This is a genomic window from Streptococcus vulneris, assembly GCF_019218685.1.
GTDB lineage: Bacteria > Bacillota > Bacilli > Lactobacillales > Streptococcaceae > Streptococcus > Streptococcus vulneris.
Window position 1 is genome coordinate 115,343 of sequence record NZ_JAHUZC010000001.1, and the last position, 57,671, is coordinate 173,013.

Here is a 57,671-nt window from a genome sequence, read left to right on the forward strand (position 1 = left end):
ATCCTGCTATTCATCTGATTGGTTTCAAACTGCTGGTTGATGTTAACGAAGATCATCTGGTTGACATTGCTAGAAAAAGTCTTATCAAGAACCAAGCTGACTTGATTATCGCAAATGACCTGACTCAAATTTCAGCAAACCAGCATCGTGCAATCTTTGTTGAAAAAGATCAGCTTCAAACAGTCCAGACTAAAGAAGAAATTGCAGAACTCCTCCTTGAAAAAATTCAAGCCTATCATTCATAGAAAGGAAAGCTATGGCACATATTCTCTTGGCTGTAACGGGGTCTATCGCCTCTTACAAGTCGGCAGATTTAGTCAGTTCTCTAAAAAAACAAGGCCATCAAGTCACTGTCTTAATGACTCAAGCCGCTACAGAGTTTATCCAACCTTTAACTCTACAGGTCTTATCACAGAATCCTGTCCACTTGGATGTCATGAAGGAACCCTATCCTGATCAGGTCAATCATATCGAACTTGGAAAAAAAGCAGATTTATTTATCGTGGCCCCTGCAACTGCTAACACTATTGCAAAACTAGCCCACGGCTTTGCGGACAACATGGTAACCAGTACAGCTCTAGCCCTGCCAAGTCATATTCCCAAACTCATCGCACCAGCAATGAATACAAAAATGTATGACCATCTGGCAACTCAGGCTAATCTGAAAACATTAGAAACCTACGGCTATCAGCTGATTGCTCCTAAGGAATCCCTACTAGCTTGCGGAGACCACGGACGAGGAGCTTTAACTGACCTCACAATTATTTTAGAAAGAATAGAGGAAACTCTCGATGAAAAAACGCTCTAATATTGCACCTATTGCTATCTTTTTTGCAACCATGCTTGTGATTCATTTTCTGAGCTCACTTGTCTTTAACCTTTTTCCATTTCCAATCAAACCAACCATCGTTCATATTCCTGTCATTATTGCCAGCATTATCTACGGTCCACGAGTTGGGGTTACACTTGGATTTTTGATGGGGCTACTTAGTTTGACGGTTAATACAATTACGATTCTGCCGACAAGCTACCTCTTCTCACCTTTTGTACCAAACGGAAACATCTACTCAGCTATCATAGCTATCGTCCCACGTATTTTGATTGGTTTAACTCCGTATCTAGTCTATAAACTGATGAAAAATAAAACTGGTTTGATTCTAGCTGGTGCCCTTGGTTCACTTACCAACACAGTCTTTGTCCTTGGTGGAATCTTCTTCCTATTTGGAAATGTTTTTGATGGAAATATCAAACTACTTCTGGCAACTGTTATCTCAACAAATTCTATTGCCGAATTAGTCATTTCCGCAGTTCTAACCCTAGCCATTGTTCCAAGACTACAGACTTTGAAAAAATAAAAACATCTCCACTTTCAAGCTTGAAGGTGGAGATTTTGCTCTATACAGTTTCTTTTTAGTGAAATCTTTACTAACTTTTAACTAAAAAACGACCTATAAACTCAAGTAAATCCTTGCTTTATTGTCTTGTTTATTGTACTATACTAGTGTATATACAGAAAAAAGGAGATTCTTATGAACACACGGAAAAAGACACAATTTATGACAATGACTGCTCTTTTAACGGCTATTGCGATTTTGATTCCAATTGTTATGCCTTTTAAGATTGTCATTCCGCCTGCTTCTTACACTTTGGGAAGCCACATCGCTATTTTTATCGCTATGTTCTTGTCGCCCTTGATGGCTGTTTTTGTCATCCTAGCCTCTAGTTTTGGATTTTTGATGGCTGGCTATCCCATGGTTATCGTATTTCGAGCTTTTTCTCATATCTTTTTTGGGACTTTGGGGGCTCTTTACCTACAAAAATTCCCCGATACCCTAGATAAACCAAAATCTTCTTGGATTTTTAACTTTGTTTTAGCACTTATCCATGCCCTTGCTGAAGTATTGGCCTGTGTCCTTTTTTACGCAACTTCCGGTACCAATGTAGAAAATATGTTTTATGTTCTATTTGTGCTAGTTGGATTTGGCACAATTATCCATAGTATGGTAGACTATACATTAGCACTAGCTGTCTATAAAGTGCTTCGAAAACGCCGTTAAAAGGAAGAACTATGACAAAAGATCGCAAACAAGCCCTACTTCAACTCTTGAAAGAAGCCCCTAAAGCCCTCAATGGCCAAAGTTTGGCGGAACATTTTCATGTCACACGTCAGGTCATTGTGCAGGACATTGCAATTTTGAGAGCCGATGGCGCTCCTATCCTATCCACTAATCGTGGCTACGTCTATAAGCAAATTGAAACCAATCCTTATGTTCACAAACTTTTCAAAGTGAAACATGAAGTTGAAGAAATCGGTCAAGAACTCCTTGCTATCGTAGATAATGGTGGACGTGTTCAAAACACCTTGATTGACCATCCCGTTTATGGAGAAATTGAAACCTTGCTGAAACTGTCTTGCCGCAGAGATGTACAACATTTTCTAGAACAAGTCGAGCATTCTGATTTTAGACCTTTATCTGAATTGACAGATGGCATCCATTACCACCTAGTCGAGGCCGAAACACAACAAGACCTCCACTATATCGAGGAGGCCTTGGATCAGCTCGGTTATTTAGTAAAAGACTAGAAAATTTTCTTTTCCCAATCGTCTTCTGTACGGCGAGGGTAGAAAAATTCAGATTTGTCAGGAGCTTCCATCATCTCCATCAAGGGTAACATATCATAGGCCAGATCCAAGTTTGGAATCTGGTCTTTTTGCACCCAAGAAACTTCTCCTTCATCTGAAGAGCGAAGGGTACCAGAGAACTCAGTTGTCTTATAACAAACGACAATATAGCGCCCACCTGTATCCAGTGGCCAATTTTTAATGCCTACCAGTTGCGGATTTTGGATAGTCAACCCTGTTTCTTCATAGATTTCACGAATGACAGACTCTGTGAAAGACTCGCCATTTTCTACATGGCCTCCTGGAAAGGCATAACCAGACCAGCGATTGGTTTCAGGAGAGCGATACTGCATCACCACGCGCTGAGTTTCGAGGTCTTCAATCAGACAAATGTTTGTTAAAATCGTTAATTGGGAACGGGACATAAATTTACTCGCTTTCTAATTTATTAAATTTTAGACTTAGTACCAGTACCATTAGCTTCTACTTTTTAAAATTATTTAGAATAGAATACCATCCGTTTTTCCTTTATAGGCTTTCCAAGTTCAAGTATCTTTTCTTGTCCATCAAAAGTAAAGCCCATTTTTTGATAGAAAGCAATGGCGCGCTTATTATCTTTCAATACCCATAAGAATATTTCAGAAAAATGATCAAGATCAGTCAAAGCTGCTTTCATTAACTTTTGTGCGATACCTTTTCCGTAATAGTCTTTTAAAACATATAAAGCAATAATTTCACCAGCTTGAATAGTCTCATCACGAAAGTTGCCATAACTGATAAAACCAACTACCTTCATGCCATCTATCGCAATCAATGTATTTTCTGGATACTTTTGACTAAAGAATCGACACCTTTCCAATGTCATTGTCTCCTGAAATTCTGCAGGCAAAAGGTCGTCATAAGCCTCTCTCCACGCTTTCCAGTGAACGAGAGATTTACTTTCTATCTCTTCAGGAGTTTCCATTGATTTGATAACAACCGTCATTTATTTTCTTCTCCTTAATCCAACAGTCTGACTTCCTTTGCTACTTTTTGTAGAAATTTTTCTCTTGTTGAACTTGTATTCACTTCACGTCCTAACTCTCCTAAGATTGAAACCCTCTTTGTTTTGATACCGCAATGATTCAGGACAGCATTCTTTAATACTGATATTCCATAACTGTCTGGAATATTAATCGGACCAGAAAATACTTTGTACCACCAAGTTGGTGCCATAGAGGTTGCATAGATACTAGCTGTTTTTCCTTTTAGTAATTTTTTGAACTGTTTACCTCTCAAGTAATTCAAAATAAAGCTTCCTCGATTATTTGCAGAGTATGCAATGCCTGGCGTAAAAACACGATCAATCCACCCCTTCAATAGACTAGGCATACCACTCCACCAAATAGGATAAACAAAAATGAAATGATCTGCCCACTGGATTAATTCTTGAGAGCGTAGAATAAACGGATCGTCCTCCATCCTTTGTCGATAACCATAACGTAAAACAGGATCAAACTCTTCTGCATTAAGATTAATCATTTCAAGTTCATGTCTATTTGAGTCTATGTTTTCTACAATCGTTTGAAAAATTGCTTGGCAGTAACTTTCTTTATCAGGATGTCCATTGATAACTAAAATATTCATAAAATTCCCCTAATCTAACGCCTTGACTTCCAACATCATATCACGAATCTGAGCTGCTAGTTCAAAGTCAAGCACTTCGACGGCTTCTTGCATTTGTTTTTCTAGTTTCTTGACAAGTTCCTTACGTTCTTGTTTGTTGAGGCTATTGATATCGACTTCCTTGTCCTCTTCCTTAGCAACTGCCTTGGTCACAGCAATCAGATCACGGATTTCTTTCTTGATTGTCTGAGGCACAATACCGTGTTCTTCATTATAGGCCATCTGGATTTTACGACGACGAGCAGTTTCATCGATGGCACGTTGCATAGACTGAGTCACAGTGTCCGCATACATAATGACATGCCCTTCGCTATTACGGGCAGCACGTCCAATGGTCTGGATGAGTCCACGCTCGTTACGGAGGAAGCCTTCCTTGTCAGCATCGAGAATGGCAACCAAGCTTACCTCAGGAACGTCAATCCCTTCACGGAGGAGGTTGATTCCGACCAAGACGTCAAAGACGCCCAAGCGCAGGTCACGGATAATCTCTGTCCGTTCCAAGGTCTTGATATCCGAGTGCATGTACTTGACCTTGATGCCCATTTCCTTGAAGTAGTCGGTCAAGTCTTCTGCCATCTTCTTGGTCAAAGTTGTGATAAAGGTTCGTTCGTTCTTTTCTACACGGGCATTGATTTCACCTAAGAGGTCATCAATCTGTCCCATAGTCGGACGAACTTCCACCTCAGGGTCCAAAAGACCGGTCGGACGAATGATTTGCTCAATCACTGTCTCGGTCTGTTCATTTTCATAGTCACCAGGTGTCGCTGAAACGTAAACAATCTGATGCACATGGCTTTCAAACTCTTCACGACGGAGAGGTCGATTGTCCAAAGCTGATGGCAAACGGAAACCATAATTAACCAGCATCTCCTTACGCGAACGGTCCCCATTGTACATGCCCTTGATTTGCCCCATTGTCATGTGGCTCTCATCAATCATAATTAAGAAATCATCTGGGAAAAAGTCGAGAAGGGTATAAGGAGGCTCACCTTCGCTACGCCCATCCATGTGACGTGAATAGTTCTCAACCCCGTTGGTATAGCCCATCTCACGCAGCATCTCAATATCATACTCTGTTCGCTGTTTCAATCGCTGGGCTTCTAGCAATTTACCTTCCTTTTCAAAGATAGCTAGTTGCTCTTCTAATTCGGTCTGAATTTTAGCAATAGCAACTTCCATATGGTCGTCATTGGTCACAAAGTGAGTGGCTGGGAAAATAGCCAAATGATCCACTTCTCCCAACACCTGACCTGTCAGAGCCTCAACCTCACGAATACGGTCAATTTCGTCTCCAAAAAATTCTACTCGAAAAGCGTGTTCATCACGGGAAACTGGGAAAATCTCTACCACATCCCCACGCACACGAAATCTTCCCCGTTGGAAATCAATATCATTTCGCTCAAACTGAATATCGACCAAGTCATTTAAGAGTTTATCACGAGAAATTTCAAGACCTGGACGGAGACTAACGACACTATCAGCGTATTCCTTGGGCGAACCCAAACCATAGATACAAGAGACTGAGGCCACGACAATAACATCATTACGCTCCAAAAGGGCTGAAGTAGCAGAGTGGCGGAGTTTGTCAATCTCGTCATTGACAGAGCTATCCTTTTCAATATAGGTATCACTAGAAGGTACATAAGCCTCAGGCTGGTAATAGTCATAGTAAGATACAAAGTACTCAACAGCATTTTCAGGGAAAAATTCCTTAAACTCCCCATAGAGCTGGCCTGCTAGAGTTTTATTGTGGGCAATAACCAGAGTTGGTTTATTGACTTTGGAAATGACCTGACTCATGGTATAGGTCTTCCCTGTACCAGTCGCCCCCATCAGAATCTGAGCTTTTTCTCCACCCTCGATATTATCTACCAACTGCTCGATAGCTTGGGGTTGATCTCCTGATGGTTGATATTTTGATACTAGTTTAAATTGATTATCTGTAATGCGATTGATCATAAGAATCCTCTTTCCATGTGCTATTCCTATTTTAGCATACTTATAGCATTTTCACGAAGAAAAGGACGGACCGAAGTCACATCCTTTCATTTTCTTTCTTTAATTGATGAGCGAGATAGACAATCAAAAGTAACAAGACTAAACTTGTCATGATAGAACCTTCTATCCCAAAAGATCCTCCTGATAGCCAAGCTTGATTGCCTTGTGGTAAAAAGGTCATCAAAGACGTTCCTGATGGTTGACCACTAACTAAAATCCCAAAGAGATTTCCCTGAGCAAAATTCCAAGCACCATGAATACCTGCAACACCCCAAACTGTATCTGTTTTGAGGAGGTAAAGTGACATGGCAACTCCGAATAAGAAGAGATTCATTAGAGATAGAGGTGTTAGACCAGAATTCCCCATATGAAGCAGGGTAAAGAATAGGCTAGATATAAGAACAGCAAGTTTTAAATTAGTTCTTGATGCCAATTGAGGAAGGAGCCATGCACGGGAAACCACTTCTTCTGCTGTCCCCTGTAAAATCCAAAATGGGATAGTAAAGACAACAAAGACAAGCGAGTAAGGATTCAAGTGAATAGACTCAAAATGATACTGCCCCAAGGCCACTAAACCTAACAAAGTAAGAAGAAAAAGTGCCAGACCTAGCCCAAAACCTTTCAGAAGACTGCTGAGGAAATTTTCTCTATAAAATCCCAAGGTTCGAATAGGTCTTTTCTCAACTTTTCTAGTCCATCTGAACACAGTGTTGAGAACGAAACCAAAGGACAGCAATTCTAAAATTAAACGAAAGTCACTTGTTTTATCCGTCAAGCTCGCCAGCAAGTTTTGGAAGTAGCTTGCAAGATTTTGACCAGCCTCTCCAAAATTTCTAGCAAGTCCGATGAGAGCTAACAAGCTAATACCATACAAAGTAAAAGCCACAAACTCTCCTATGAAGACAAAAGCAAAGGCTAACAAGGGGCTTGTGTAGAGGTTTAACCGCATTTGAGAAGCTTGGAAGTCTTTAAAAATTCTTTTGTTCTTCACATCTCCGTCCTCTTTTCTTCCATTATATACTATTATTATAGCACTTTGTGGTAGCAGTTCAAGAAAGAAATAAAGAGCTTTTATGTTATATCTTCTAACATAAAAGTCCCTAGATTTGCTTTTTTTTAATTTTTCTGATATAATGGGAAAATATTCGGAAAAGGAGACTAAAAATGAAGAAAAAATTTCTAGCATTTTTGCTAATTTTATTCCCAATTTTCTCATTAGGTATTGCGAAAGCTGAAACGATTAAGATTGTTTCTGATACCGCCTATGCACCTTTTGAGTTTAAAGATTCAGATCAAACTTATAAAGGAATTGATGTTGACATTATCAACAAAGTCGCTGAGATTAAAGGATGGAACATTCAGATGTCTTATCCTGGATTTGACGCAGCGGTGAATGCGGTTCAAGCTGGTCAAGCTGACGCTATCATGGCTGGAATGACAAAAACTGCAGAACGTGAAAAAGTTTTCACCATGTCTGATACTTACTATGATACAAAAGTTGTCATTGCAACTACAAAGTCACACAAGATTAGTCAGTATGACCAATTAAAAGGTAAAACTGTTGGTGTTAAAAACGGAACAGCCGCTCAACGTTTCCTTGAAAGTATCAAGGATAAATACGGCTTTACTATTAAAACATTTGACACTAGTGATTTGATGAACAACAGCTTGAGTGCTGGTGCCATCGATGCCATGATGGATGACAAACCTGTTATCGAATATGCCATTAACCAAGGGCAAGACCTCCATATCGAAATGGATGGGGAAGCTGTAGGTAGTTTTGCTTTCGGTGTTAAAAAAGGAAGCAAATACGAGCACCTAGTCACTGAATTTAACCAAGCCTTGGCTGAAATGAAAAAGGATGGTAGTCTTGATAAAATCATCAAAAAATGGACTGCTTCATCATCTTCAGCAGTGCCAACCACAACTACTGCAGCTGGTCTAAAAGCAACTCCTGTTAAAGCTAAATACATCATTGCCAGCGATTCTTCTTTTGCACCTTTTGTGTTCCAAAACTCAAGCAACCAATTTACTGGTATTGATATGGATTTGATTAAGGCAATCGCTAAAGATCAAGGTTTTGAAATTGAAATCACCAACCCTGGTTTCGATGCCGCTATCAGTGCTGTTCAAGCTGGACAAGCTGATGGTATCATTGCTGGTATGTCTGTCACAGATGCTCGTAAGGCAACTTTTGACTTCTCAGAATCATACTACACTGCAAATACTATCCTTGGTGTCAAAGAATCAAGCACCATTGCTTCTTATGAAGATTTAAAAGGAAAGACAGTTGGTGTTAAAAACGGAACTGCCTCTCAAACCTTCCTAACAGAAAATCAAAGCAAATACGGTTACAAAATCAAAACTTTTGCTGATGGTTCTTCAATGTATGACAGTTTAAACACTGGTGCCATTGATGCCGTTATGGATGATGAACCTGTTCTCAAATATTCTATCAGCCAAGGACAAAAATTGAAAACACCAATCGCTGGAACTCCAATCGGTGAAACAGCCTTTGCCGTTAAAAAAGGAGCAAATCCAGAATTGATTCAAATGTTCAACAACGGACTTGCAAACCTTAAAGCAAACGGAGAATTCCAAAAGATTCTTGATAAATACCTAGCTAGTGAGTCTTCAACTGCTTCAACAAGCACTGTTGATGAGACAACTATCTGGGGCTTGCTTCAAAACAACTACAAACAACTCCTTAGCGGGCTTGGTATCACTCTTGCTCTAGCTCTTATCTCATTTGCTATTGCCATTGTTATCGGAATTATCTTTGGTATGTTTAGCGTTAGCCCATACAAATCTCTTCGCGTAATCTCTGAGATTTTCGTTGACGTTATCCGTGGTATTCCATTGATGATTCTTGCAGCCTTCATCTTCTGGGGAATTCCAAACTTCATCGAGTCTATCACAGGCCAACAAAGTCCAATTAACGATTTCGTAGCTGGTACTATTGCCCTCTCACTCAATGCGGCTGCTTATATCGCTGAAATCGTTCGTGGTGGTATTCAAGCCGTCCCAGTTGGCCAAATGGAAGCCAGCCGAAGCTTGGGTATCTCTTATGGAAAAACCATGCGTAAGATTATCTTGCCACAAGCCACTAAATTGATGTTGCCAAACTTTGTTAACCAATTCGTTATTGCTCTTAAAGATACAACTATCGTATCTGCTATCGGTTTGGTTGAACTCTTCCAAACTGGTAAGATTATCATTGCCCGTAACTACCAAAGTTTCAAGATGTATGCAATCCTTGCTATCTTCTATCTTGTAATTATCACACTTTTGACTAGACTAGCGAAACGCTTAGAAAAGAGGATTCGTTAATGGCAAAACTAAAAATTGATGTAAATGATTTACACAAGCACTATGGAAAAAATGAGGTTTTAAAAGGAATTACGACCAAGTTCTATGAAGGAGATGTTGTTTGTATCATCGGTCCTTCAGGTTCTGGTAAGTCAACTTTCCTCCGTAGCCTTAATCTTTTAGAAGAAGTTACGAGTGGTCACATCACTGTGAACGGTTATGACTTAACTGAAAAAACAACCAACGTTGACCACGTCCGTGAAAATATCGGAATGGTGTTCCAACACTTCAACCTCTTCCCTCATATGTCTGTATTGGACAACATCACCTTTGCTCCTATTGAGCACAAGTTGATGACTAAGGAAGAAGCTGAGAAATTGGGGATGGAGTTGCTTGAGAAGGTTGGGCTAGCAGATAAAGCTAATGCTAATCCAGATAGCCTATCAGGTGGTCAAAAACAACGTGTGGCTATCGCTCGTGGACTAGCAATGAATCCAGACATCATGCTCTTTGATGAACCAACTTCTGCCCTTGACCCTGAGATGGTCGGAGACGTACTGAACGTTATGAAGGAATTGGCTGAGCAAGGTATGACTATGATTATCGTAACCCATGAGATGGGATTTGCTCGTCAGGTTGCCAACCGCGTTATCTTTACTGCGGATGGTGAATTCCTTGAAGACGGAACACCTGATCAAATCTTTGATAACCCACAGCACCCACGTCTGAAAGAGTTCTTGGACAAGGTCTTAAACGTCTAAACGCAAACTGTAAGGATTTCCTTGCAGTTTTTTTCTATCTCGTATTGGATTTTTTGATTTTCCGGAAAATTATGTTAGAATTAAATTTATGAAATGAGATTTCCTCATACCTAGCATGACTAGGAATAAAAATAGAAATTAGGTAGCTAGATGTCATCTAAGGTTATTGTTACAATTTTCGGTGCGAGTGGAGACCTGGCTAAACGCAAGCTCTACCCTTCCCTTTTTAGACTATATAAATCCGGCAATCTTTCCGAGCACTTTGCAGTCATTGGAACTGCTCGTCGTCCTTGGAGCAAGGAATATTTTGAATCTGTTGTAGTCGAATCGATCCTTGATTTGGCAGATAGTACCGAACAGGCTCAAGAGTTCGCTAGCCACTTCTACTATCAAAGTCATGATGTCAATGATACGGAACACTACATTGCTTTACGTCAATTGCAGGCTGAACTAAATGACAAGTACCAAGCTGAACACAACAAGCTCTTCTTCTTGTCTATGGCACCTCAGTTCTTTGGAACTATCGCAAAACACCTCAAGTCTGAAAACATTGTGGATGGTAAAGGTTTTGAGCGCTTAATCGTTGAAAAACCATTTGGTACAGATTACGCAACTGCAAGCAAGTTGAATGACGAACTCCTAGCAACATTTGATGAAGAACAAATTTTCCGTATCGACCATTATCTTGGTAAGGAAATGATCCAAAGTATCTTTGCAGTTCGCTTTGCAAACCTGATTTTTGAAAATGTTTGGAACAAGGACTTTATCGATAATGTTCAAATTACTTTTGCAGAGCGCTTGGGTGTAGAAGAACGTGGTGGCTACTATGACCAATCTGGTGCCCTCCGTGACATGGTACAAAACCATACTTTGCAACTTCTTTCTCTGCTTGCCATGGATAAGCCAGCAAGCTTCACAAAAGACGAGATTCGTGCCGAAAAGATTAAGGTCTTTAAAAACCTCTATCATCCAACGGATGAAGAGCTTAAAGAACACTTTATCCGTGGTCAATACCGTTCAGGTAAGATTGATGGCATGAAATACATTTCTTATCGTAGCGAGCCAAATGTAAATCCAGAATCTACAACTGAAACCTTTGCATCTGGTGCCTTCTTTGTAAACAGCGATCGCTTCCGTGGTGTTCCTTTCTTCTTCCGTACTGGTAAACGTCTGACTGAAAAAGGAACTCATGTCAACATCGTCTTTAAACAAATGGATTCTATCTTTGGAGAACCACTTGCTCCAAACATTTTGACCATCTATATCCAACCAACAGAAGGCTTCTCTCTTAGCCTAAATGGGAAACAAGTAGGAGAAGAATTCAACTTGGCTCCTAACTCACTTGATTACCGCACAGATGCGACCGCAACTGGTGCTTCTCCAGAACCATACGAGAAATTGATTTATGATGTCCTAAATAACAACTCAACTAACTTTAGCCACTGGGATGAAGTTGGTGCGTCATGGAAATTGATTGACCGTATCGAAGAGCTCTGGGCTGAAAATGGTGCCCCACTTCATGACTATAAAGCTGGAAGCATGGGACCTCAAGCCAGCTTTGACTTACTTGAAAAATTCGATGCCAAATGGACTTGGCAACCAGATATCGCCTATCGTCAAGATGGTCGCTTAGAATAAAAAATTTCCTGCAAGTTTGTAGCTTGCAGGATTTTTGCTTCTGATTAGATTAAGCCTTCCAAGAGACTCTTCATAAAGTTTTCTGAGTTAAACTCTCCAATATCATCGATTTTTTCACCAAAACCAATCAATTTTACAGGAATATTGAGTTCTTCACGGATGGCTAAAACAACACCACCTCGAGCAGTTCCATCAATCTTAGTCAAGACAATTCCTGTTAAAGGGGTAATTTTTGAAAATTCTTTGGCCTGTACCAGGGCATTTTGACCCGTTGATGCATCAAGAGCCAAGAAGGTTTCATGTGGTGCTTCTGGTACAACACGTTTGATAATACGACCAATCTTCTCCAGCTCAGCCATGAGGTTGTCCTTGTTTTGCAGACGACCAGCGGTGTCAATCATAAGAATATCGATACCTTCAGCTACTGCTCGTTCCATCCCATCAAAGACAACGCTAGCTGGATCAGCTTTTTCAGGTCCAGTTACAACTGGAACGTCAACACGACGACCCCATTCAGCAAGCTGGGCTACTGCCCCCGCACGGAAGGTATCTGCTGCTACTAGCATGACTTTTTTGCCTGCTTGTTTGTAGCGGTGAGCTAGTTTCCCGATAGAAGTTGTTTTCCCAACACCATTCACACCAACAAAGAGCATGACTGTCAAGCCATCTTGAAAGTGGATGCTTTCATCGTAGTTGCCATCCTTTTCATAAAGCTCAACCAATTTCTCAATGATGACACGGCGTAGTGCGTCGGGTTTCTTGGCGTTTTCAAGCTTGGCTTCGTAACGTAACTCCTCTGTTAAGTTAGAAGCGACTTGGACACCAACGTCACTCATGATTAGCAGTTCTTCCAGTTCTTCGAAGAATTCTTCGTCAACAGAACGGAAGTTGGCAAAGAAGGCGTTCAAGCGAGCACCGAATCCTGTACGAGTTTTCTTAAGACTGCGGTCATATTTTTCCTGAACAGTTTCTTCTAACTGAGACCTTTCTGCTTCAAGAACCTCAGAACTATTTTCTTCTACAGGCTCTTGGAGCTCAGTATTCTCTTCCTCTGTGACTTCTTCTGAGTTTGGAAATTCTTCTATTTCTTCTTGAGAAACTTCTACAGTTGGCTCTGAATCCAGACTTTCTTCAACTGTGTCTTGATTTTCCTCTTCTTGGAGCACAGCTTCTTCAGAACTTTCAACTTCTGCTACTTCTTGAGAAACTTCCTCAGCTTCTATATCTTCAGACAAATCAAGATTTTCCAGAGCTTCTTTTACAACTTCTTCAATTTTAGGTTCTTCTTTTTTTCCGAATAGACGGTCAAATAATCCCATATCTTAGTTCTCCTTTAACACGTATTCTTCGATAGCCCAGGCGACAGCTTCTTCATCATTGGTCATTGGCGTCACTACATTTGCGACTGCCTTGACTTCAGGAACAGCGTTTTGCATGGCAACACCGAGCCCTGCCCATTCAATCATAGAGAGGTCATTGGCCTCGTCGCCACAAGCCATAACTTGGCTTTGGTCGATTCCTAGATGGCTGATTAGTTTTGCCAAACCTGTTGCTTTATGAACATTCTTTGGTGACCACTCTAGCAACATTTCACGTGATTTAAAGATTTCATATTGGTCAAACAATTCTGGAGAAATCTTCTGAATAGCTGCATCCAAGGGTTCTTGAGCAAAGGCGGTCACGCATTTATTATAAGTCATTTGACTAGATAAGTCTGCAAAGTCCACTGGAACAAAAGTCAAAGCTGGATTGAATTTGGCATAAAGACTTTCTTGGTCTGATTGAATTTGATAAACAGTTCCTTCTGAGATGGCATCAAGAGGCAGTGATAATTTCTCTGTTTCCTCATACAAGCGTGCCACATCATCATATGAAAAGACTGTTTTATCAAGGATTTCACCTGTATTTTTCTGAACCAAACCACCATTAAAAGTAATGGTATACTCATCTTCCCGACCATTAGTCCCTAGCTCATGGAGAAAGAAATCCATAGCTTTTAAGGGACGACCAGTTGTCAATACGACCTTGATACCACGATCACGCGCAACTTTCAAAGTTGCCTTGGTACGATCCGTCAACCTTTTATCAGTAGTCAGCAAGGTCCCGTCCAAGTCCAATGCAATCAATTTTATATCTGCCATTATAAGCCCTCCATATAAGCTATAACCGACTGGTCCTTATGGTGACCAATCACAGTCTCTGCTAATTCTAAAATTTCTGGTCGTGCATTTTCAGGAGCTACAGGATGTCCCACAACCTGCATCATATGCAAGTCATTTAGATTGTCTCCAAAAGCCATGACCTGATCCATTGTGATACCAAGTTTTTTAACTAATTCAACAATGGCCACACCCTTATCAACATAGTCCAGAACAATATCAATGGATTCAAAACCAGTTGTCATAGCCTTAACACCAGGGACATTTTCATTGACCCAAGCCTCCCCAGCTTCTAGCGTTTCTTCTGTGAAGTTGGTTGTAAATTTGAAAATGTCATCTGTAATATCTTCCAGACTCGCTACTTTTTGGATATTTTCATTATAGTGCTGGCTCACTTTTAAATAGGTCTCATCAACCGTATCTAGAACATAAGCTCCCTTTTTTCCCGTCAAGAGCAGTTTATTGATATCTACATAAGGTGAAGTTTTCAGCATTTCAAAAGTTGATAGATAAAACTCACGAGACATAGTCGCTTCATACAAGTCCTGACCTTGATATTCTACCAAACTGCCATTTTCCGCGATGAAAATAATGTCATCACGAACATCAGCAAATAATTTTTCTAGAGATAGAAATCCGCGCCCTGAAGCCACCGCAAAGTAAATCCCTTTTTCCTTGTAAGAAGCTAAAAGGGACTTGAGGCGGTCCATATCAAAACGTCCATTCTCATCTAGGAAGGTTCCGTCCATATCCGTTGCTACTAGTTTAATCATAAAATCTTTCTTACTCCGATTAGTAAATCTACCTCCTATTATACCATAGATAACTAGAAAAAGGACGAGTCTATCAGCTTTGCATCTCTTTTATCCTTCTCTACTAGCTAGTGGTGTTTCTAACTTTTAAAAAAGCTCGTAAAATTAAAATCGTGCAACTTTTTTCAGATACTTTTAAAAGATTGATTTCATTACCTCTTTCCTTTATACTGGATAAAAAGGAGAATAGTATGTCAGAAACAAATCACGAAATCGATTCAAATTTTGCAGGTCGTTTAAATATCCTGCGTGCGGGTGTTCTTGGTGCTAATGATGGGATTATTTCCATCGCTGGTGTGGTTATTGGGGTTGCCAGTGCTACGAGCAATATATGGATTATCTTTTTATCAGGATTTGCGGCTATTTTGGCCGGTGCCTTTTCGATGGCAGGTGGAGAATATGTGTCCGTTTCAACTCAAAAAGATACTGAGGAAGCAGCCGTTGCGCGTGAGCAACTCTTGCTAGACCAAGATATGGAACTAGCTAAAAAATCTCTCTATGCTGCCTATATCCAAAATGGCGAGTGTGAAACATCAGCCCAACTTCTCACCAACAAGGCCTTTCTTAAAAATCCGCTCAAGGCTTTGGTAGAGGAAAAATATGGGATTGAGTATGAAGAGTTTACCAATCCTTGGCATGCTGCTATCTCTAGCTTTATTTCTTTTTTCCTTGGTAGCTTACCACCAATGCTTTCAATTACCATTTTCCCAAGTGAATACCGCATCCCTGCTACCGTCCTTATCGTCGGTGTGGCCCTTCTTCTCACTGGTTACACTAGTGCCAAACTTGGAAAAGCACCTACCAAAACAGCTATGATTCGGAACCTTGCTATTGGTCTCTTAACTATGGGAGTTACCTTTCTGCTAGGACAACTTTTCAGCATTTAGTATATAAGAAATATCTAAATGAAATTGCACTACCTACAAAATAAAAGATTCACATCTACTTAGATATAATAAAAGAGAGAAACTTGATTCTCTCTTTTATTATATCTACAATCGTAGACAATGATTCTATAATGTGTGTTTTTCTAATAACGTTTTGATGTCTTCTAAGATTTTATAACGTTACCAGAAAAAATCATCCGCCTGAATAGTTGAAAGTTATTTACTTTATTTGCAATTATTTTAATCAATAACATCAATCATTAAAAGTGATAGTATTCTCAATAATGTCAAATCGACTCCTATTATAAGAGATAAACGCTTCAACGGAAGCTAATCTATTAATCGACCTTGCCCCTTTGAAAATTATTCTCATTTTCTAAGAGCCACTGACTATAAAGTTCTTGATATCGTTCCTCTTCGTTATCACTGTAACCTTTAAAAAGAACTTTATCAATATTTTCTTTATTAAAATATAAAATTTGTTCAGCATCAAGCCCTACTGGGTATATGCATCCTGAATAATCAAAAATTACTTTTTCTCCATCATTGTCAATGAAAGCTCCCCGATTAAGAATCATAATTTTACGGGTTCCATCTTTTAAATAAACAATACTTCCAATAGGTAACATAATCTTTTCTTCCTTTCGATATTTAAGTAATAATTTTATTTTTTTAAATAATAAATCTCAATAATATAAAAAATATAGCACTGAATTTAGGTAAAACAACATTTTATTTCAACTTTGATAAAACATCAACTATCTCATATTCCCGTTCTTCTCCAGGTGCAAAGGCAACATTTATGGTTGCTAGAGAAATGAACATTGTTAAAATCATTATCAAAAGCATGGCAACATTTTTTATATAAATAAAAGCTAAGGCAAATATAAGAGCTAAAGCAAAGAAACATACTCGTAAAAGAAGCATTTTTACGTAAAAACGCGATGAATTTACTGGTTTTATCTTAAAATAAATAGATTGTTCCAATGATCTATTAAGTAATTCCTCCAAACTTTTTTTCTTTTTAGAATATAAAAGCTGAAGCAAACTAAAAGACAATAATAAACCAATAACTACTAAAAGCAAACTAGTTACTATCGAAAAATTCACATAAAAGTTGGCAAATAAATCAATATGATTCATACGAGCCCAGGCATTCACAAAAACTGCCAATCCTGCAGCTAATGATGTTGGAAGGATAAATTTGCTCGCCTTAGAGTTTTTTTCTTCGATTTTAAAAAGTTCTTCATCTGAGATAGCATAAACTTTCTGATAAAAATACCAGTTTAAAGGCAAACAGAAATATCCGAGAAAATGTTTAGGAGATCTATCTAATAGATACTGTTTCCCCTGATAATGAAATAATAGGTATCGAAAATTCCCTTTATAATATAATTTTATTTTTTGCATTTTAATCCTTACTAATCTAAGAAAACATGAGTTTTCCCAAGCTATGAGGAGTATCTTGATATCGGCTACATCTTATTTTAGTTTTTTATCATTTATTTTATATAAGTGATGGCTTTCAGTTCCAAATGCAACATTAGAAGCCGACAAATATAGAAAGATGATTGCATTGGCCATTAAGCCAAAAAGTAAGTTACCTGAGTAGAAATAATACATTGGCATAAAAAATGCTAGCCCACCAATAACCACTATAAATCCTAGCAATTGTTTAAAGTCAATTTTTACTGGCGTAATTTTATAATATTGTAAATGCCTAAGTTCGTGCCCTATCAAGAAGGCCATCCTTCTTTTCCGAGAATAGTAAAATAATTCAACCAGAACATATGTTAAAAGAAAAGTCATTAAAAAGAGTGCCACTTTCGTAAAACTTGAAAGATTCGTTTCAAAATACTTAGTGATATCAATCTTGTTAACCCGTAACCAATTATATAAAAAGATACTCAGCCCAGCACCGAGAGAAGCTGAAACAGTGAGTTTTGTAGCACGTCCAGTTTTTTCTTTTATTTTACAGTACTCATCCGATGTAATGGGATACACATGTTGAAAGAAAAGCCAATTTATAGGTGGAAAAAGATATCCTCTCAAATGACATGGTCTTCTATCAAGTAAATAGTATTGATGATTGAATTCAAATACTAAATAACGAAAATTTCCATAAGTAAAACGAATTTTTTCCATCATTTCTCATTAGTCAAAGGGGTTAAGGGCACTTAGCCCACCTGAAATGGCATTTCCTACATCACTTACCATCTCACTGGCCCAATTTTTTGCACTTTCAACACTATTTGATATTGCCTGACCTACGTTTTTCCCTACATCATCCAAAAATGCCCCTGTAGTGTCTAAACCATCTTTAAGCCCTAAAAAGTTATTTTCATAGGCTTTATTAAACAACCAAGTAACTCCAACTCCAATAGCAAATGATGCAGTCGCTACACCAACAGCAGCCCAACCAACAGGATTACTTCCCAAAAATGCTCCTAAAGCTACTGTAGTTAGCTCCGCAGCTCCAAAACCAATCCCTGTTGACAAACCATTATGCACAACTGCCTGACCAATACTTTTATCTTTGTTAACAATATCATCATACATTCCAAGACCAAAGCCAATTCCCATTAAGGAACGGCCACCCCATTTGCCCCAGTTCGCTATATTTGTACCTTTTTGAACCAAAGCTTGACCTATACCAGTTTGTTTAACTAAAACAAATGAAGTTGAGGCTCCGTTTAAAGCAAATGTACTAGGGCCTTTAATTCCTTCTAAAATAGTAGCTAAACCACCAAAACGTTGAACCCCTATTCCAAGTTGCTCAATTATAGTTGCAAGTAAGTCAAACTGCGTGCTATTTTTATCATAATTCTCTCGAACTAACTCTAATGCACTTTTTAATTGCTGAATCAACTCAGGTGAAACTAACTCTTCTGGATGGGACCGAGCATAGGTAAGTAAAGCTTCAATGTCCTCTATTGTTAATCCCTCTCCTGATTTCAACTTTTCTTTGTCCAATCGTCTTCCCCAAGACTCGTGGACCTGTTTAACCCACATCAATTCCTCTTGAGGTGGAATTACAAATGTTTTTGTTTCTTCATTCCAAGAGCTTTTTGCTTGAGATAACCCTTGCCTTACTACTTGATAAAGACCATCTATATTTGAAAAAAGACCTGATGATGAATTATGAAATGTCAAAAGTTTTTGAAGCTTTTCCTCCAATTTTTGTTTGACTTTCTGTTGAATCTCAATATGTTCTGTTAAACTATTAATAAAAAAATAGTCTGGTTGTTCCACACGATATTCCATGTTTCGTAGTTTCTGATAGTAAACAATACTTTTATGTGCTTGCGCAATTTTTTGACGCAACTCATCTTCTCTTAAACTTACACTATCCACTTCACTAATGAATTTATCCGGAAGACTCAATGTTGCTTTTTCTATTTCCTCATTTAATAAAATGCAAGCTTTTGTTAATGGAATCAATATTTGACTACAATAAACTTTTGCAGAATCATAAGCTAAACCAGATAAATCTCCACTGTTTGATGAAAAATCATTAAGAGCCTTCTGTAAAGATTGATAGGCTTGATTTTGATTCTGTAGTGCTCTTGATGTACTACTTGCCTGATTCTTGGATTTCCATAAATACATATCAACCCCCATTTTTTTCTCTCACCTCTCTTTCTAATTGTTTCAATTGTTCTTTATCAACTTCTAATAGTTTTTGTGACTGTTTAAGTAACTCTTCCTGTTCTTGAAAATAGGTTTGAAGTTTTTGCGATGCCTGGAGATGTTGTGATTCTAAATCTTTAAAATAATAACTATCGTCAGATTTACTCATCAACTCTGCAACTTCACTAAAAAAGAATTTACTTTTTTTAGTAAGTTGATCATATTCATCTCGTACAATGTATAGATGACGTTTCTTTACTTTTAGAGATTCTTCTCTTTGTTTGAGTGATAACTCTAAATTAATGATATCACGATTAACCATTTAACGTAAACCTCGTGCTAGCATCGTCAATGCGTGACAATTGGTTTGCTACTTTCTGATCCATAGCATGAAAAGCTGAAGAAAGATTATGAATATTCGTTGACATCGCTGATAATACATTACCAATTTGACTCGCAGTAGTTTGCGCTAAATCAATTGCAGAGGAAGCTTTTACATTCCCCGCTACAGTTGTCTGATTATCTTTTTCAATTGCTATAAGATTAGCAAGACTTTCTGTAGCTTTTGCAATCGCCGTTGCTCTTTGAACAGCTAAAGATGTTACACTTTTTATTTCACTCATTATCGGGTTCCTCTAAAATATTTAACTATCATGATTATATCATAAAAATTTAAAAATATTTTAATATTCTCCAAATATGATTGAATACAACCTCAAAATTTTGAAATTGGCAATACATTGTTATTTCACTAGAAATTGCAGTTCTTTAAAAAATTAATAAAGCAATTATTAACTATATTTTTCTATAACAAACGAATCAAAGCCAAACTAAAAAGACTTAGCCCTGTACAATACAGAACTAAATCCTTTGGATAAATTAATTGTCTAACTTTTGGGGGTCAGTATATATCGAGGTATCTTTTTTACATTTGCACAATCTTGCGATAGCTTCTAGAAGTAATCATAAAAATCAAGACATAGGCGATGAGGAAGATAGCGCAGATAGACAAGGTCACAATCAACATCATATTCGTATCTATTACACCAATCACTTTTAAAATCAGACTAAGCATATGGTAGGCAAAGGCTAGATGTATGAAGGCAAAAAGCAAAGGAAGGAAGAAAACAGTTAAAACCTGTTTGTTGATGGTTTGCTTGATTTGCTTTTGATCTAAACCGACTTTCTGCAAGATAATAAAGCGCTCACGGTCTTCATAGCCTTCAGAAATTTGTTTGTAATAGATGACCAGAACGGTTCCGACCATAAAGATAATGGATAGGAAAATACCGATAAAGAAGACACCACCAAAGAGGGCACTCATTTGAGCACTAGCATCTGCTAGATTGCTACCATACACATAGCTACCTTCAGTGTTTAATTGAGCATTAAACTTTTGTAAGTATTTTTCATATTCTTCAGCGACTTTGAGTTGTTCTTCTTCACTGATATTTACATTTATACCACCGTAAAGCTGATTATAGATAGCCGAATCTGGGAATTGGTCTAAAAATGCTTGCAAATTAGGAACAACAAGGTAATTGTAATCAGTAGTAAAAATATTAAACTGATTTGGGACATGGTTCACAATAAAATCTGTATTAAATTCTTCTTTTACAGAAAATTGATGGTTATTTAGAGTTAGAGCTTTCTGTCCTTTCAGTCCATCATTCTTAGCGAAGAGGCCGACCTCATTGCCTGATAGAGAAAGCTTCTGACCAGTCATATTTTCATAGTCTTTTTGGTCAAATACCATGAAGACTGTTTTAGGTTGGACACGATTTTGTCCCCTTTCAAAAATGGTTAACTTGGTTCCTTCTTGATTTGCAATACCAAAGTTACTGTAACGAAGCACTTCTTTCTCTTTGACACTATAACCTTTGTCACTTGCAAACTGGCTCAAGAGTTTGTCCAAATCTTCTTTTTCAACATTTTGTCCAGTAATGCCAAAGTCATGCGGATTCATCACTTTTTTAAAGGATTCTGAAGCATTGAAAATGCTTGTCGCTGCAGACATGGTAACCAAGACCATTGTTGACAAAATAGCGATTGTTGCTAATCCAACTGCATTTTTCTTCATACGGAAAATCAAGTTAGAGACTGAGATAAGGTTATTTGGTTGGTAATAGTATTTCTTATTTTTCTTTAAGATTTGGAGGAAAACGGTAATTCCTGCATTAAACAATAGATAAGTACCAAAGATAACCAGTAAAACAGCTAGGAAGAAGGTTGTTAGGGCTGTGAGAGGATCTTTTACAGTAAGGGCAAGATAGTAGCCAATCCCTAAACTTATGGAACCAAGAATAGTTTGTAGAGGTAGGAAACGACCTTTTTTCTCACCACTAGCTTTTTCACGAGAAAGCTGGAGGGCATTCATACGGGCGATTCGAAGGGCATTCAGGAACATGAGGCCTAGGAAAATCAATCCAAAGACAACAAGTACTGCAATGACAACATTCATTTGGAAGGTAGCGACCAGCTCAACCTTCAATTTCATCAGTTTGAGCAAGAAAGCGAAAATTAACTTATCAAACAAGGCTCCAATACCGATACCCGCTCCAACAGTTAGAATCCCAAATACCACTAACTCCTTAAAGGTCATACTGATAAGATGACGCTTTTCCAAGCCCAACATGCCATAAATTCCTAGTTCCTTGGAACGGTTCTTCATGACAAAACTATTGGCATAGAGGACGATAATGGCTGACGCAAGGGTGACGACAAACATACCAAATCCAAGTGTAGCCTGAATGGTTGTTCCTCCACGGATTTCCGAAATCTTGGGATTGAAGGTTAGAGAGTAAAAGAGATAGGTGACGGTGACTGCCAAGAGAACAGCCAGCGCAAAAGGATAGTAGAGTTTGCGGTTTTTAATCAAGTTCGATACCGCTAACTTATTGGTTAATCGAAACATACTAATTCACCTCGCTTGCCATGACAGTCAAGGTATCAGAAATTTCTTGGAACATCTGACGTTCTGTCTTCTCTCCACGGTAGATTTGATTGTAAAGAATGCCGTCTTTGATAAAGAGCACACGCTTAGCCCTGCTAGCTGCTGCTGTTGAGTGGGTTACCATGAGAATGGTTTGGCCACGCTCATTGATTTCATCAAAGACATCAAGTAAGGCTGCAGAGGACTTGGAATCAAGGGCACCTGTTGGCTCATCCGCAAGGAGAATTTCTGGCTCTGTGATGATGGCGCGAGCTACTGCTACACGCTGTTTCTGACCACCAGAAATCTCGTAAGGGTACTTCTCTTGCAATTGGTTGATGCCTAGATTCTCAGCTGTCACCACCAATTTTTTCATCATTTCCGTAATGGGTCTTCTTGACAAGACAAGAGGAAGCAAGATATTGTCTTTAACAGACAGAGTATCTAGCAAGTTAAAGTCTTGGAAGACAAATCCTAGCTTTTCACGACGGAAGCTAGAAGCCTGTGAATTTTTAATGGTTGCGGTGTCAGTTCCATTCAAGTAAACCTGCCCACGAGTTGGTTTATCCAGCATAGCTAGAATATTGAGAAGAGTTGATTTACCAGAACCAGACTCACCCATGATGGCAACGTAGTCACCCTTTTCCACGGTAAAGTGAATATCCTTGAGGGCTTCTACTTGGTTGCCCTGAAAACGGGTTTTATAAATTTTTTGAACGTGTTTTACATCTAAAAGTGTCATGAGAATCTCCTTTCTTAATATCCCATCAAATGAAATGTCGCTTGCATCATAGCGCATCCCAGCTGAACACGCTCGATATCTTTATGGCTTGGTTTTCTAGTTTTCTTATGTAAGATTTGTTTCATGATGTTACTCCTTTGTTCTTTATGAGTCTAGTTTACATCAAAAAAAGACCGCTTGCCATAACCTAACCTTACAAAAGAGACTTTAATCTTACATTTTTGTAAGATTGGGGGAAATGTAGCCATTTCATTAAAAATATTTTACCATAAAAAGAAAGTAAGAAGAAAACCCTTGCAGATACAAGGGTTCAAAAATTTTAAAATAGATTAGTCGAATTCATAGACTAACAGTAAAATAACTGTTTCTACCTCACCAAAACCAGCCTTCATTATCGTCAATGGCCTGGACTTCTTTGCGTTTGCGTGGGCCTGTTCCGTACATTTCTGCTTCGATTTCTTCCTTGGTAGGCATGATAGAAGCTAGGATGATATAGATAATCACGCCAAGTCCAAAGTTTGCAACTGTAAAAATGGCAAACAAGAAACGAACAAGGGTAACATCAAAGTTCCACTTATCTGACAGACCTGCCAGAACTCCTGAAATCATGCGATTTCGTCTCATTTTATAAAATTTACTGTTCATGATTTTTCCTCTTTCTGCTAGGTTAGACATAGTATATCACGGGTAGGCTCGGCTTTCATCAGTCCTCAGGCTGATTTATAAGTAGCAATTTACCTCGACAAAGTCCACAGCGATAGCGTTTAGTATCAATCCTTCGCTTGCGATGATACCTTTGCTGGCAGGATTGACAACGATAGAGCTTGAGTGGTTTGGAGTGGCTATTTGTCAAGGAGGGCACAAAGCGTAATCCATCCACTGCTTTCAAAAGTTCCTTAAAATCCCGATCCTTATGTTGATAGCCCTTCCCTTGAAAATAGAGATGATAATGACAGAGTTCATGTCGGACAATTTTCCTAAAAACATCCAAACCAAGTTCCTGATAAACCTTGGGATTAAAATCCAAATGCCCATCTTTGGGGAAAAATCGCCCACCTGTCGAACGTAGACGCCTATTCCACTGGACATGATGGATAAAAGGTCTGCCGAAGTCTTCTAGTGAAACCTGCTTAACGTAATCAGTCAGTTTCATTTGGAGCTAGAAGCGACAGATTGACTTTTTCACGTTCAGTATCGATTTTCTTAACCCAAACGGTCACCAAATCTCCAACTGACACCACTTGGCTTGGGTGTTTGATAAATTTGCGACTCATATGGGAAATATGAATCAAGCCGTCCTCGTGAATACCGATATCAACGAAGGCACCGAAATCAACGACGTTACGCACCACTCCTTCTAGCTTCTGACCAACCACTAAGTCTTTGATATCTAGGACATCTTGGCGAAGCACAGGTGCATCAAAAGAGTCACGGAAATCTCGACCTGGTTTGAGAAGATCTGCAATGATATCTTTAAGAGTTTCTGGACCAAGGTCTAGCTCTTGCGCCATTTCCTTGACTGAAAGCGACTTGAGTTTGCCTTGGGCTTCTTCATTCAAGTCTGTAATGTCCAAACGTTTGAAGAGTTCCTTAACGGCAACGTAATTTTCTGGGTGAACTCCTGTATTATCAAGGATGTTGCTACTTTCAGGGATACGAAGGAAACCAGCTGCCTGTTCAAAAGCCTTAGCACCCAGACGCGGAACCTTCTTGATTTGAGCGCGCGAAGTGATTTTTCCTTCTTCCTCACGGTATTTGACAATATTTTCAGAAATGGTTTTATTGAGTCCAGCGACATGGGAAAGAAGAGCTGGGCTGGCTGTATTGACATTGACACCGACTTGGTTTACCACTGTATCGACAACAAAGTCCAGACTCTCAGATAATTTCTTCTGACTGACATCATGTTGGTATTGACCGACACCAATTGACTTAGGATCGATTTTGACCAATTCCGCAAGAGGATCTTGCAAACGACGGGCGATAGAAATGGCAGAGCGTTTTTCAACGGTCAAGTCTGGGAACTCCTGACGAGCAAGTTCACTGGCAGAATAGACCGAAGCACCACTTTCATTGACGATGACATAACTAACCTCAGGAAAATTTTTAAGAACTTCCGCCACAAAAGCTTCACTTTCACGACTGGCCGTTCCATTACCGATGGCAATAATCTCTACACCGTATTGACCAATCAAATCTGCCAAATCTTTCTTTGCTTCTTCGATTTGACGAGCTGATGCTGGTTTGACAGGATAAATGACCTGAGTTGTCAGCATTTTTCCTGTTGCATCCACGACAGCTAGCTTGGCACCTGTACGAAAGGCAGGGTCAAATCCAAGAACCACGCGCCCTTTCAGCGGAGCAACCAAGAGCAGATTGCGCAGATTGTCCGAAAAGAGTTGGATAGCCCCTTCTTCTGCTTTCTCAGTTAATTCCGTCCGAATGCGTCGCTCGATAGCAGGCAAAACTTTTTTCTTAACTGACTGTTGGACAACTTCATCTATATAGGCGTTTTTCACCTTGAAACGAGAAGCAAAGAAAGTTAGAATACGGTCCGTCGTATGTTCAAAACCGACCTTCAAGACACCTAGCTTCTCCCCACGATTGAGGGCTAAGGTACGATAACCCTGCATATTTCCAACTGTCTCTGAAAAGTCATAATAAATCTGAAAGACCTGCTTTTCATCAAGACTCTCATCTTTGACCTGCGAGGTGATTTTAGAGTGTCTCAGCACTTCCTGATAAGTTAGAGCGCGTAAATTGACATCTTCAGATAAGGCTTCGACCAAGATATCAACTGCACCAGCCAAGGCTTCCTTCCCAGTCGCAAATCCTTCACAGACGAATTTTTCAGCTTCCTTCTCTAAGTCAGTTACATTCTGCAAAATCAAGCGAGCAAGCGGAAAGAGTCCGGCTTCACGGGCAATAGTTGCCTTGGTTCGACGCTTTTCCTTGTATGGAAGATAGAGTTCTTCTACGTCTGCTAATTTTTCGGCAGCTAAGATAGCTTCTTCCAATTCCTTGGTCAACTTGCCTTGTTCTTGAATCTTAGCTAAAACAGCTTCCTTACGGTCGTTGAGATTTGTCAGACTTTTATCCAAGTCAATAATGGCCTTAATCGCCACCTCATCCAGACTACCAGTCATGTCCTTGCGATAACGCGCGATGAAGGGAATTGTCGCCCCTTCAGCTGTCAAACTTAGAACGGTATCGATTTGCTTTAACGTCACTCCCAAATCTTGGGAGATTTTTTCATATTTTTTATCCATGAATCTATTATACCACAAGCGGGAAGGCTTGCTCCAATCCTTTTCATACTCAATGAAAATCAAAAAACAAACTAGGAAGCTAGCCACAGATTGCTCAAAACACCGTTTTGAGGTAGTAGATAAGACTGACGAAGTCAGTTACCTATACCTATGATATCTACGGCAAGGCGAAGCTGACGTGGTTTGAAGAGATTTTCGAAGAATATCAACTATCGAAAACAAATTAAAAACCGCCCTTTTCCTCAAAATAATAGTATAATAGAGGTAGAATTTAGAATCGAGGTACACCTATGGCTGTAAAATTTACAAAACGAGACGACTTAGACAAGATGTTTGAAGAGTTTGCGAAACTCCCTGATTTGAAACAAGTTACTTTCCCCGATGACAAAGAGAAAAAAGCCAAAGCAGAAAAGAAAAACTAGATGACTGCTTTCCAACAACTCCCATCGAGTGTGCTTCAGACTGGGGCTATTTTTCTCTCTATAATCATTGAAGCCCTACCCTTCGTTCTGATAGGAAGTATTGTTTCAGGACTAATTGAGGTCTATATCACACCTGACAAGGTTTATCATTTTCTCCCTCGAAATCGTTGGGGGAGAATCTTTTTTGGCACCTTCGTGGGGATACTTTTTCCCTCTTGTGAATGTGGAATCGTCCCCATTATCAATCGTTTCCTGGAAAAAAAGGTTCCCAGTTACACGGCCGTTCCCTTTCTTGTGACAGCACCTGTTATCAATCCTATTGTTCTCTTTGCGACCTATTCTGCCTTTGGCAACTCCTTCCATATCGCTCTGTTACGAGCTCTGGGCTCCATTCTTGTAGCTGTGATACTTGGGATTTTTCTTGGATTTTTCTGGCAAGAACCGATTCAAAAAGAAAATCGTTTGGCTTGTCATGAGCACAATTTTTCTCACTTGAGTCCTGCAAAAAAAGTTTTTCAAGTCTTTGTGCAAGCAATTGATGAGTTTTTTGATATGGGACGCTATTTGGTATTTGGCTGTCTTTTTGCCTCTATGATACAGGTCTATGTTCCGACTCGTATTCTGACTTCTATCAGCGCAACCCCTCTTTTTGCCATCTTGCTCTTGATGCTTTTGGCCTTTCTTCTCTCTCTCTGCAGTGAGGCGGATGCCTTTATCGGTGCTTCTCTTCTCTCAAGTTTCGGCTTGGCACCAGTTCTGGCCTTTCTCGTGATTGGCCCAATGCTGGATATCAAAAATATTCTCATGATGAAAAATTACTTGAAAGCACGATTTATCAGTCACTTCATAACGATTGTGACTCTTGTCGTCTTAGTGTATTCTCTCTTGATTGGAGTCATCCTATGATTCGATTTTTAGTTTTAACTGGCTATTTTGAACTGACCATTTATCTCCATCTGTCGGGCAAATTAAACCAGTACATCAACATGCACTATTCCTATCTGGCCTATATTTCCATGGTACTTTCCTTTATTTTGGCAATTGTTCAACTGTATATTTGGATGAAGCAAGTCAAAACCCATAGTCATCTGAATAGCCGATTAGCTAAAGGAACTAGTATTGCTCTTCTGGCTATTCCAATTGTCGTTGGCTTAACTTTTCCAACTGTTAGCTTGGATTCTCAGACCGTTTCAGCTAAAGGCTATCATTTCCCCCTATCGGAAGGAACGGATCAAGCCATTCAGACGAGTGAAGGGACGACAAGCCAATATTTGAAACCAGATACCAGTTCTTACTTTTCAAAATCAGCCTATGAAAAGGAGATGCGAACGGCGGCGGATAAATACTTGTCCCAAGATAGTATTCAGATCACCAACGAAAACTATATGGAGGTCATGGAGGCTATCTACGACTATCCAGATGAATTTGAGGGCAAGACAGTCCAGTTCACAGGCTTTGTCTATAATGACCCCAGTCATGCTAATAGTCAATTTTTGTTCCGCTTCGGTATTATTCACTGTATCGCGGATTCAGGTGTCTATGGATTGCTGACCAAGGGAAATACCCGTCAGTATGAGAATAACACCTGGATAACAGCCAAAGGAAAACTAGTCAATCACTATCATAAAGAACTCAAACAAAACCTCCCAACCTTGGAAATTGACAGCTTTACCAAAGTTGATAAACCAGAAAATCCCTATGTTTATCGAGTGTTTTAAAAAAGTAGCCTAGAAAGGGCTACTTTTTCTATTCAGAAATAAGAATCTAAAGTATGGATAATTTTATATAAAACTCCGATTTCCTACTCAGCATCCTTCCAATTCCGAGCAATTTCTTCATCTTTCTGGAGTTGGTCTACCAGTTCTTCAACAGAGTCAAATTTGACCATTTCACGGACACGGTCTAGCCAGTAGACAATAACTGTTTCACCGTAAATATCATCTGAAAAATCAAAAATATTGACTTCAAAACGTGGCTCTTCTCCATCGAAAGTAACATTTTTCCCAACACTCGCCATTCCACGATATCTTTTACGCTGCACTTCGATATCAACTACGTAAACACCATCTGCTGGCATATAGGTTCGATCTCGTAAAACTAAGTTTGCTGTTGGGTAACCGATAGTCCGTCCACGAGCATTGCCATGAACAACCATTCCGCGTGACGGTAAAGGAGTGCCAAGTAAATGACCAGCTTCCCTGACATCTCCGTCAAGAATAGCTTGACGAATACGAGTAGAACTAATTTTCCCCTTTTCATCCTCAACAGGTGGAACAATGATGATTTCTCCATCAAAATAATCCTTCAAATCATCTGCAGTTTTCTTATCAGAACCAAACGTGTAATCAAATCCCGCTACAATAATCGCTGGTTTTAATGCTCTAACATAGGTATCAAAGAACTCTTGCCCCGTTAAACTAGCAAATTTACTACTAAAGTCAAGTAAGAAAAGAGCCTCTACTCCATGCCATTTCATCTTATGTTCCCGTTCTTCATGGCTGACAATATGAAGCATTAATTCTGGCTTATAAGGCTGTAATGCGAGCTTAGGGGACTCTGTAAAGGTCATCACGACAACTGGAAGATAATCTTTCATCGAAGCCTTACTAGCTACTTCAAAAAGCTTCTGATGTCCCTTATGAATACCGTCAAAATAGCCTAATACAAGAACTGTTTTATCCGGTACTGCGATGTCTTTTTCATTTTTTATAGGTACTGTTGTAATCATGAAACTATTATATCATAGAGAAAGCCTTTTCGCTAAAAGGAAATCCCAAATGTCGTTTTTTGCCCCTGAACTGATCTTAAAAAATCATTCAAGATGTTATTTAAAAAATAGCATCCCCTAAGAGATGCTATCATATGGTAACTAGTCTACTGTTTCTTCCAAATCTTTTAACTTCACCGAAACAATTTTTGAGACACCTGATTCTTGCATGGTCACTCCATAGATGGAATCAGCCGCTGCCATGGTTCCTTTACGGTGGGTTACGACGATAAACTGGCTGTCCTTGTCAAAGCGGTTGAGGTAATCCCCAAAACGTTTGACATTGGCTTCGTCAAGCGCAGCCTCTACCTCATCCAAGATGACAAACGGAATGGTCTTTACACGAATAATAGAGAAAAGCAAAGCAAGAGCTGATAAGGCTTTTTCACCACCACTCATAAGGTTTAGAGACTGGATTTTCTTACCTGGAGGTTGAACAGAAATCTCAACCCCAGCTGTCAGCAAGTCTCCCTCAGTCAAAATGAGGTCCGCCTGACCTCCACCAAACATCTGCTTGAATGTCACTTTAAAGGACTCACGAATAGCTTCAAAGGTTGATTTAAAGCGTTCCTTAACCTCATCATTCATCTCAGTAATAGTCTCAAGGAGCAGGTTTTTCGCCGACAAAATGTCATCTCTCTGGCTATTCAAGAAATCCAGACGGCTGTGAACTTCTTCGTACTGTTCAATAGCATCCAAATTGACAGGACCCAGTGAGCGAATAGCCTTCTCTAAATCCTGCACCTCTTGCTCTGCCAGATTGAGGTTTTCCAATTCATGTGCCTTTTCTAGTGCTTCAGTATAGCTAATCTGATACTGGTCTGTTAATTGACTTTGTAAATGGCGTAAGCGCTCGCTGACCTTTTCTTTCTTAGCTTCAGCACGTGTTTGCTTGCGAATCCACTCTTCATTCTGCTGGCGGGCCTGATCCAAATGACTAGCAATATCATCCAATTGACCTTCAATATCATCCAACTCAAACTGCTTGCGAATCAAACCTTGTTGGAGATTTGTTTTCTGATTTTTGGCTTCTTCGGCCTGTTGACTGAGCAATTCTGTATCAACCTTCTCCAGATTATCAACCTTTTCTTGAAGAAGGCGCTGGATTTCCTCTTGCTCGATATTCAGATTATCCAATTCCTTGCCTAAACGTTCAATATCAGCAACTTCATAACGTTTTTGTCCTTGCAGTTCTGTCTTAAGTAAGCGAGCTTGCGCTAGCTCTTCCTGCAAGTTTTGATAGCGTTCTTGGATGGCATTTTTGTTGGACTTAATCTCTTCAATCTCAGCTTCCAGATTTTGCTTTTCATTGGCAATGGTAGCAAGGCGCTCTTGGCATTTTTCCTTATCTGCTTGCCAATCTCCCTCAGTAAGACGATTTAATTCCTCTTCTTGGAGTTTCCAAAGAGTTTCTAGCTCTTCAACTTGCTGACTAGTTTGCTGATAAGCGAGGGACAAACCTTGCTCCTGAATACGAGCCTGCTCTCCTTGAGATTTGATAGCTTCTAAACTTTCTGTCAATCTAGCCATCTCATCTTGCAAGGTCTTCAAAGTCGCCTCTTCTGAACGAAGACTTGCTTCTTCTTCAGCAATTTCTTTTTGCAATTGCTCCAGTTCTGGCTTGATAAAAATGCTGTTATTCTGGCGATTGGCACCACCTGCATAAGAACCACCTGTGCGCAACTCTGTACCGTCCAAAGTCACCATACGAACCTGATAACGAACCTGGCGAGCTGCTATACGCGCGTGTTCTACAGTATCAAAAATTGCTGTCGTAGCTAACAAATTCTTAAAAATAGCTTCCAGTCTAGTATCGAAAGTAACCAGCTCATCTGCCATACCCAGAAATCCTGGACTTGCTGCGATAGCATCTTGATTCTGACTAGAAATCGTACGCGCCTTGATAGTTGTCAACGGAAGGAAGGTTGCACGACCAGCTCTGTTTCGTTTGAGAAAATCAATAGCCTTGGTTGCCGACTCTTCATCTTCTACGATGATATGCTGGCTACTTGCCCCTAAGGCAATCTCTAGGGCAGTTTGATAATGCACATCAAAGGTCAGGTGCTCACTGACTGCCCCAATAATCCCACCAAGTCGGGCTTTTTCTTGGAGAACACTCTTAACACCTGCATAAAAGTTACTATGATTTCTCAGAATATTTTCCAAACTCTGAGCTCTGGCCTGCTTGTTTTTGAGATTGTCCAGACGGTCAAATAGTTGACTTTGTTGAACTTGATAGGAAGTTTTCTGCTCCTCTTGCTCCTTGGCAATAGCTTGGTAGTCGGCCAATAATTTCTGAACCTGCTCCTTGGCAGTTTCAAGTTCTTCTTTTTGCTGACTAGCCTTCTCCTTAGCTGTAGCCAGCTGTTCTTTCATCTTTTCTAATTGATCTGCTTGTTTTTGAGAAAGCTGACGACTATTTTCCAACTCGTTTTCGATACGGGTCAACTGGTTTGAGACATCGGCTTCTTCCTGTAAAAGCGCCACAAAGCGTTCACGTAAGAGTTCAATCATCTGATCAGGATCATCTGAAAAAGCTAGCAATTCAGCTTCTAAACGATTGAGTTTTCCATGATTTTCAGCGAAACTTTCTTCTAATAGAGCCAGATTAGCTTCTTTTACAGACCTCTCTTGACTGAGGGCAATTCTCTTTTCTTCTAAAGAATCCAAGCGTACCTGTGCTTCTTGTTGATTCAGAGCTATTTGCTCAGATTCCAGTTTAGATAGGGCTAATTTTCTCTCTAAATCACTAATCAGACTAGTCAAGTCCATCAAACTGCCCTGATCTTTGGCCATTTCAGCCTGTAAATCTTGGCGTTGCTTTTTAAGAGTTTGATTTTCTTCCTCTAATTTTTCCCGTTTTTGGTAGTAGCTCGTCAAGAGTTCCTGAACCTGTGCTAACTCTTCTTCTGTTGACTCTAGTTCAGCCTTATTTTCCTTGATTTGAGCAACCAAAACATCTAAATAAATGGCCTTACGTTGACCATCCAAGTCTAGAAACTTACGGGCATTCTCAGCTTGTTTCTCAAGAGGCTTGATTTGATTATCCAACTCGTAGATAATGTCCTCTAAGCGGTCTAGATTATCCTGAGTTTGCTGCAGTTTACTCTCAGTTTCTTTTCTGCGAGTCTTGTATTTTAAAACTCCTGCAGCTTCTTCGAAAATAGCACGACGTTCCTCAGGTTTGGAGTTGAAAATCTCCTCAACCTTGCCTTGGGAAATGATAGAAAAGGAATCTCGTCCCAAACCTGTATCCAAGAAAAGGTCATGGATATCACGCAGACGGACTTTCTTGCCATCAATCTTGTATTCGCTATCTCCACTACGATAGATATGGCGTTCTACCCTGATTTCTTGACCTGCATCCTTGATAAATCCGTCATGATTATCCAAAGTCACAACCACAGAAGCATAATTGAGCGGTTTGCGACTCTCTGTTCCAGCAAAGATGACATCTGGCATCTTGCCCCCACGGAGACTCTTAACACTGGACTCCCCCAAGGCCCAACGCAGACTTTCTGTAATATTCGACTTTCCAGATCCATTGGGTCCAACAACTGCCGTCACACCTTGGTCAAAGACGACCTTGGTCTTGTCAGCAAAAGACTTGAATCCCTGAATTTCGATTTCCTTTAAATACATGAATCCAGCCCTTTCTCAACGGCATTTTTGGCAGCTTCCTGCTCTGCTAGTTTCTTAGAACGACCTTGACCTTGACCAATGCTCTTACCTTCGACAAGAACTTCTACATCAAAGACCTTATCGTGGGCAGGACCCGTTTCAGAAATCACCTGATAACGAATAGCCACATCGCCATTGACCTGAAGTAACTCTTGGAGATGGGTTTTGTAGTCTGTAATCATCTCAAATTCGCCTGCTTCAACCTTAGGAATCATGACTTGATAGATAAATTCCTTGACCTTGGCCACATCCTTGTCCAAAAGAAGGGCACCAAGAAAGGCTTCAAAGGCATCACCAAGAATGGTATCACGATTGCGTCCACCAGACTTTTCTTCCCCTTTACCAAGTTTGATAAACTGATCAAACTGGCAATCACGCGCAAAACCAGCCAAACTTTCCTCGCGGACAATCATGGCACGGAGTTTAGACAAGTCACCCTCAGGCTTTTTAGGATATTTTTTATACAGATATTCTGAAATCAATAACTGTAGAACAGCGTCTCCTAAAAATTCCAAGCGTTCATTGTGTGAAATTTTTAAGAGGCGGTGCTCATTGGCATAACTCGTATGAGTAAAGGCAGTTTCCAGTAAGTTTTTGTCTGCAAATTCGATTGCAAAATGGTTCTTTAGTACAGTTTGTAATTCTTTCATACCAACCTCTTTCTAACTGATAACAGTCCTTTTTATTATATCAAAAAAAGCCCCCTGAGTCACTTTAAAACGGGACTGGAAAGCATTTGGGCATTCTATAGAATATGATTTTCAGTTTTAGGGAAAAATTTGAGGCAGGATAAAGAAAAAAGCCCTACTAAAGGCTTTTTAGGATGTTTACATCCACCCTGAGGGAATCGAACCCCCATCTCAAGAACCGGAATCTTACGTGATATCCATTACACTAAGGGTGGAAACTTGTTTTATTATAACAGAAATTTGCTCTAATAACAAGTTTTTTTCTAGTGAGATAGCCCGTCTTAGTGGGAAGCATCCCCATTCCAGATAGAGTTTTTCACGATAACATAATCAACGTGTTTAAGGTCAGCAACCTCACGTCCACCTGCATAAGAAATAGCACTTTGAAGGTCTTGTTCCATCTCAGTTAAAGTGTCTTGCAGATGACCTTTAGCAGGAAGCAAGATACGTTTGCCTTCCACATTTTTGTAAGCACCTTTTTGATATTGTGAAGCTGAACCATAGTACTCTTTGAACTGTTCACCATCAACTTCAATCGTTTTCCCTGGACTTTCGATGTGTCCTGCAAAGAGGGAACCAATCATGACCATGCTGGCACCGAAGCGGATAGACTTGGCAATATCGCCATGAGTACGAATTCCTCCATCAGCAATAATCGGTTTACGTGCAGCCTTAGCACACCAGCGGAGAGCAGCCAACTGCCAACCACCTGTACCAAAACCTGTCTTGACCTTTGTGATACAAACCTTACCAGGACCGATACCAACCTTAGTAGCATCTGCACCAGCATTTTCCAATTCACGCACAGCTTCTGGTGTTCCCACATTTCCAGCAATGACAAAGGTATCTGGCAATACTTTCTTGATGTGTTTTATCATAGAAATCACGCTATCCGCATGACCATGGGCAATATCAATAGTGATGTACTCAGGAGCATCAGCCTTGAGCTGGCTAACGAAATCATACTCGTAGTCCTTAACACCAACAGATATAGAAGCAATGAGCCCTTGCTCGTGCATGCGTTTAATAAAAGGAATGCGTCCTGCCTCATCAAAACGATGCATAATGTAGAAGTAACCACCTTTAGCCAGTTGCTCTGCTACATTTTCATCCAAAATCGTCTGCATATTAGCTGGCACAACAGGTAGTTTAAAGGTGTGATTTCCTAGAGTGACACTTGTATCTGCTTCTGCACGGCTTTTAATCACACATTTATTTGGGATCAATTGAATATCTTCGTAATCAAAAATTGGAAATTCATTTAACATATCGATGTCTCGTTTCTTTTGTAATGACCTACCTATGCTTGCGCATCTCTACGTCTTTTCCGACGTTTCCTTAATTAATTATAAATCAAAGTAAGGTTTTTGTCAAATTATTTTATAAATTAAAATATATAGTTCGGAATTTACTTGTATAAATAAAAGAAAGAGGAGAGATTATTTTCTCCCCACTTCTTTAGTAATATTACTTTTAAATATTTCTTCGGAGTTTTCCAGCATTTCACAAAATTCACTATAGGATGAAGACTTCTGAGGAATTTGGATAGACCATTTCTTCAACAAAGCTCCATAACCTGCTAGCTTTCCTATCTCATTATCAACAACCTTGTCCCTACTCGGAAAAACAAGACCAGCCTTCTCAGCTTTCAAAATATAAGAATAGGAAATCAGCTGGAATAAGTCCTCACGGTTGATTCCTTTTTCAGTCAATTCCAGTTTTTTATACTTAGCATCTAATACTATTTTAAGCTCTTCTTGATAAAAATCTGGATATACTTTTCTTTCACGATTAGAAAATACTGAAATACCGTCCGTCTTATCCTTATTTCTAGGATGTATGAAATCTTTTGGCAACAAGGTATGAACATATTCTTCCCAAAGCCAAGCAACATCAAAGAGAATGCCATGAATTTTTTGCTCTTGATATCCAAAACCGTGCTTTTCTCTGTTTAATATCATCAGACAAAGTTCTTGTAACTTTCTGTACTCGTGAAAGTATGCATGACGTATAGGTTTAGATTGATTTCCCCGAATAATCTTAACACGATCAGCTAGTTTATAAGAAGGAGTTACCCGCACGATTTCTGCTACATTTTCACGACTAGCCAAGAGATTATCAAGAACCCCTTGACCAATGCTTTTCTGGTTCTTAATGTATTCAATAGTGTGACGGACCAACTGCATGAGGGGATTATCATAGGTGAACTCTCTCGTTGTGTAGGCAATATTTCCCGTGAAAGGAAGGTTTTTCTTGAGATGGTTTCTTACATCAATCACTCCCTTAACATGAGTGTCATTATGAGAAAATCTCTGGTATTCCTTATAAAGACCTTTTCGAATTGCAGCTTGTAGATACTTAGGGAAGAGATACATCAAAAGTTGATAAAGCCTCTCTTCAAGAGACAAAGCAACATCTAAACTAGTGAGATTGATATGAAGAACCTTGTGTAAGAGATAATGCAAAAAATGGTCATTACTCTCATCAGAAAAGCGAGAGGCAATTGTTAATCTTTCCTGACCACACCCCAGAAAACCAACCACATTTCCAGTCTTGATTTTCTGATTAACTGTTTCAAAGATTTTTTGGTCCTTCTCTAAGTCAGGAGAATTTTTCAAATCATTTGGAAAAATAAAGATATTGTCCTCTTTAGAAAGGTTATCTAGTGTTCTATCAAGAAGTGCTTGACTTAGTTTGGGATATTCTGCGACAAAGCCTTCCTTAGCAATTCTATGCTGATTATCAGTTATCCGCATCATCGTCTTCATCGCCTTCATGGTCATCAGCTACTGCCTGATCTTTTTGCTCATTCTTTGTCAGATCAAATGCTTTTTTCAATGTACCCAGAGTTTCAGCCTCTTCATAAGAACCTCGTAAGTAATCTTCCAAAAGCGGTTTGAGGTAATCAGACCAAAGTAATTCATAATCATAATCCAACTCTTTTAAATTACGGAAATAACTTGGTCCGATATGATAATGACTGTTTAACTCCTGAACGTTTTCAATAGCAGCGTTCAAGTTTCTTAAACGTTTTTTCGCTTCTTCCTCATGTCCATCTAGTTCGTTATCTAGAATGTATAACTGGCTTTCAGCAGTAACTTCAACAAAACGGAAACGACGGCGCATAGCAAAATCAAAGGTGTCCACTGAACGGTCAATATCATTCATAGTTCCGATAATATAGACATTTTCAGGGATATAAAATTTCTCATTAGTCTCATGTAAATTAGCATACTGAGTAGAAACACATCCCTTTTCACCACGATAGCCAGGGTCAATAGAGAAAAAGAGTTCACCAAAAATCTTAGAAATCTCACCACGATTAATCTCATCGATAATGAAAACGAATTTCTTGTCTGTTTCAACCTCTTCTGGAGAAATATAGTCTTTCAAAGCAAATCTTTTCTTTAAAGTTTCAAGGACTTTTTTTCCTTGGTTATGATAATAGGGCTGTTTCAGATAGTTTTCATCTTTATATAGTTCATAAACATAAGATTTTGTTAAGACAGTTCCTTGGGATTTAGTTTCATAATTGATATTAAAATTATTTCGACTATTTACTGTTAGATAGGAAAATTCTGTCAAATATTCTTTTTCATCTCTGTTATTTACATACTCAAGATAAAGATCCCAAGCTTCATCAAAATTATCTTGACCTCCAATCTTCTTAGAATCTATAGCATTCTGACAAAACTTCTTAAAAATACCATCTTGTAATTTAAACTCGATAGCTCCATCCCCATTGGATACTGGGCGCAAACCCTCGACAAAATCCGTGTAGTCATACGAAGGATGAAACTGAACAAAGCCGATTTGATCTTCGTTGCCATCCGTTAATTCTTTAGCAATTTCTTTAGCAAGATAAGTTTTTCCCGTGCCAGGAGCACCGCGGAGGATGAGGTTTTTGGATTTTCTTAATTTATCTAAATAATCGTTAATATTTTTATTCATAACAACCTTCTCTATATTTTTTCTGTATGTACCATTTAGAATAGATTTATACAAATTGATACGTTCTGAATTTCTATCCCAGTTGATGGTTTGTCTTGCACCTTTTTTACCTTGGTATTCCCATCCACCATCTACTTTCAACCAATTAACACCAATACAATGTTTAAACTCTGTTTTTGTTTCATCAAAGTAATATGTTTTCACACATTGTCCAATACCCAAAATTTTGTTAAATCCTGAGGTAGCTATTATATAATCATTTATTTTTATGTCATGTGCAAACTTCCAAATAAATAAATTTCTCTGCTTTCCTTGCTTCAATTCTTCAGGATTATTGTAATCTAAAATATTAGATAAATTAGAATCAAAATCTATACAAGCTATATTTTCTTCTTTAAATAAAGACCAAACTTTTCCACCTCCTCCTGCAACTATCATCCAATAATTTAATTTTTCTTCCATTTTGTAGCTCCATTTTCATATTATAGGCTAGTTAGTATTTAATATTTCAAAGCTCTATTTCACATATAGAATATCACATCTATATAAAAAAGAAAAGAAATTCTAAAGAAAAGTCCAGTGTTAGGAGCTTTAATGTCTCTTAACGCTAGACTTCTTCTACATTCTAATAATACTCTCCCTGACGGTAGTCCCATGAGTTAAAGGTGTCTGACAGGTGCATCATAATCTTATCAATGTCAAGCCCTTTGCGAATCACAACTGGAGCTGGTGAAGTTGAACGTGCTCCTCCTTGTTCTGGGATGAGTTTGCCGTCTTTATCGACCATAGAGACCATCACACCTTGCTCATAGCGTGTTTCAATCGTTTTGTCAGGCTGGATAGATGCCACATAGTCGTCTGCTTCAATGACAAGGTCTACAGCTCCTTCGATACGTTCTCCGATACCTTCTACCTTACCACGGTTTCCTTTTCCAGATGGGTTTGCAGATGAAGCGTAAACCATTTTGCCTTCTTCCCAAAGTTTGGCAGCTAATTGTTCACCAGCTTTCCCAAACTTGATAACGAAACAGCTAGTACCACGAACATCAGTCATCAGTTCTTCACGGCCATCCCCGTATGCTTTCAATTTTTCAAAGGCTTCTGGTTTCCAAGGAAGAATACAACCAAGAAGAATGTCTTCATCCCAATGTTTTTGGTAAAAGGCTTCAATTTCTGGGTTGAGTTGTGCTAAAGCGCGAAGCTCATCCATGCTACCGCAGAGAACAACACCTGGTTTGTTACGGTTACGCTCTTTAGCTGCGAACTTGCGCTCAAGTCCTGCCTTGTCGCTAGTCATAATAATGTAACCAACTTTTGTAGGGCAAACGATACATCCGCCCTCACCTTTTAAAATGTCATAGCCTTCTTGTGAAAGTGTTCCGTTCCATTGAATGTGTTTTGTCATAGTTCTATTTCCTTTTCTATTTTTCTTCTAATCCTGCCAGTAGGCTGGTCGTTGTTTTTCATAAGCAGCAATCAAATCTTCATACTGCAAGGTAATACCGATATCATCCAAACCATTTAAGAGCTTGTGTTTCCACTCACTATCGATTTCAAAAGTGAATTCTCCAACTGGTGAGATGATTTTTTGTTGTTCCAAGTCCACAGTTATCTGGTCAGTTGGTTTCAAGTGGGCTAGTTTCTCTCGAACCTCTCTGGGCTGAACAATGGGCAACATACCATTATTAAGTTCATTATTGTAATGAATATCACCGAAAGATCCTGCAATCACAACCTTAAAACCATAGTCCGCTAGAGCCCAAGCTGCGTGTTCCCTCGAAGACCCTGCCCCAAAGTTATCCCCTGAGATGAGGATAGTTGCTTTACGGTATTCAGGTCTGTTAAAGACAAAGTCTGGATCCTCAGTGTACTTGTCATCCAAATAACGCCAAGCATACATGAGGTACTTACCAAAGCCTTTTTTATCAATTAACTTGAGAAACTGCTTGGGTAGGATTTGGTCGGTGTCGATGTTATCATTCATGAGAGGAACGGTCGTTCCCGTATAAACTGTAAATTTCTCCATATCCTCTCCTTACTGGGCTTCTGGCATTTGTCGAACATCTACAAAGCGTCCTGCAATAGCTGCTGCTGCTGCCATGGCTGGACTGCAGAGGTGGGTCTTAGCACCAAATCCCTGTCTGTCTTCAAAGTTGCGGTTGCTTGTTGAGGCGCAGTGGACACCATCAGGAACCTTGTCCGGATTCATTCCTAGGCACATAGAGCAACCTGGGTCTCTCCATTCAAAGCCAGCATCTAAGAAAACTTTATCCAAGCCTAATTTCTCCGCAGCTCGTTTGACAGGACGAGAGCCTGGAACCACGATTGCTGTTAGATTAGGGGCTATTTTCTTTCCTTTGACAAATCGCGCAGCCAGTTGCAAGTCGCTGAGACGAGCATTTGTACAAGAGCCGATAAAGATATATCCTAGTTCAATATCCGCTGGCTTTTGACCTGGTTCCAAATCCATATAATTGTAGGCTCGTTCATCATTCATATCCTTAATTTCTGGGAATCTACTGTCAAAGTCAACCCCCATAGCAGGGTTGGTTCCCCAGGTCACCATGGGAGCCAATCCTGAGACATCCATCTGGATAACCTTATCATAAACGGCATCCTCATCACTGACAATTGTTTTCCAATCAGCCACAGCCTCTTCAAAGTCCTCTGGAACACATTCTCGTCCCTTGAGATAGTCATAAGTCGTCTGATCTGGGTTCATGATTCCCATCTTGGATCCAAACTCGATGGACATATTGCAAATGGTCATGCGCTCTTCCATGCTCAGTGCATCAATTGCCTGTCCACGATATTCCACCACATAGCCAACACCACAGGCAACACCGTACTTAGCAATCAAGGATAAAATGAAATCCTTGGAATAAACTCCTTTTTGAGGAACTCCAGTGAATTCAACCAACATTTTCTTAGGTTTAACCTGCCAGAGGGTCTGGGTAGCGAAGACATGCTCGACCTCACTAGTCCCAATCCCAAAGGCGATGGCTCCAAAAGCTCCATGGGTTGCCGTATGGCTGTCTCCACAGACAATGAATTTTCCTGGTTGGGTTCGTCCTGTCTCTGGACCCACCATGTGCACAATTCCCTGTTTTTCAGAACCGTGGGCCGCATGTTCAATCCCAAATTCCGCAACATTTTCAGCCAGCTTATCAATTTGAGCCTTAGAAATCACATCTCGAATATCGTAGATATTAACCGTCGGGACATTGTGGTCAAAGGTTCCAAATGTCAAGTCTGGTCGTCTCAATCTACGACCTGCGTCTCGTAATCCTTGAAAAGCCTGAGGACTGGTCACCTCGTGGATATAGTGCTGGTCCACATACATGAGTTGGGGCTGCCCCTCTTCTCCTGTGATGACATGGCGGTCCCATAATTTATCAAAAATCGATTTTCCTGCCATCCATTACCTCCAAATAACATATAAGGCTACTAGTGTAGTCACCATCCCAAGAAACCAAACTGTTTTAAAGTACCATTTTCTAGTCTTGTGGTGAAAAATGATTCCTGCTAACCAGGCACCAAAACCACCACAAGCAAAGGCTAAAATGAGTAAGATTTTCTCTGGGATGCGCCAAGCTCTTCTCCTTGCCTTGGATTTGTCAATACCATAAATCAAGAAAACCATGACATTCCAAATCAAAAGGACTAGAGTAATTTTTTCGTCTAACTTCATAACCTTGCAATAATAGCTTCCGTCATTTCCTTGGTCGAAGCCTGTCCTCCTATATCTCTCGTTAAAATTCCAGCTGCCAAACTTGCCTCAACAGCACGCTCGATACGCACTGCATCCTCATAACGTCCAAAACTATCTCTCAACATCATGGCCACTGATAAAATCATGGAGATAGGATTGGCAATTCCTTGACCAGCAATATCAGGTGCTGAACCGTGAATAGGTTCATAGAGACTTGGTCCATTTTCAGAATGACTGGCTGATGGCATAACTCCAAGCGTGCCAGATAGAACGCTTGATTCATCAGAGAGAATATCTCCGAAAAGATTCTCCGTCACGATGACATCAAACTTAGCAGGATTGGTAATCATAAGCATAGCAGCTGAGTCGACTAGCTGGTGCTCCAAGGTTACATCTGGGAAATCCTGCGCGACTTCCTCAGCTACTTTCCGCCAGAGTTTTGAGGTCGCTAGAACATTTTGTTTATCGATGCTGGTAACGATTTTTCTCCGACTTCTTGCAATCTCAAAAGATTTGCGAATAATCCGCTCCACTTCCTCGTAGCTATAGTCGTTGATATCATGCGCTTTTCTTTCTTCAAGAATATGATCTCCAAAGTAAATCCCGCCTGTCAACTCACGCACCACAACAAAGTCTACATCAGCAATTCGTTCTGGTTTGAGTGGTGATAAATGCTTGAGACTGTCAAAGATTTTTACAGGGCGAATATTAGCGTAAAGATTGAGTTCCTTACGGAGAGCTAGCAAGCCTTGTTCAGGCCGAACCGCTGCTCCATCATACTGAGGACTACCGATAGCCGCTAGGAGAATGGCATCTGCTTCACGACATACCTTGAGAGTTTCATCAGGTAAGGGATGCCCTGCAGCATCGATACCTGCACCTCCAAAAGGTCGTCTATCAATCTCATAGTCAAAACCTGTTTTTTCAGCTAGGGCTTCCAGGACTTCTAAACCAGCCTCCATGATTTCTGGGCCAATTCCGTCCCCTGCTAGAGCTACTATTTTCTTTGTCATAGCCTTCTCCTTTACACACTAGGCATGTCACGATAGGAAACACTGCGTCCCATCTCACCAGCATTCTCTTTTTGAACAAAGGTATTGGCATTGATGTAGGCAATAGCCGAAGCTTTCAACACATCGAAATCAAGACCTGCTGCATTAAAGATAGTTTCTGTATCTCTGTTTTCAACAGTGACCAAGACCCGAGCTTGGGCATCAATTCCATCTGTCACAGCGTCAATAGTATAGGACACCAAGCGGACGGATTGATTAAAGAACTTATCGATAGCGTTAAAGATTGCTTCAACAGAACCTTGTCCTGTCGCATTGAACTCAACTTTCTCGTCATCCATATTGGCTAGGCTAACGAGTGCTTCAATGTCATTATCTGCATGAGTTTGAAGTTGTAAATCATCAAAGTGGAAACCTTCTGGATTTTCAACCATGGTTCCAGCTACCAGAGCACGAATATCTGCATCTGTGATTTCTTGCTTTTTATCAGCCAGCGCCTTGAACTTAGCAAAAAGTGGTTTGATGTCCTCTTCTGTAAAATCTAGTGCTAATTCTCTTAGTTTCTCGACAAAGGCATGGCGACCAGATAATTTTCCAAGTGGGAGGCTATTACTCTTGACACCGACCAATTCAGGAGTGATGATCTCATAAGTAAGAGGATTTTTAAGGACTCCGTCTTGGTGAATACCAGATTCGTGAGAAAAGGCATTGCCACCGACCACAGCCTTGTTTTTAGGAACTGGGATACCTGAGAAGCGAGAAACCATTTCTGACGTATTGATTGTCTCATTTAGGACAATACTGGTTTCTGCTTGATAGTAATCTTGGCGAATATTGAGCGCCACTGCTATTTCTTCTAAAGCAGCATTTCCAGCTCGCTCACCAATACCGTTGATAGTTCCTTCGACACGTCCTGCCCCATTCTTGACAGCAGCAAGGCTATTAGCCACTGCCATTCCAAGGTCATCGTGGCAGTGAGGCGAATAGATAATCTGACGATCCGTCTTGACATGCTCAATCAAGTATTTGAAGATAGCTCCATATTCCTCTGGTGTGGTAAATCCTACCGTATCAGGAATATTGATATAAGACGCACCTGCATCAACCGCTGTTTGAACAACTTGTAGAAGGAAATCCAACTCTGTTCTGGTCGCATCTTCAGGAGAGAATTCGACCACTTCAAACTTGGAACGTGCATAAGAGACATGCTCCTTAATAGCTTCCAAAATCTCTTCCTTGCTCTTATTGAGCTTATACTTTCGGTGAATCGGACTGGTAGCGATAAAGACGTGAACCTGTGGATACTTTGCGTCCTTGAGGGCCTCGTAACAAGCATCAATATCAGACTTGACAGAGCGTGCCAAACCAGTCACCGCTGTTTTCTTCAAGACCTTAGCAATCTCCTGCACTGCCGTAAATGAGTCTGGACTAGCCGCTGGAAAACCAGCTTCGATGGCTGAAATACCCCATTTCTCCAGCTGTCTTGCTATGGCAATTTTTTCCTTGATTGAAAAATTAACACCAGGTGTCTGCTCTCCATCCCGAAGGCTGGTATCTAGAAATTCAACTGTTCTCATAAGATTTCCCCTTTTCCAAATGTGGTTTTTAAAAAAACATCTCGCTTAGAAATCCAAGCGAGATGTTGATTCACTCCCGCTTGGTAAGCCAAACAGGACTAATGCTTTTTGCACTAGCCCGAGTACCTCAACAACAAAGCAAATTGATTAAACTTAGCTGTTTTCATGTTTGACTTTCTCCTTCGTTTGATATCTTGTTTAGTATTTTAGCATAGGTAAAAACACTTGTCAAGAAAAAATCCAATATTTTCTGAAAATTTCTTCAGTATAGAATATTTAGCTAATTGAAAGTTCTTGAAAATCATTGAAATTTTTCATTTTTTAGAGGTTAAGTTCCAACTTTTTTCTATCAATTCCAGGATTGCTGAATCTGACAAAGTACCATCAAGAGCCACACTAATCCAGTAGCGTTTGTTCATATGAAAAGCTGGATAAATACCTTTATTTAAAAGTAAATCAGCTACTTGATCATGTTTGAGGTTGACTGCTTCCACTTGCCCCTCTCTACCCTTTTCCAACTTATCCCAAGAAATTTTCATCAAGACGGCATACCACTTTTGATTGCCTTCGTGTCTTAACACTGCTGTATCAGGCGATTTCTCCCACAAATACTCCAACTGATTTCCATACTTTTCCTGAACCTGAACCATGATACGCTTAGTCTGAGGACAGATAAAATCCTGTACCTCAAAACAAGCCTTCCGAATCTGGTAAAGAATCTCCAAACAAGTCTCACGGACACTTGCAACAAAACTTCCTTTAAAACTTTCCATATGGACTTGAGGATAGAGATCACCAGTCTCCTGGTCAAAGACTTGAAAACTCACATTATCAGTAGTGATGGACAAAACCATGACAAAGTCACCTTGCAAAATCTGGCAACTATAGGTCCAGACTCCACTATTTTCTACAAAACCATAAGCATGAGCTTTTTCTTGATTAAACTGATAGGATTTAAAAATTTCAAACATAAGTGAAAACTGCTACCCTAAGCAGCAATTCCTTTCTATTTTTTAAAAGACAACCTTAGTTCCGTGCAATTGTGTCACGCCCAGCCGGTCAATAAAGGTTTGACGGTTGTCAAGGTCAATCCCCCCACCTGGTAGAATTTCAATCTTATCTTTAGCATGTTCCAAAATTCTGTGATAGTGAGCAAAACGTTTTTCTAAGGAGTCACCAGATACACCCGCACGAGTCAGAATTCGAGTGACACCAGTTTGACTAAGCCAGTCAATAGCTTCAAGTTGATCCTCATCACTCAATTCATCAAAGGCCATGTGAAAGACAATTTCCATTCCTTTTGATGCAGCTATCAACTTCTCAAGATTAGGTTTATCCAACTTCTTCTCAGCAGTTAAGGCTCCAAATACAACTCCTTGACTTCCAGCCTGAGCAGTCAATCGAATGTCTTCTAGCATGATTGCAATTTCCATATCATTATAGACAAAGTCGCCACCACGTGGACGAATCATGGTCATAATGGTTGTATCGTAGTTAGCTGCCAATTCAACCGCTGCCTTGGTTACTCCATAGCTTGGTGTTGTTCCTCCCACTGCAAGATTATCACAGAGTTCGATTCGACGAGCCCCAGCCTGCATCGCTTTTTCAAGCAAGGTCACATTTTCAGCACAAAATTCGTAAATCATTTGATTCTCCTTGAGTATTACTTTGAATTTATTATATCATATTGTTGTGAATATGCTTTCAATTTTATCAAGGCAAATAACTACTATTTTAACTATTCTTTGTCTGGAATAACCTTAAAGAGATAATAGGTAATAAAGATGGTCAAGGCTCCCAGTCCGATTTTGACTGGTAAAAGAGGTGCAAAATAAATGGAAATTCCCATCAAGATGTAGATAGATACGATGATTTTTTTCTTTCGTTCACGCGCAATAGACTTAGTCTCGCGAAAATCAGCTACGTATGCTTGATAGAGTTTGGTATGATAAAGCCAGTCTTCGAAGCGCTTGGAACTTCTTGAGAAACAAGCAATAGACAACAAAAGAAAAGGCGTTGTCGGCAATAAGGGCAAAACAACCCCAATAATAGCCAAGGCCAGTGATAAAAAACCAATTATCAGATAAATAATACGCATAACTTCTCCTAGTTAAAATAATCTTCTTCTAGTTTCGCATACAATGGTGAATTTTGTCAAGCTCCAACCAAAAAGAGCCTGAAATTCACTTTCAGGACTCTCCTCTTATTTAATCTTTTCTTCTTCGTAGTCACCCTTGCTACAAACAACCTGCTTGCCACCACCACGGACTTTTTTCTCCATAAGGAAGTTGCCACATTTTGGACAGTCACGACCAACAGGCTTGTCCCAAGAGGTAAATTCACATTCTGGATAGCGATTGCAACCATAGAAGAGGCGATTGCGTTTGGTTTTTCGCTCAATGATTTGTCCCTGATGACAGCTTGGACACTCAACACCAATCTCTTTCACAATTGCTTGGGTATGACGACAATCTGGGAAATTGCTACAAGCGTAGAACTTACCAAAACGACCAAGTTTAATGACCATTGGACTGCCACACACTTCACAGTCAAATCCAGCTGGTTCATCCTTGATCTGGATTTTTTCCATTTCTTCTTCAGCCTTGGCCACTTCTTTAGAGAATGGTTTGTAAAAGGCATCAATGACACGTTGCCACTGCTCTTTTCCGACTTCGACATCATCCAGCTTGCCTTCCATTTCAGCTGTGAAGGTCACGTTTACGATATCTGGGAAATATTCAACGATGAGCTTGTTAACAATTTCTCCCAACTCTGTCGGTTCAAAACGTTTGGCTGCAAGGCGAACATAATAACGTTTCTGAATGGTTTCAATGGTTGGTGCGTAGGTTGACGGACGGCCAACCCCATTTTCCTCCAAGGTCTTGATAAGGGTCGCTTCAGAATAACGAGCAGGCGGTTGAGTGAAATGTTGCTCTGGTTTGCTATTAACCTGCTTAACCACATCTCCAACAGCCATGTCCGGTAACATCTTATTTTTGTCAGAATCATTATAAATGGCAAGATAACCATCAAACTTAACCTGACTACCATTGGCAGCAAATTGAACCCCATTTTGAGACAATTTAACAGCTATGGTATCAAAGACAGCAGCTGTCATCTGGCTAGCTACAAAACGATTCCAGATAAGAGTATAAAGCTTGAGTTGATCCTTATCCAGATACTTAGCGATGCTTTCAGGTGTATTAAAGACACTAGACGGACGAATAGCCTCATGGGCATCCTGAGCTCCAGAAGCATTTTTGACCTTACTACCATGCTTAGAATACTTGCTACCAAAACGGTCCGTAATGAAACTTGCTGCTTCGTTCTGAGCTACAGGACTGATACGAGTCGAATCGGTACGCATATAGGTAATCAAACCTTGAACACCAGAGCCGATATTAATTCCTTCATAGAGCTGTTGGGCAACCATCATGGTTTTTCGAGTACGGAAATTGATTTTATTGGCAGCATCCATCTGCATAGATGAAGTGGTATAGGGTAATGGAGCATTGCGTTTGCGCTCTTTCTTATCTACCTGATCCACTGAAAAATCTTTGCTAGTCAGACGAGACAAGACTTCCTTGACCTCATCATTACTAGTCAGTTTCAGCTTTTTACCATCCACTCCATAGAAGGAAGCCTGAAATTGCTTGGTTCCCTTTTTAAAGACACCATCAATTGTCCAATATTCTTCTGGTTGGAAGGCATTAATTTCATTCTCACGGTCAATGATTAACTTAAGCGCAATAGACTGAACGCGACCTGCTGACAAGCCCTTCTTGACCTTTTTCCACAAAATAGGCGAAATCGAATAGCCTACCAAGCGATCCAGGACACGGCGTGCTTGTTGGGCATCGACCAAGTCCATATCAATCTTACGCGGTTCTTTAAAAGCATTTTTGACAGCATCTTTGGTGATTTCATTGAAGACCACACGGTTGGCATCATTTTCATCCAAGTTGAGAATATGGGCCAAATGCCAAGAAATCGCTTCTCCTTCACGGTCCGGGTCACTCGCCAGAAAGACTTTATTAGCTTTTTTGGATTCTTTTTTCAAGTCATTGATAAGAGGCCCTTTTCCTCGGATATTGATATATTGCGGTTCATAATTATTTTCAATATCGACGGACATACTAGATTTCTTCAAATCACGGATATGCCCAACACTGGCTAAAACCTTGTAGTTTCTGCCTAGATATTTCTCAATCGTTTTCGCCTTAGCAGGCGACTCCACGATTACTAGATTTTTTTTAACTGTTGATTTTTTCTTTTTTGTTGCCGTAGCCACAGTATCACACCTTTTCAAAGTAATAAACTTTATAAAGTGTAAACCATTTTGCCATAACTGTCAAGACTTAGCTCCTATATATAGAAGAAAAGTTTGTTTAGTAAGCGGATTTTCTTCTTATACTCAATGAAAATCAAAGAGCAAACTAGGAAGCTAGCCGCAGGTTGCTCAAAACACTGTTTTGAGGTTGCAGATGGAAGCTGACGTGGTTTGAAGAGATTTTCGAAGAGTATTAAAATTCAAATTCTGCAAGCACATCTTGCCCACTTGTGACCAATTTTGCCCCTTCTTGAATCAAATGATGGCAACCGTCTGATAGTCCATCTAAAATACTACCTGGAATAGCAAAGACATCGCGCCCTTCTTCCATTGCTCGCTCACAGGTAATGAGACTACCTGAGCGCATCTTGGCCTCTGCTACAATCACACCACGACAAAGTCCAGCAATGATGCGATTACGGGCAGGAAAATGAAATTTCAGAGGTTGTTCACCAGGTCCATACTCACTGAGAACAAGATGTTCATTTCCGATGTAGTCTTGCAAGAGTTTATTGGCTTTAGGATAAAACACATCCAGCCCTGTTCCAATCACTGCAATGGTTTTTCCACCATTCTGGAGAGCTGCCATATGAGCTGCTGTGTCAATGCCCTTGGCTAATCCACTGACAATAACTAGTTCATTTTCCAATCCCTGAATGACTTTTTCAACTGACTTAGCTCCTTGTTTGCTACAAGCACGACTGCCCACAACCGCCACCTTTGGAAATTTCAAGAGATCCAGATTCCCCTTGTAAAATAAAAGTACAGGTGCATCGTATATTTCACTTAGATCCCAAGGGTAACAGTCATCTAAAATAGAGAAAGATGGAAATTTTTGAAATTCTTTCTCCAAATGCGCATCGTCTATCTGAAAATAACGTTCCATAAAAACGGCTGGATTTCGGCAACCTGATATATCTGCAATATCGCCTAACAACAATTCTTGATCGACATTTTCACCGTATTCTAGCACTTTTAAAATCTGTTGATTGGTCAAACCTGATTTTTTTAACTTATAGATTTCATAGTTTGTGATTTTCATAAATAGCTCCATTTCTTTTTCTACTCATCTATTTATTCGTAAAAAAATCAAAAAAACATCCGACTATTTCAGCCAGATGTCGAAATCATTAATTCTCGTTTTTAAGAATTTCTTCTAATTTGTGATAGTCTTGGACGCTATCAATCTCATAGATGCTATTGCCTTCTAATTCTTCAACATAGACATCTAGCTCTTTGATATTATCCTTAACCATATTGTCCCAGTAGAGATCAACAAATTCACCACTTGCATAGGCCTTGTCAATAAAGCTAACAATTTTTTCTGCTGTTGGAGCATCCCAGAAGGATACACCACTAAGAATGCGACCTGCCTTGCTATCAACAATAATGTCTTGAACCTTGTAGTCATCTCCATAGACCAAGAACCATTCGTTGGTACAATCTTCACGATAGACACTAAAATAAGTCGAACGAGTCAAATCATTGCGGAACATATTTTTAAAGAGATAATTATCGGCATCAATAACATAACTGTTGGCCAATTCTTCTTTTACAAGATAGAGAGAATAAAAGTTATTGTAGTCAGCGTATTTATCATTGAAGACGAGGTGAACACCATATTTTTCTTTCAAGTAATCGAATTGTTCTTTAAGGTAACCAACAATGATGATGATGTCATTGATTCCTTTTTCTTTTAAAAACTCAATTTGGTATTCAATCAAGGGTTTTTGATTAACTTGAACCAAGGCTTTAGGGGTATTTTCAGTCATAGGACGCAAGCGAGTTCCCAATCCCGCTGCTAAAATGATGGCTTTCACACGAATCTCCTTTATTCTTTAATAATAATATAAACTCCAGCAATGACGACAAGTGAAGTAATAATGGTCAGCATATCTAGCGGTGCACCCAAGAAAACAACTGCAAACAAGACTGTCCAAACTACATAACTCACGTTCAATCCTGTAGCCTTGGCTGGTTGCAAACGATTGATAGCGATATAATAAGCCAAGTAAGAAATCATATCAAAGGCTGCAAAGACAATCATAAGACCTAACAATTGTCCATTGGCCACTTCTGCAAATGACTGATGAGAGAAGAGCACAATCACAAGATAGGACAAGAATGAAGTCACTTGACGAATTAAGAGGGCTTCGATTTCACTCAATTCACTTTCCATGGCAAAAGAGCTAAGAACACTCTCACTTCCCCATGCAATAGCACAAACCAAAGCACAGAGAATTCCAATATAAAAAGAATTAACCTGTTCAACCTTATAGGTCTGAGCAATTATCCCTCCAATAATCAAGACAATCCCAAACACAGTATTTTTCGAAATCTTATGCTTCAAAAAGAAGAAAGCCAATAAAACTGAAATAGCAGGATAGATAGCGGATACAGATGAAGCTAAAGAACTTCCGATATACTTAACTGCATAAAGATTGGCCTGCATACCGATAGGGCCTGCTAGCAAGGCTCCGATGATCACACTCACATTGCGAATATTTAAGAAAATTGAGAGACGAACTTTTCCTTCTTTTACCAAGAGAAAAGCTAGTAAGATAAAGATACTCAAGAAATCGTGAGCAGCGGCCACCACAAAGGGCGACAAATCTGTAAAAATTGAAAAGATGTAAGCACTAATTGTTAGACCTAAACCCCAGAAAATACCTGAGAGTAGACCAAAAGAAACTCCATTTTTATTTTTCATCAGAACCTCCATAATTAGCCAGACCTTTAACAGCTCTTTGGTAACGACTCACACCATAGTCACCAAAATCTGCACCTTGCTCTTCTTTGTAGACTGTCCATAAACTCCAAATAGCATCTTGTAAAATTTTATAAATGGCAATCTTTTCACGAGAGACAGGTGTTTGCTCACTCTCATAGTGAGATAAGAAGGCTTCTTCCTCTTGACGAGTGAATTCAGACTCTAAAAAGAGGGCGGCCAAATCCCACATTGGATCGTTCATTGATGAATATTCCCAGTCAATCAGATAAAGTCGTCCTTGAGGTGATTCTATAAAGTTTTCAGGCACCAAATCGATATGACAAGATTTTCTGTCAACACCTAAGGCAGCCAGTCTTTTCTCTAAGGAGAAGACTTCTTCTCTAACTGCTTCATAGTTAGCATAAGGGATTTTTTCGTCAATCAAAGATTCGTATTTTTTGATTTCTTGAAAAGGAGCAAATTCTCCCCTTAATTCCTTACCAGAAGCATGAATGGTTTGTAAAATTGGAGCAATTTTATCGAACTTTGTCTTGATTGACGTTGAATCAAGTGTAATAGCAGATTCGATATACTCATTTACTTTGATACCAGCTTCAATATCAAAAAGATAATTTTTTACATCTAAATCTAAATCTTTTAGTAGTTCAAGATTGTACTTTTCATCTTGACGATTAATCAGTTTTTCTGTCCCTTTACCAAAGAATTTAACAATGTATTGCTTATTTGTTGTTTTGGCCAAATAGTTTTGATTGGTCATTCCCCCCAGTTGTTCAACACTGAGGACTTCCTCTTCTTGACTAAGTAAGGAAAAAATTTTTTCTTTAATGATTTTCTCCACAATTAACCTCCAGGACTTATACTTCCCACTTAAACACTGTTTTAAAGGCTGTGTTTAAATCGGTAGCAAAGACACGGTGAATATCTTTAATTTCTCTTACAGGTTCTTCTAGATAAAGGATATTTTTAAGACGATTGGCAAATTTCTTGACTTCCATCATTTGGATGGCATTTTCAAAATCAATGCGACCAGAACGAGAGGACCCAACCAAGAGCAAGCCCTTTTCTAAGGCATCGCGTGTATTGAGATTGACTTTATATTCGCTAACTCCCATCATGAGAATCGTTCCCTGAGGACGAATATAGCGAATCAAATCATTAATAGCTGGTCCAGTACCATCACCACCACAACACTCAAAAGCATGGTCAAAGGCCAAATCTTCAGGAATATTGTCAGTAATATAGCATTCTTTGGCAAATGAGAAAAGTTCCAATTTCTCCCAATGACGACCAATAACCACAATCTCTGCTTCTGGCAAAGTATAGTTGATAATATTGGCAACCACAAAAGCTAAACTTCCATCTCCGATAACGGCGATTCGGTCCCGCTTGCTATGAGCAAGGGTCAATAAGCGATTCATGGCATGCATACCAACACTGACAAACTCTGTAATGGCTGCAACAGTATCTTCGATAGCATCATAAGCCACCACACGGTCTTTAGGAAGAGAAACAAACTCTCTCATAAAGCCATCAAAGCCACTAGACAAGAAATGGGTCCCTGTCATGTAATTCTCATAGAATTCTTCATCGCTCTGCATAGGAGGCTGATTGGGAATCATAACAACCTTTTGACCAACCTCGTAGGTTCCTGTCGGGTCAGAAATAACGGTTCCACATGACTCGTGAATCATTGCCATTGGAAGTTTTTTATTCAAAATCTTTGGATCACGTTTTCCTTGATAGTAACGCTGATCCGCATGACAGACCGCCATATAATTAGGGCGGATGAGGATATGATTCTCTTGATCAATAGCCTCTTCCTGGTATTTGACATTGATAAACTTAGGCTTTGTTAGTTGGTAAATTTGATTAATCATTTTATTACTCTTCCTCAATCATGCTTTTTGCAATCTTCAGATCTGTTACTGTAGTAATTTTCAGATTTGAATATTCACCCTTAGCCAAGGCTACATTTTTTCCTTTGATCACAAAGATTTTACATGCATCTGTTAAGATTTCTTTCTCTTCGGCAGAGAGAGAACCGTAAAGATCCATGAAGTCCTTGCAACGGAATGTTTGAGGTGTTTGTCCTTGATAGAGGTGAGCACGATTTGGAATATCTGTAATAAATTGACCGTTAGTACTTTCAACGATAGTATCAACCGCTTCTACCACTGTGTCCACTGCGTCATGATTTTGAGCAAGTTGGATATTGTCCTGAATCATGCGAAGCGTAATAAATGGACGAACAGAATCGTGGGTAACAACGATGTCCTCTGGAGTAAGCGGACGATAAGCATCAATGGCTTCAATGATTTTCTCAATACTCGTATTACGGTCAGCACCACCTTTTGTAATGATGATACGATCCTTATGAAGAGGTAGATATTTATCTACAAGATCCTCTGCATGGGAAACCCAGTCTCCATGAACCCCAACCACAATTTTTTCAATACTTGGTTCCAAGACAAATTTTTCAATTGTATGAATCAAAATAGGTCGATCACCTAGCTCTAAAAATTGTTTTGGCAAATTACTGATTCCCATACGTGTGCCAGTTCCACCGGCAAGAATTCCTGCATAAATCATCTATTTTCTCCTTTGTCTTACTAAAAAAACTTATTCTCTCTATTATACCACAATCTAGTCCTATCATAAAAGAAATACTAGTCATCCCGTTCTAGAATAGGAGGATTAAGCAGTTCCATTATTCAAACAAACTAGTCCATTTCTAGTAGTGACTAGGAATTCAATAGTCATTACTAATAAATGGCTGTGAAATTTTAGAGTTCTTCAGAATAATATAGTTTTCTTAAAGAAAGCTTAAATTTATATTTTCTTAATACAAGAAAAAGCTAGGAAATGATAAATGTCCAATAGAGACACACTTCCTAACTTCTTATTTTTAGTAAAACTCACCAGTCTTAATCTTTCTTATCTTGATTTTCAGTTCCTTTAACTGCTTTTTTAAATTCAGACAGCATTTTACCGATTGACTCGCCTAGTTCAGGCAATCGCTTTGGTCCGAAGATCAAGAGAGCTCCTAAAACGATAATAATCAATCCTGGTGCTCCGATATCACGTAAAATTCCCATTTCTCTCTCCTTTCTGCTTGCGTTTCATAATGTGTTTGCTGATAGCAATACTCAATTCATAGAGTAATATCAAGGGGGCAGTCATTGCCAAATCGCTGACAAAGTCAGCTGGTGTCAAGATGACTGCGAGTACCAATAAAATAAAATAAGCATATCGGCGATAAGCAATCAATAATTCTGGTTCAATGAGTCCAATTGACGTCAAAAAGGCAATGATAACTGGCAATTCAAAAATCAGAGCCAAGGGCAAAGTCGTTTGAAAAACAAAGGACAGATAATTTTGGGCTGTTAACTGTGTTTCAAATAGTCCTTCTCCTAGCCCTAATAAAACCTGAAGTAAGGCTGGTGTTACAAAGTAAAAACCAAAAGCCAGTCCAACTAGAAAACAAAGGAAACTAGCTGGAATATAGGCAAAAATTGCTCTAGCTTCTTCCTTTCTTAAACCAGGTTTGATGAAAGACCAAATATGATAAACTGTATAAGGTAGGGTGATGGTAAAGGCCATCAGACTAGCCAAACGTATGTATATCCATAAAATATCATTAGGACCTAAAACAATCAACTTTTGCTGAAAAGATTGGGTCACATACTGATAAATCTGGTCTGCAAAAAGCAGAGAAACACAGAATACCAAAAAGAAACAAATGACCACTGCCAATAATCTCTTTCTAAATTCTACCAGATGTTCAACGATTGTCAATTCTTTTCTATCCATCTATTCTTCACCCTGTCTGAAAGTGACAATCAAAACGATAACAACAAAGATTAGCTGACTGACCAAGCCTTCCCAACTTGGATAAATTCCAAGAAGGTCGATTGTTGGAAATCCTGTCAGCAAGTGGTTAGGAGCCATATTGGTCAACTGAAGAGCATGGACACTAACTCCCAGCATCTTGAAGGCTAGGGCATAAATCATCCAAGTCAGGATAAAGAAGACCTTATGTGGCAGGAAAAATTGACTGGCCTTGTTCATCACAAGGGCAATAATTATCAGAACCAGCAAGGCAAGTGAAATCCCCAAGACAAACTCAAAGCTGGAAATTCTTGGTGAAATCCCAACATAAAAGAGAATGGTTTCTGCTCCCTCACGGAAAACAGCTAGAAAACTGAGGGCAAACATGGAAATAAAAGAGCCTGTTTTGGTCACTGTTTCCATTTGTGACTCCATAAAAGCATTCCATTTTTTGACTGAGGATTTGCTATGGAGCCAGATTCCAATCACAATCATCATAGCTACCGCAAAAATCCCAACTGCTCCTTCGATGATTTCACGATTGGAGCCTGATGTAACTGCTGGAAAGGCAGTTTGCAGGATGAAAGCAATGACCAGACTGGCCATGATTCCTGTGATAGCACCACCATAAACCCACTTGAGGCCTTTTCGCAACTTGGCTGCTTTCAAGGTTGTCACCAAGGTCATAACGATTAAGAGAGCTTCTACTCCTTCTCTTAGGAGAATGAGCATAGCATCAAAGGCATTGTAACGTGCACTGGTATCAATTTGTGATAAATCTGCAATCAGTTTTTCTAATTTTTCTTGGTATTCCTTTTCGCTTCCCTTGACCATAATCACAGGGCTTTCCCTCTCCACTCGTGTATAGAGGGAAGGATTGGTCGTGCTAACAGAACCCTCAATCGTTGGCCAGATAGTAATAAATTCCTTCATACTAGCTGCTCCTAATGCTTGGTCACCAGCTTGGAATTGTTCCAAAGCCTTCTTCAAAAGGGTAATACCATCTTTAAGGCTTAAATCAGGAGATGCTTCTGCGACTTCTTTCCCGGTTACAAAATCATCGATAGCCTTTTTAAAGTCCTCAAAGGAAGTCTGGATGGAGTTAAAATCCGTAGGCTCAGTCTCCATGCTACTACGCAGGAAGGAGATAGCTGTTTCAACACGTCCATAATGGGCCGTACTATTGTCACGAACCACACTTTCATTGATAGTCCAAGTGGAATTCATTTTCTTAAAAGCTTCACGAACCTTTTCCAAATCTTTGGAGGCAATAGCCTGTTCCAAGGCTTCAAAACGAGGACTTAGACGGTTCACCAATTTTTCTTTTTCCGCATCTAAGTCAACAGGATTTTGTTCTTTTTCAAAGGCTAACAGGGCTGCAGAAATTTCGGTGAGTTTGTCTTCAGTAATCTCGCCTGATTGAGCTAACTTTTCCTTAACGACTTTACCAGCCTCAGAATTGCTGTCTTCTACTCTTTCAAAGTCTATTGCTATCTCCGTAACGAGTTTCTTAGCCTCAGACTGATTCCCATTTTTCACTGCTTTAGACGCATCTGTGATTTTCACAAAGTAAGAACTCAGACTTTCTTGGGCACCTACTGGGGAAAGAATTAAAAGTGACAAAGTTAAAACCAAGAACCAGCTTTTAGCCTTCCAATAATTTCTGACCAATGTAGCCTCCTTTCTCCACACCACCAAAGCAAGCAAAGAGTCCACTACCGATGTGAGTGATGTATTCATTCATCTTATCTGTAGCACCTAGATTGGTTTGAACCTTAACAAAATTATCAGGATCCTTCTGGAAAGAAATGAAAAGCAAGCCCGTATCAAACTGACCAGTTTTTTCATCAATCCCATCTGAGTAAGAATAAGAACGACGCAAAAGTGGTTTCTCCACTTCCTTGGCCAAACGGACATGCGAATCATCAGGCAAAAGACTCAAATCCACTTCATCAAACTCATTTTTCTTACCAAAGGGGGCACCACTTTCCTTGTAACGACCAAAAGTATTTTCTTGTTCTTCAAGACTGGTGCGATCCCAGGTCTCTAAAAACATCTGAATCCGACGAACTGCCATATAAGAACCATTTTCCATCCAGTCCTTACTATCAGCCCAGATGACGCGGTCAAAATCTTTCTCTTTGCTTGGATTTGCTGTTCCATCCTTAAAACCAAAGAGGTTACGCGGTGTCTCCATTCGATCTCCGATAGCTGCAAATCCAGACTGACTCCAACGAAGGGTCACTGCATTTCTCCCCTTACGGATGAGATTGCGAATAGCGTGAAAGGCAACTTGCTCATCATCGGCACAAGCCTGAATCACAATATCTCCACCTGTATATTTTTCACGCAATTGCTCTTTAGGAAAAGGCGGTAAATCCCTGAACACTTGAGGACGCTTATTTTCCAAGTTCATCTTGTTCAAGAAACTGGCAGACACACCAAAAGTCAGCGTTAAACGATGAGGATTGAGCCCGACTGTTTCACCAGTATCGCTCGGAGGCAAGAGAGTATTTTTCCCATCTTTTTTGACCAATTCCCCCTCGAC

The 57,671-nt window shown here is 39.6% G+C and carries 57 protein-coding genes and 1 tRNA gene (2 of these 58 running past the window's edge); 12 read left to right on the top strand and 46 right to left on the bottom strand.

The window, feature by feature from the left end; all coding sequences use genetic code 11:
* From coaB to KUA57_RS00595, 5 genes are all read left to right on the top strand, one after another.
* Positions 1–245 carry the final stretch of a phosphopantothenate--cysteine ligase gene (gene coaB, locus KUA57_RS00575; protein WP_218493467.1) on the top strand. Its footprint begins 445 nt before the window's first position, so only the last 245 of its 690 coding nucleotides appear in the window; its start codon lies off the left edge, out of view; its stop codon occupies positions 243–245.
* Positions 246–256: 11 nt separating this feature from the next.
* On the top strand, positions 257–808 hold the full coding sequence (gene coaC, locus KUA57_RS00580) for a phosphopantothenoylcysteine decarboxylase (RefSeq protein ID WP_218493468.1): 552 nt from the start codon (positions 257–259) through the stop codon (positions 806–808).
* On the top strand, positions 792–1,355 hold the full coding sequence (locus KUA57_RS00585) for an ECF transporter S component (RefSeq protein WP_049509370.1): 564 nt from the start codon (positions 792–794) through the stop codon (positions 1,353–1,355). The genes coaC and KUA57_RS00585 overlap by 17 nt, the downstream gene beginning before the upstream one ends.
* A gap of 174 nt (positions 1,356–1,529) precedes the next feature.
* Positions 1,530–2,057: an ECF transporter S component gene (locus KUA57_RS00590; protein ID WP_218493469.1), complete on the top strand. Its 528-nt coding sequence runs from the start codon at positions 1,530–1,532 to the stop codon at positions 2,055–2,057.
* An 11-nt stretch (positions 2,058–2,068) separates the two neighbouring features.
* Positions 2,069–2,584 carry a transcription repressor NadR gene (locus KUA57_RS00595; protein ID WP_049509367.1) on the top strand — a complete coding sequence of 172 codons (516 nt, stop codon included), beginning with the start codon at positions 2,069–2,071 and terminating at the stop codon, positions 2,582–2,584.
* Here KUA57_RS00595 and KUA57_RS00600 read toward each other — a convergent pair.
* The 5 genes from KUA57_RS00600 to KUA57_RS00620 all read right to left on the bottom strand — a co-directional run bounded on the left by KUA57_RS00600 (position 2,581) and on the right by KUA57_RS00620 (position 7,277).
* Positions 2,581–3,048: an 8-oxo-dGTP diphosphatase gene (locus KUA57_RS00600; protein ID WP_218493470.1), complete on the bottom strand. Its 468-nt coding sequence runs from the start codon at positions 3,046–3,048 to the stop codon at positions 2,581–2,583. The genes KUA57_RS00595 and KUA57_RS00600 overlap by 4 nt on opposite strands.
* Positions 3,049–3,119: 71 nt before the next feature.
* Positions 3,120–3,608: a GNAT family N-acetyltransferase gene (locus tag KUA57_RS00605; protein WP_070843031.1), complete on the bottom strand. Its 489-nt coding sequence runs from the start codon at positions 3,606–3,608 to the stop codon at positions 3,120–3,122.
* Between the two features lie 14 nt (positions 3,609–3,622).
* On the bottom strand, positions 3,623–4,249 hold the full coding sequence (locus KUA57_RS00610; RefSeq protein WP_070843030.1) for an NAD(P)H-dependent oxidoreductase: 627 nt from the start codon (positions 4,247–4,249) through the stop codon (positions 3,623–3,625).
* Between the two features lie 9 nt (positions 4,250–4,258).
* Positions 4,259–6,247 (bottom strand): excinuclease ABC subunit UvrB, encoded by a 1,989-nt coding sequence (gene uvrB / locus KUA57_RS00615; protein ID WP_218493471.1) that lies wholly within the window; start codon positions 6,245–6,247, stop codon positions 4,259–4,261.
* A gap of 76 nt (positions 6,248–6,323) precedes the next feature.
* Positions 6,324–7,277: a CPBP family intramembrane glutamic endopeptidase gene (locus KUA57_RS00620; protein WP_218493472.1), complete on the bottom strand. Its 954-nt coding sequence runs from the start codon at positions 7,275–7,277 to the stop codon at positions 6,324–6,326.
* Positions 7,278–7,450: 173 nt separating this feature from the next.
* On the opposite strand from KUA57_RS00620, the gene KUA57_RS00625 reads away from it, so the two are divergent.
* The 3 genes from KUA57_RS00625 (at position 7,451) to zwf (ending at position 11,994) form a co-directional block, all read left to right on the top strand.
* On the top strand, positions 7,451–9,616 hold the full coding sequence (locus tag KUA57_RS00625; protein WP_218493473.1) for an ABC transporter substrate-binding protein/permease: 2,166 nt from the start codon (positions 7,451–7,453) through the stop codon (positions 9,614–9,616).
* Positions 9,616–10,356 (top strand): amino acid ABC transporter ATP-binding protein, encoded by a 741-nt coding sequence (locus tag KUA57_RS00630; protein ID WP_001096316.1) that lies wholly within the window; start codon positions 9,616–9,618, stop codon positions 10,354–10,356. Before KUA57_RS00625 ends, KUA57_RS00630 begins: the two co-directional genes overlap by 1 nt.
* Before the next feature lie 150 nt (positions 10,357–10,506).
* Complete coding sequence (zwf, locus tag KUA57_RS00635) at positions 10,507–11,994, top strand: glucose-6-phosphate dehydrogenase (RefSeq protein WP_020902805.1); 1,488 nt, start codon at positions 10,507–10,509, stop codon at positions 11,992–11,994.
* Positions 11,995–12,038: 44 nt separating this feature from the next.
* Here the strand turns inward: zwf and ftsY are convergent, their stop codons facing one another.
* From ftsY to KUA57_RS00650, 3 genes are read right to left on the bottom strand one after another with little or no spacing between them, the layout of a single operon-like run.
* Positions 12,039–13,313: a signal recognition particle-docking protein FtsY gene (gene ftsY, locus KUA57_RS00640; protein WP_218493474.1), complete on the bottom strand. Its 1,275-nt coding sequence runs from the start codon at positions 13,311–13,313 to the stop codon at positions 12,039–12,041.
* 3 nt (positions 13,314–13,316) lie between these two features.
* Positions 13,317–14,135 carry a Cof-type HAD-IIB family hydrolase gene (locus KUA57_RS00645; protein ID WP_049491725.1) on the bottom strand — a complete coding sequence of 273 codons (819 nt, stop codon included), beginning with the start codon at positions 14,133–14,135 and terminating at the stop codon, positions 13,317–13,319.
* On the bottom strand, positions 14,135–14,926 hold the full coding sequence (locus KUA57_RS00650; RefSeq protein ID WP_042751256.1) for a Cof-type HAD-IIB family hydrolase: 792 nt from the start codon (positions 14,924–14,926) through the stop codon (positions 14,135–14,137). The genes KUA57_RS00645 and KUA57_RS00650 overlap by 1 nt, the downstream gene beginning before the upstream one ends.
* Before the next feature lie 230 nt (positions 14,927–15,156).
* Here KUA57_RS00650 and KUA57_RS00655 point away from each other — a divergent pair, with 230 nt between their 5' ends.
* Complete coding sequence (locus KUA57_RS00655; protein ID WP_025173172.1) at positions 15,157–15,852, top strand: VIT1/CCC1 transporter family protein; 696 nt, start codon at positions 15,157–15,159, stop codon at positions 15,850–15,852.
* Positions 15,853–16,190: 338 nt separating this feature from the next.
* Here KUA57_RS00655 and KUA57_RS00660 read toward each other — a convergent pair whose 3' ends face one another.
* From KUA57_RS00660 to KUA57_RS00710, 11 genes are all read right to left on the bottom strand, one after another.
* Entirely contained in the window at positions 16,191–16,481 is a 291-nt protein-coding gene (locus tag KUA57_RS00660; protein WP_004269711.1) for a DUF4176 domain-containing protein, read from the bottom strand.
* A gap of 103 nt (positions 16,482–16,584) precedes the next feature.
* Positions 16,585–17,262, bottom strand: a complete 678-nt coding sequence (locus tag KUA57_RS00665; protein WP_004269710.1) for a DUF443 family protein — start codon at positions 17,260–17,262, stop codon at positions 16,585–16,587.
* A gap of 72 nt (positions 17,263–17,334) precedes the next feature.
* Positions 17,335–17,997: a DUF443 domain-containing protein gene (locus KUA57_RS00670; RefSeq protein ID WP_042751257.1), complete on the bottom strand. Its 663-nt coding sequence runs from the start codon at positions 17,995–17,997 to the stop codon at positions 17,335–17,337.
* Positions 17,998–18,006: 9 nt separating this feature from the next.
* Positions 18,007–19,461, bottom strand: a complete 1,455-nt coding sequence (locus KUA57_RS00675; RefSeq protein WP_185756774.1) for an LXG domain-containing protein — start codon at positions 19,459–19,461, stop codon at positions 18,007–18,009.
* A gap of 1 nt (position 19,462) precedes the next feature.
* Positions 19,463–19,804 (bottom strand): hypothetical protein, encoded by a 342-nt coding sequence (locus KUA57_RS00680; protein WP_004269707.1) that lies wholly within the window; start codon positions 19,802–19,804, stop codon positions 19,463–19,465.
* On the bottom strand, positions 19,797–20,105 hold the full coding sequence (locus KUA57_RS00685; protein WP_004269706.1) for a TIGR04197 family type VII secretion effector: 309 nt from the start codon (positions 20,103–20,105) through the stop codon (positions 19,797–19,799). The genes KUA57_RS00680 and KUA57_RS00685 overlap by 8 nt, the downstream gene beginning before the upstream one ends.
* A 302-nt stretch (positions 20,106–20,407) precedes the next feature.
* The gene (locus KUA57_RS00690) at positions 20,408–22,396 is read right to left on the bottom strand and encodes an ABC transporter permease (RefSeq protein WP_218493475.1); all 1,989 of its coding nucleotides are present in this window, start codon (positions 22,394–22,396) and stop codon (positions 20,408–20,410) included.
* A gap of 1 nt (position 22,397) precedes the next feature.
* The gene (locus KUA57_RS00695; RefSeq protein ID WP_000173372.1) at positions 22,398–23,156 is read right to left on the bottom strand and encodes an ABC transporter ATP-binding protein; all 759 of its coding nucleotides are present in this window, start codon (positions 23,154–23,156) and stop codon (positions 22,398–22,400) included.
* Positions 23,157–23,528: 372 nt separating this feature from the next.
* On the bottom strand, positions 23,529–23,801 hold the full coding sequence (locus tag KUA57_RS00700; RefSeq protein WP_004254425.1) for a PspC domain-containing protein: 273 nt from the start codon (positions 23,799–23,801) through the stop codon (positions 23,529–23,531).
* Between the two features lie 58 nt (positions 23,802–23,859).
* Complete coding sequence (locus tag KUA57_RS00705) at positions 23,860–24,309, bottom strand: SprT family protein (protein ID WP_125447501.1); 450 nt, start codon at positions 24,307–24,309, stop codon at positions 23,860–23,862.
* Positions 24,296–26,425: a Tex family protein gene (locus KUA57_RS00710; protein ID WP_218493476.1), complete on the bottom strand. Its 2,130-nt coding sequence runs from the start codon at positions 26,423–26,425 to the stop codon at positions 24,296–24,298. Before KUA57_RS00710 ends, KUA57_RS00705 begins: the two co-directional genes overlap by 14 nt.
* Before the next feature lie 290 nt (positions 26,426–26,715).
* Here KUA57_RS00710 and KUA57_RS09545 point away from each other — a divergent pair, with 290 nt between their 5' ends.
* From KUA57_RS09545 to KUA57_RS00720, 3 genes are read left to right on the top strand one after another with little or no spacing between them, the layout of a single operon-like run.
* Positions 26,716–26,847 (top strand): SPJ_0845 family protein, encoded by a 132-nt coding sequence (locus tag KUA57_RS09545; RefSeq protein ID WP_000268685.1) that lies wholly within the window; start codon positions 26,716–26,718, stop codon positions 26,845–26,847.
* Positions 26,848–27,753: a permease gene (locus tag KUA57_RS00715; RefSeq protein ID WP_033681715.1), complete on the top strand. Its 906-nt coding sequence runs from the start codon at positions 26,848–26,850 to the stop codon at positions 27,751–27,753. It abuts the gene before it with no gap.
* A complete protein-coding gene (locus KUA57_RS00720; protein WP_033681714.1) occupies positions 27,750–28,565 on the top strand; it encodes a TIGR03943 family putative permease subunit in 816 nt (271 codons plus the stop codon). Before KUA57_RS00715 ends, KUA57_RS00720 begins: the two co-directional genes overlap by 4 nt.
* 83 nt (positions 28,566–28,648) lie before the next feature.
* On the opposite strand, the gene KUA57_RS00725 is transcribed toward KUA57_RS00720, so the two are convergent.
* The 27 genes from KUA57_RS00725 to efeB all read right to left on the bottom strand — a co-directional run.
* Positions 28,649–29,575, bottom strand: coding sequence for a bifunctional riboflavin kinase/FAD synthetase (locus KUA57_RS00725; RefSeq protein WP_136937099.1), 927 nt, complete (start codon positions 29,573–29,575; stop codon positions 28,649–28,651).
* Between the two features lie 141 nt (positions 29,576–29,716).
* Positions 29,717–33,256: a chromosome segregation protein SMC gene (gene smc / locus KUA57_RS00730; protein WP_218493477.1), complete on the bottom strand. Its 3,540-nt coding sequence runs from the start codon at positions 33,254–33,256 to the stop codon at positions 29,717–29,719.
* Complete coding sequence (rnc, locus tag KUA57_RS00735) at positions 33,247–33,945, bottom strand: ribonuclease III (RefSeq protein WP_000661487.1); 699 nt, start codon at positions 33,943–33,945, stop codon at positions 33,247–33,249. The genes smc and rnc overlap by 10 nt, the downstream gene beginning before the upstream one ends.
* A gap of 182 nt (positions 33,946–34,127) precedes the next feature.
* Positions 34,128–34,199: transfer RNA gene (locus KUA57_RS00740), tRNA-Arg, on the bottom strand.
* 66 nt (positions 34,200–34,265) lie between these two features.
* Entirely contained in the window at positions 34,266–35,252 is a 987-nt protein-coding gene (locus KUA57_RS00745; RefSeq protein ID WP_218493478.1) for a GMP reductase, read from the bottom strand.
* Positions 35,253–35,423: 171 nt separating this feature from the next.
* Complete coding sequence (locus tag KUA57_RS00750; protein WP_218493572.1) at positions 35,424–36,743, bottom strand: McrC family protein; 1,320 nt, start codon at positions 36,741–36,743, stop codon at positions 35,424–35,426.
* Positions 36,727–38,397 carry an AAA family ATPase gene (locus tag KUA57_RS00755; RefSeq protein WP_000391559.1) on the bottom strand — a complete coding sequence of 557 codons (1,671 nt, stop codon included), beginning with the start codon at positions 38,395–38,397 and terminating at the stop codon, positions 36,727–36,729. Before KUA57_RS00755 ends, KUA57_RS00750 begins: the two co-directional genes overlap by 17 nt.
* 163 nt (positions 38,398–38,560) lie before the next feature.
* A complete protein-coding gene (locus tag KUA57_RS00760) occupies positions 38,561–39,340 on the bottom strand; it encodes an L-threonylcarbamoyladenylate synthase (protein ID WP_000160498.1) in 780 nt (259 codons plus the stop codon).
* A gap of 27 nt (positions 39,341–39,367) precedes the next feature.
* Entirely contained in the window at positions 39,368–39,961 is a 594-nt protein-coding gene (gene leuD / locus KUA57_RS00765) for a 3-isopropylmalate dehydratase small subunit (RefSeq protein WP_125457958.1), read from the bottom strand.
* Positions 39,962–39,970: 9 nt separating this feature from the next.
* Positions 39,971–41,353: a 3-isopropylmalate dehydratase large subunit gene (leuC, locus tag KUA57_RS00770; protein ID WP_000907559.1), complete on the bottom strand. Its 1,383-nt coding sequence runs from the start codon at positions 41,351–41,353 to the stop codon at positions 39,971–39,973.
* Positions 41,354–41,356: 3 nt separating this feature from the next.
* Complete coding sequence (locus KUA57_RS00775; protein WP_218493479.1) at positions 41,357–41,626, bottom strand: DUF1294 domain-containing protein; 270 nt, start codon at positions 41,624–41,626, stop codon at positions 41,357–41,359.
* The gene (leuB, locus tag KUA57_RS00780; protein WP_218493480.1) at positions 41,623–42,660 is read right to left on the bottom strand and encodes a 3-isopropylmalate dehydrogenase; all 1,038 of its coding nucleotides are present in this window, start codon (positions 42,658–42,660) and stop codon (positions 41,623–41,625) included. The genes KUA57_RS00775 and leuB overlap by 4 nt, the downstream gene beginning before the upstream one ends.
* A gap of 11 nt (positions 42,661–42,671) precedes the next feature.
* Positions 42,672–44,234, bottom strand: a complete 1,563-nt coding sequence (locus KUA57_RS00785; protein WP_218493481.1) for a 2-isopropylmalate synthase — start codon at positions 44,232–44,234, stop codon at positions 42,672–42,674.
* 314 nt (positions 44,235–44,548) lie between these two features.
* Complete coding sequence (locus tag KUA57_RS00790) at positions 44,549–45,205, bottom strand: MmcQ/YjbR family DNA-binding protein (RefSeq protein ID WP_218493482.1); 657 nt, start codon at positions 45,203–45,205, stop codon at positions 44,549–44,551.
* 42 nt (positions 45,206–45,247) lie between these two features.
* A complete protein-coding gene (locus tag KUA57_RS00795) occupies positions 45,248–45,880 on the bottom strand; it encodes a copper homeostasis protein CutC (RefSeq protein ID WP_218493483.1) in 633 nt (210 codons plus the stop codon).
* 92 nt (positions 45,881–45,972) lie between these two features.
* Positions 45,973–46,332, bottom strand: coding sequence for a YbaN family protein (locus tag KUA57_RS00800; RefSeq protein ID WP_064276062.1), 360 nt, complete (start codon positions 46,330–46,332; stop codon positions 45,973–45,975).
* Positions 46,333–46,437: 105 nt separating this feature from the next.
* Positions 46,438–48,525, bottom strand: a complete 2,088-nt coding sequence (topA, locus tag KUA57_RS00805) for a type I DNA topoisomerase (protein ID WP_218493484.1) — start codon at positions 48,523–48,525, stop codon at positions 46,438–46,440.
* A 232-nt stretch (positions 48,526–48,757) separates the two neighbouring features.
* On the bottom strand, positions 48,758–49,606 hold the full coding sequence (dprA, locus tag KUA57_RS00810; protein WP_218493485.1) for a DNA-processing protein DprA: 849 nt from the start codon (positions 49,604–49,606) through the stop codon (positions 48,758–48,760).
* A gap of 88 nt (positions 49,607–49,694) precedes the next feature.
* Positions 49,695–50,384 (bottom strand): CTP--phosphocholine cytidylyltransferase, encoded by a 690-nt coding sequence (locus KUA57_RS00815; protein WP_004269681.1) that lies wholly within the window; start codon positions 50,382–50,384, stop codon positions 49,695–49,697.
* A gap of 11 nt (positions 50,385–50,395) precedes the next feature.
* Positions 50,396–51,274: a DMT family transporter gene (locus KUA57_RS00820; protein WP_004269680.1), complete on the bottom strand. Its 879-nt coding sequence runs from the start codon at positions 51,272–51,274 to the stop codon at positions 50,396–50,398.
* Complete coding sequence (locus KUA57_RS00825; RefSeq protein ID WP_125447166.1) at positions 51,264–52,133, bottom strand: phosphotransferase family protein; 870 nt, start codon at positions 52,131–52,133, stop codon at positions 51,264–51,266. Before KUA57_RS00825 ends, KUA57_RS00820 begins: the two co-directional genes overlap by 11 nt.
* Before the next feature lie 16 nt (positions 52,134–52,149).
* Positions 52,150–53,172 (bottom strand): ribitol-5-phosphate dehydrogenase, encoded by a 1,023-nt coding sequence (locus tag KUA57_RS00830; protein WP_000609877.1) that lies wholly within the window; start codon positions 53,170–53,172, stop codon positions 52,150–52,152.
* Positions 53,173–53,176: 4 nt separating this feature from the next.
* Positions 53,177–53,884, bottom strand: coding sequence for an IspD/TarI family cytidylyltransferase (locus tag KUA57_RS00835; RefSeq protein WP_218493486.1), 708 nt, complete (start codon positions 53,882–53,884; stop codon positions 53,177–53,179).
* A 335-nt stretch (positions 53,885–54,219) separates the two neighbouring features.
* Positions 54,220–54,390 (bottom strand): twin-arginine translocase TatA/TatE family subunit, encoded by a 171-nt coding sequence (tatA, locus tag KUA57_RS00840; RefSeq protein ID WP_020902402.1) that lies wholly within the window; start codon positions 54,388–54,390, stop codon positions 54,220–54,222.
* The gene (gene tatC / locus KUA57_RS00845; protein WP_115904413.1) at positions 54,374–55,105 is read right to left on the bottom strand and encodes a twin-arginine translocase subunit TatC; all 732 of its coding nucleotides are present in this window, start codon (positions 55,103–55,105) and stop codon (positions 54,374–54,376) included. Before tatC ends, tatA begins: the two co-directional genes overlap by 17 nt.
* Complete coding sequence (locus tag KUA57_RS00850; RefSeq protein ID WP_218493487.1) at positions 55,106–56,794, bottom strand: FTR1 family protein; 1,689 nt, start codon at positions 56,792–56,794, stop codon at positions 55,106–55,108.
* A protein-coding gene (gene efeB, locus KUA57_RS00855) for an iron uptake transporter deferrochelatase/peroxidase subunit (protein ID WP_218493488.1) crosses the window boundary here: on the bottom strand, positions 56,769–57,671 show its 3' portion. The gene runs 312 nt beyond the window's last position; the window shows 903 of its 1,215 coding nt (coding positions 313–1,215); its start codon lies beyond the right edge, outside the window; it ends in the stop codon at positions 56,769–56,771. The genes KUA57_RS00850 and efeB overlap by 26 nt, the downstream gene beginning before the upstream one ends.

Coding starts and splice junctions, on each gene's coding strand:
- KUA57_RS00790 (WP_218493482.1), bottom strand. CDS start 45,205: ATGTTTGAAATTTTTAAATCCTATCAGTTTAATCAAGAAAAAGCTCAT.
- rnc (WP_000661487.1), bottom strand. CDS start 33,945: ATGAAAGAATTACAAACTGTACTAAAGAACCATTTTGCAATCGAATTT.
- KUA57_RS00760 (WP_000160498.1), bottom strand. CDS start 39,340: ATGACAAAACACATTCAATGGAACGGAACACTTTCACAAGAAGGCTAT.
- dprA (WP_218493485.1), bottom strand. CDS start 49,606: ATGAAAATCACAAACTATGAAATCTATAAGTTAAAAAAATCAGGTTTG.
- coaC (WP_218493468.1), top strand. CDS start 257: ATGGCACATATTCTCTTGGCTGTAACGGGGTCTATCGCCTCTTACAAG.
- KUA57_RS00690 (WP_218493475.1), bottom strand. CDS start 22,396: ATGTTTCGATTAACCAATAAGTTAGCGGTATCGAACTTGATTAAAAAC.
- leuD (WP_125457958.1), bottom strand. CDS start 39,961: ATGGAGAAATTTACAGTTTATACGGGAACGACCGTTCCTCTCATGAAT.
- KUA57_RS00720 (WP_033681714.1), top strand. CDS start 27,750: ATGATTCGATTTTTAGTTTTAACTGGCTATTTTGAACTGACCATTTAT.
- KUA57_RS00835 (WP_218493486.1), bottom strand. CDS start 53,884: ATGATTTATGCAGGAATTCTTGCCGGTGGAACTGGCACACGTATGGGA.
- KUA57_RS00745 (WP_218493478.1), bottom strand. CDS start 35,252: ATGTTAAATGAATTTCCAATTTTTGATTACGAAGATATTCAATTGATC.
- KUA57_RS00830 (WP_000609877.1), bottom strand. CDS start 53,172: ATGATTAATCAAATTTACCAACTAACAAAGCCTAAGTTTATCAATGTC.
- tatC (WP_115904413.1), bottom strand. CDS start 55,105: ATGGATAGAAAAGAATTGACAATCGTTGAACATCTGGTAGAATTTAGA.
- leuC (WP_000907559.1), bottom strand. CDS start 41,353: ATGGCAGGAAAATCGATTTTTGATAAATTATGGGACCGCCATGTCATC.
- KUA57_RS00600 (WP_218493470.1), bottom strand. CDS start 3,048: ATGTCCCGTTCCCAATTAACGATTTTAACAAACATTTGTCTGATTGAA.
- KUA57_RS00605 (WP_070843031.1), bottom strand. CDS start 3,608: ATGACGGTTGTTATCAAATCAATGGAAACTCCTGAAGAGATAGAAAGT.
- KUA57_RS00655 (WP_025173172.1), top strand. CDS start 15,157: ATGTCAGAAACAAATCACGAAATCGATTCAAATTTTGCAGGTCGTTTA.
- uvrB (WP_218493471.1), bottom strand. CDS start 6,247: ATGATCAATCGCATTACAGATAATCAATTTAAACTAGTATCAAAATAT.
- KUA57_RS00665 (WP_004269710.1), bottom strand. CDS start 17,262: ATGCAAAAAATAAAATTATATTATAAAGGGAATTTTCGATACCTATTA.
- leuB (WP_218493480.1), bottom strand. CDS start 42,660: ATGACAAAGAAAATAGTAGCTCTAGCAGGGGACGGAATTGGCCCAGAA.
- tatA (WP_020902402.1), bottom strand. CDS start 54,390: ATGGGAATTTTACGTGATATCGGAGCACCAGGATTGATTATTATCGTT.
- KUA57_RS00700 (WP_004254425.1), bottom strand. CDS start 23,801: ATGAACAGTAAATTTTATAAAATGAGACGAAATCGCATGATTTCAGGA.
- KUA57_RS00595 (WP_049509367.1), top strand. CDS start 2,069: ATGACAAAAGATCGCAAACAAGCCCTACTTCAACTCTTGAAAGAAGCC.
- KUA57_RS00675 (WP_185756774.1), bottom strand. CDS start 19,461: ATGTATTTATGGAAATCCAAGAATCAGGCAAGTAGTACATCAAGAGCA.
- KUA57_RS00795 (WP_218493483.1), bottom strand. CDS start 45,880: ATGATTTACGAATTTTGTGCTGAAAATGTGACCTTGCTTGAAAAAGCG.
- KUA57_RS00590 (WP_218493469.1), top strand. CDS start 1,530: ATGAACACACGGAAAAAGACACAATTTATGACAATGACTGCTCTTTTA.
- KUA57_RS00670 (WP_042751257.1), bottom strand. CDS start 17,997: ATGGAAAAAATTCGTTTTACTTATGGAAATTTTCGTTATTTAGTATTT.
- KUA57_RS00645 (WP_049491725.1), bottom strand. CDS start 14,135: ATGGCAGATATAAAATTGATTGCATTGGACTTGGACGGGACCTTGCTG.
- KUA57_RS00625 (WP_218493473.1), top strand. CDS start 7,451: ATGAAGAAAAAATTTCTAGCATTTTTGCTAATTTTATTCCCAATTTTC.
- KUA57_RS00650 (WP_042751256.1), bottom strand. CDS start 14,926: ATGATTAAACTAGTAGCAACGGATATGGACGGAACCTTCCTAGATGAG.
- KUA57_RS00725 (WP_136937099.1), bottom strand. CDS start 29,575: ATGATTACAACAGTACCTATAAAAAATGAAAAAGACATCGCAGTACCG.
- KUA57_RS00610 (WP_070843030.1), bottom strand. CDS start 4,249: ATGAATATTTTAGTTATCAATGGACATCCTGATAAAGAAAGTTACTGC.
- KUA57_RS00710 (WP_218493476.1), bottom strand. CDS start 26,425: ATGGATAAAAAATATGAAAAAATCTCCCAAGATTTGGGAGTGACGTTA.
- KUA57_RS00705 (WP_125447501.1), bottom strand. CDS start 24,309: ATGAAACTGACTGATTACGTTAAGCAGGTTTCACTAGAAGACTTCGGC.
- zwf (WP_020902805.1), top strand. CDS start 10,507: ATGTCATCTAAGGTTATTGTTACAATTTTCGGTGCGAGTGGAGACCTG.
- KUA57_RS00755 (WP_000391559.1), bottom strand. CDS start 38,397: ATGGAAGAAAAATTAAATTATTGGATGATAGTTGCAGGAGGAGGTGGA.
- ftsY (WP_218493474.1), bottom strand. CDS start 13,313: ATGGGATTATTTGACCGTCTATTCGGAAAAAAAGAAGAACCTAAAATT.
- KUA57_RS09545 (WP_000268685.1), top strand. CDS start 26,716: ATGGCTGTAAAATTTACAAAACGAGACGACTTAGACAAGATGTTTGAA.
- KUA57_RS00715 (WP_033681715.1), top strand. CDS start 26,848: ATGACTGCTTTCCAACAACTCCCATCGAGTGTGCTTCAGACTGGGGCT.
- KUA57_RS00820 (WP_004269680.1), bottom strand. CDS start 51,274: ATGAAAAATAAAAATGGAGTTTCTTTTGGTCTACTCTCAGGTATTTTC.
- KUA57_RS00775 (WP_218493479.1), bottom strand. CDS start 41,626: ATGAAGTTAGACGAAAAAATTACTCTAGTCCTTTTGATTTGGAATGTC.
- smc (WP_218493477.1), bottom strand. CDS start 33,256: ATGTATTTAAAGGAAATCGAAATTCAGGGATTCAAGTCTTTTGCTGAC.
- KUA57_RS00685 (WP_004269706.1), bottom strand. CDS start 20,105: ATGAGTGAAATAAAAAGTGTAACATCTTTAGCTGTTCAAAGAGCAACG.
- KUA57_RS00680 (WP_004269707.1), bottom strand. CDS start 19,804: ATGGTTAATCGTGATATCATTAATTTAGAGTTATCACTCAAACAAAGA.
- KUA57_RS00695 (WP_000173372.1), bottom strand. CDS start 23,156: ATGACACTTTTAGATGTAAAACACGTTCAAAAAATTTATAAAACCCGT.
- KUA57_RS00585 (WP_049509370.1), top strand. CDS start 792: ATGAAAAAACGCTCTAATATTGCACCTATTGCTATCTTTTTTGCAACC.
- KUA57_RS00785 (WP_218493481.1), bottom strand. CDS start 44,234: ATGAGAACAGTTGAATTTCTAGATACCAGCCTTCGGGATGGAGAGCAG.
- KUA57_RS00630 (WP_001096316.1), top strand. CDS start 9,616: ATGGCAAAACTAAAAATTGATGTAAATGATTTACACAAGCACTATGGA.
- KUA57_RS00800 (WP_064276062.1), bottom strand. CDS start 46,332: ATGCGTATTATTTATCTGATAATTGGTTTTTTATCACTGGCCTTGGCT.
- KUA57_RS00660 (WP_004269711.1), bottom strand. CDS start 16,481: ATGTTACCTATTGGAAGTATTGTTTATTTAAAAGATGGAACCCGTAAA.
- KUA57_RS00750 (WP_218493572.1), bottom strand. CDS start 36,743: ATGATGCGGATAACTGATAATCAGCATAGAATTGCTAAGGAAGGCTTT.